The 57671-nt window shown below is 72.2% G+C and carries 50 protein-coding genes and 1 pseudogene (1 of these 51 running past the window's edge); 24 read left to right on the forward strand and 27 right to left on the reverse strand.

The genetic code is table 11. From position 1 onward, the window contains the following. Positions 1-28 precede the first annotated feature (28 nt). The gene (locus ABD208_RS14630) at positions 29-490 is read right to left on the reverse strand and encodes a hypothetical protein (protein ID WP_344104184.1); all 462 of its coding nucleotides are present in this window, start codon (positions 488-490) and stop codon (positions 29-31) included. Between the two features lie 244 nt (positions 491-734). Between ABD208_RS14630 and ABD208_RS14635 the strand changes: the two genes are divergently transcribed. Beyond that, entirely contained in the window at positions 735-974 is a 240-nt protein-coding gene (locus tag ABD208_RS14635) for a hypothetical protein (protein ID WP_344104187.1), read from the forward strand. 268 nt (positions 975-1242) lie between these two features. Here the strand turns inward: ABD208_RS14635 and ABD208_RS14640 are convergent, their stop codons facing one another. Together ABD208_RS14640 and ABD208_RS14645 are read right to left on the reverse strand one after the other, a co-directional pair. Beyond that, positions 1243-2100, reverse strand: a complete 858-nt coding sequence (locus tag ABD208_RS14640; protein WP_344104189.1) for a hypothetical protein — start codon at positions 2098-2100, stop codon at positions 1243-1245. A 325-nt stretch (positions 2101-2425) separates the two neighbouring features. Beyond that, on the reverse strand, positions 2426-3133 hold the full coding sequence (locus ABD208_RS14645) for a hypothetical protein (RefSeq protein WP_344104191.1): 708 nt from the start codon (positions 3131-3133) through the stop codon (positions 2426-2428). Between the two features lie 333 nt (positions 3134-3466). Between ABD208_RS14645 and ABD208_RS14650 the strand changes: the two genes are divergently transcribed. The 4 genes from ABD208_RS14650 (at position 3467) to ABD208_RS14665 (ending at position 6067) form a co-directional block, all read left to right on the forward strand. Next, positions 3467-3763, forward strand: coding sequence for a hypothetical protein (locus ABD208_RS14650; RefSeq protein WP_344104193.1), 297 nt, complete (start codon positions 3467-3469; stop codon positions 3761-3763). A 380-nt stretch (positions 3764-4143) separates the two neighbouring features. After that, a complete protein-coding gene (locus ABD208_RS14655) occupies positions 4144-4530 on the forward strand; it encodes a TFIIB-type zinc ribbon-containing protein (protein WP_344104195.1) in 387 nt (128 codons plus the stop codon). A gap of 139 nt (positions 4531-4669) precedes the next feature. Continuing rightward, entirely contained in the window at positions 4670-5026 is a 357-nt protein-coding gene (locus ABD208_RS14660) for a TFIIB-type zinc ribbon-containing protein (protein ID WP_344104197.1), read from the forward strand. 144 nt (positions 5027-5170) lie between these two features. Further along, positions 5171-6067 (forward strand): M23 family metallopeptidase, encoded by an 897-nt coding sequence (locus ABD208_RS14665; protein WP_344104199.1) that lies wholly within the window; start codon positions 5171-5173, stop codon positions 6065-6067. 146 nt (positions 6068-6213) lie between these two features. On the opposite strand, the gene ABD208_RS14670 is transcribed toward ABD208_RS14665, so the two are convergent. Both ABD208_RS14670 and ABD208_RS14675 read right to left on the reverse strand, forming a co-directional pair. Then, entirely contained in the window at positions 6214-6657 is a 444-nt protein-coding gene (locus ABD208_RS14670) for a GNAT family N-acetyltransferase (RefSeq protein ID WP_344104201.1), read from the reverse strand. Between the two features lie 93 nt (positions 6658-6750). After that, positions 6751-8043 carry an arginine deiminase gene (locus tag ABD208_RS14675; protein WP_344104204.1) on the reverse strand — a complete coding sequence of 431 codons (1293 nt, stop codon included), beginning with the start codon at positions 8041-8043 and terminating at the stop codon, positions 6751-6753. An 87-nt stretch (positions 8044-8130) separates the two neighbouring features. Between ABD208_RS14675 and ABD208_RS14680 the strand changes: the two genes are divergently transcribed. Both ABD208_RS14680 and ABD208_RS14685 read left to right on the forward strand, forming a co-directional pair. Next, on the forward strand, positions 8131-8598 hold the full coding sequence (locus ABD208_RS14680; RefSeq protein ID WP_344104206.1) for an HtaA domain-containing protein: 468 nt from the start codon (positions 8131-8133) through the stop codon (positions 8596-8598). Between the two features lie 198 nt (positions 8599-8796). Continuing rightward, a complete protein-coding gene (locus ABD208_RS14685) occupies positions 8797-10467 on the forward strand; it encodes an AAA family ATPase (RefSeq protein WP_344104208.1) in 1671 nt (556 codons plus the stop codon). Between the two features lie 57 nt (positions 10468-10524). On the opposite strand, the gene ABD208_RS14690 is transcribed toward ABD208_RS14685, so the two are convergent. Continuing rightward, positions 10525-11346 (reverse strand): metal-dependent hydrolase, encoded by an 822-nt coding sequence (locus ABD208_RS14690; RefSeq protein WP_344104211.1) that lies wholly within the window; start codon positions 11344-11346, stop codon positions 10525-10527. Between the two features lie 528 nt (positions 11347-11874). Here ABD208_RS14690 and ABD208_RS14695 point away from each other — a divergent pair. The 6 genes from ABD208_RS14695 to ABD208_RS14720 all read left to right on the forward strand — a co-directional run bounded on the left by ABD208_RS14695 (position 11875) and on the right by ABD208_RS14720 (position 20676). Then, a complete protein-coding gene (locus tag ABD208_RS14695) occupies positions 11875-12345 on the forward strand; it encodes an HNH endonuclease (RefSeq protein WP_344104213.1) in 471 nt (156 codons plus the stop codon). Between the two features lie 124 nt (positions 12346-12469). Continuing rightward, positions 12470-14137 (forward strand): ATPase, encoded by a 1668-nt coding sequence (locus tag ABD208_RS14700; protein WP_344104215.1) that lies wholly within the window; start codon positions 12470-12472, stop codon positions 14135-14137. Positions 14138-14223: 86 nt separating this feature from the next. Next, entirely contained in the window at positions 14224-14742 is a 519-nt protein-coding gene (locus ABD208_RS14705) for a GNAT family N-acetyltransferase (RefSeq protein WP_344104217.1), read from the forward strand. A 43-nt stretch (positions 14743-14785) separates the two neighbouring features. Then, positions 14786-15829: a hypothetical protein gene (locus ABD208_RS14710; RefSeq protein WP_344104219.1), complete on the forward strand. Its 1044-nt coding sequence runs from the start codon at positions 14786-14788 to the stop codon at positions 15827-15829. A 75-nt stretch (positions 15830-15904) separates the two neighbouring features. After that, positions 15905-18079: a bifunctional serine/threonine protein kinase/MFS transporter gene (locus ABD208_RS14715; RefSeq protein WP_344104222.1), complete on the forward strand. Its 2175-nt coding sequence runs from the start codon at positions 15905-15907 to the stop codon at positions 18077-18079. 149 nt (positions 18080-18228) lie between these two features. Beyond that, the gene (locus ABD208_RS14720) at positions 18229-20676 is read left to right on the forward strand and encodes a serine/threonine protein kinase (RefSeq protein ID WP_344104225.1); all 2448 of its coding nucleotides are present in this window, start codon (positions 18229-18231) and stop codon (positions 20674-20676) included. A 46-nt stretch (positions 20677-20722) separates the two neighbouring features. Here the strand turns inward: ABD208_RS14720 and ABD208_RS14725 are convergent, their stop codons facing one another. Together ABD208_RS14725 and ABD208_RS14730 are read right to left on the reverse strand one after the other, a co-directional pair. After that, on the reverse strand, positions 20723-21649 hold the full coding sequence (locus tag ABD208_RS14725; RefSeq protein WP_344104228.1) for a hypothetical protein: 927 nt from the start codon (positions 21647-21649) through the stop codon (positions 20723-20725). Positions 21650-21710: 61 nt separating this feature from the next. Next, positions 21711-22880: a trans-sulfuration enzyme family protein gene (locus ABD208_RS14730; protein WP_344104230.1), complete on the reverse strand. Its 1170-nt coding sequence runs from the start codon at positions 22878-22880 to the stop codon at positions 21711-21713. Positions 22881-22939: 59 nt separating this feature from the next. On the opposite strand from ABD208_RS14730, the gene ABD208_RS14735 reads away from it, so the two are divergent. Next, positions 22940-23407 (forward strand): Lrp/AsnC family transcriptional regulator, encoded by a 468-nt coding sequence (locus tag ABD208_RS14735; protein ID WP_344104232.1) that lies wholly within the window; start codon positions 22940-22942, stop codon positions 23405-23407. A gap of 68 nt (positions 23408-23475) precedes the next feature. Here ABD208_RS14735 and ABD208_RS14740 read toward each other — a convergent pair whose 3' ends face one another. Then, complete coding sequence (locus tag ABD208_RS14740) at positions 23476-24357, reverse strand: hypothetical protein (RefSeq protein WP_344104234.1); 882 nt, start codon at positions 24355-24357, stop codon at positions 23476-23478. Positions 24358-24543: 186 nt separating this feature from the next. On the opposite strand from ABD208_RS14740, the gene ABD208_RS14745 reads away from it, so the two are divergent. Beyond that, entirely contained in the window at positions 24544-25347 is an 804-nt protein-coding gene (locus tag ABD208_RS14745) for a TrmH family RNA methyltransferase (protein WP_344104236.1), read from the forward strand. Positions 25348-25406: 59 nt separating this feature from the next. Here the strand turns inward: ABD208_RS14745 and ABD208_RS14750 are convergent, their stop codons facing one another. The 5 genes from ABD208_RS14750 to ABD208_RS14770 all read right to left on the reverse strand — a co-directional run bounded on the left by ABD208_RS14750 (position 25407) and on the right by ABD208_RS14770 (position 35205). After that, entirely contained in the window at positions 25407-26294 is an 888-nt protein-coding gene (locus tag ABD208_RS14750; RefSeq protein ID WP_344104238.1) for a trypsin-like serine protease, read from the reverse strand. A 126-nt stretch (positions 26295-26420) separates the two neighbouring features. Beyond that, positions 26421-30068 carry an error-prone DNA polymerase gene (locus ABD208_RS14755; RefSeq protein WP_344104805.1) on the reverse strand — a complete coding sequence of 1216 codons (3648 nt, stop codon included), beginning with the start codon at positions 30066-30068 and terminating at the stop codon, positions 26421-26423. A gap of 130 nt (positions 30069-30198) precedes the next feature. Further along, a complete protein-coding gene (locus ABD208_RS14760; RefSeq protein WP_344104240.1) occupies positions 30199-31803 on the reverse strand; it encodes a Y-family DNA polymerase in 1605 nt (534 codons plus the stop codon). Then, the gene (locus ABD208_RS14765; RefSeq protein ID WP_344104242.1) at positions 31800-32873 is read right to left on the reverse strand and encodes a hypothetical protein; all 1074 of its coding nucleotides are present in this window, start codon (positions 32871-32873) and stop codon (positions 31800-31802) included. The genes ABD208_RS14760 and ABD208_RS14765 overlap by 4 nt, the downstream gene beginning before the upstream one ends. Positions 32874-33201: 328 nt before the next feature. Continuing rightward, positions 33202-35205 carry a serine/threonine protein kinase gene (locus ABD208_RS14770; RefSeq protein WP_344104244.1) on the reverse strand — a complete coding sequence of 668 codons (2004 nt, stop codon included), beginning with the start codon at positions 35203-35205 and terminating at the stop codon, positions 33202-33204. 163 nt (positions 35206-35368) lie between these two features. On the opposite strand from ABD208_RS14770, the gene ABD208_RS14775 reads away from it, so the two are divergent. Continuing rightward, positions 35369-35917 (forward strand): YbhB/YbcL family Raf kinase inhibitor-like protein, encoded by a 549-nt coding sequence (locus ABD208_RS14775; RefSeq protein WP_344104246.1) that lies wholly within the window; start codon positions 35369-35371, stop codon positions 35915-35917. 6 nt (positions 35918-35923) lie between these two features. On the opposite strand, the gene ABD208_RS14780 is transcribed toward ABD208_RS14775, so the two are convergent. Further along, complete coding sequence (locus ABD208_RS14780) at positions 35924-36829, reverse strand: siderophore-interacting protein (RefSeq protein ID WP_344104807.1); 906 nt, start codon at positions 36827-36829, stop codon at positions 35924-35926. A 371-nt stretch (positions 36830-37200) separates the two neighbouring features. On the opposite strand from ABD208_RS14780, the gene ABD208_RS14785 reads away from it, so the two are divergent. Further along, positions 37201-38043 (forward strand): MHYT domain-containing protein, encoded by an 843-nt coding sequence (locus ABD208_RS14785; protein WP_344104248.1) that lies wholly within the window; start codon positions 37201-37203, stop codon positions 38041-38043. 160 nt (positions 38044-38203) lie between these two features. On the opposite strand, the gene ABD208_RS14790 is transcribed toward ABD208_RS14785, so the two are convergent. Next, a complete protein-coding gene (locus ABD208_RS14790; RefSeq protein ID WP_344104250.1) occupies positions 38204-38854 on the reverse strand; it encodes a DedA family protein in 651 nt (216 codons plus the stop codon). A gap of 129 nt (positions 38855-38983) precedes the next feature. Between ABD208_RS14790 and ABD208_RS14795 the strand changes: the two genes are divergently transcribed. The 3 genes from ABD208_RS14795 to ABD208_RS14805 are packed head-to-tail and all read left to right on the forward strand — an operon-like array spanning position 38984 to position 41603. Continuing rightward, complete coding sequence (locus tag ABD208_RS14795) at positions 38984-40378, forward strand: sensor histidine kinase (RefSeq protein ID WP_344104252.1); 1395 nt, start codon at positions 38984-38986, stop codon at positions 40376-40378. Further along, positions 40369-41007, forward strand: coding sequence for a response regulator transcription factor (locus ABD208_RS14800; protein ID WP_344104253.1), 639 nt, complete (start codon positions 40369-40371; stop codon positions 41005-41007). Before ABD208_RS14795 ends, ABD208_RS14800 begins: the two co-directional genes overlap by 10 nt. Before the next feature lie 35 nt (positions 41008-41042). Further along, positions 41043-41603: a maltokinase N-terminal cap-like domain-containing protein gene (locus tag ABD208_RS14805; protein WP_344104255.1), complete on the forward strand. Its 561-nt coding sequence runs from the start codon at positions 41043-41045 to the stop codon at positions 41601-41603. A gap of 118 nt (positions 41604-41721) precedes the next feature. Here ABD208_RS14805 and ABD208_RS14810 read toward each other — a convergent pair whose 3' ends face one another. Together ABD208_RS14810 and ABD208_RS14815 are read right to left on the reverse strand one after the other, a co-directional pair. Next, positions 41722-42180 (reverse strand): DUF5959 family protein, encoded by a 459-nt coding sequence (locus tag ABD208_RS14810; RefSeq protein WP_344104258.1) that lies wholly within the window; start codon positions 42178-42180, stop codon positions 41722-41724. Between the two features lie 103 nt (positions 42181-42283). Continuing rightward, on the reverse strand, positions 42284-42415 hold the full coding sequence (locus ABD208_RS14815; RefSeq protein ID WP_344104260.1) for a hypothetical protein: 132 nt from the start codon (positions 42413-42415) through the stop codon (positions 42284-42286). 200 nt (positions 42416-42615) lie between these two features. Between ABD208_RS14815 and ABD208_RS14820 the strand changes: the two genes are divergently transcribed. Continuing rightward, the gene (locus ABD208_RS14820) at positions 42616-43539 is read left to right on the forward strand and encodes a hypothetical protein (RefSeq protein WP_344104263.1); all 924 of its coding nucleotides are present in this window, start codon (positions 42616-42618) and stop codon (positions 43537-43539) included. 93 nt (positions 43540-43632) lie between these two features. On the opposite strand, the pseudogene ABD208_RS14825 reads toward ABD208_RS14820, so the two are convergent. Further along, positions 43633-43859: pseudogene (locus tag ABD208_RS14825) on the reverse strand (TrmH family RNA methyltransferase); the annotation flags it as partial. Between the two features lie 357 nt (positions 43860-44216). Here ABD208_RS14825 and ABD208_RS14830 point away from each other — a divergent pair. From ABD208_RS14830 to ABD208_RS14840, 3 genes are all read left to right on the forward strand, one after another. Further along, positions 44217-45269 (forward strand): AAA family ATPase, encoded by a 1053-nt coding sequence (locus ABD208_RS14830; RefSeq protein WP_344104265.1) that lies wholly within the window; start codon positions 44217-44219, stop codon positions 45267-45269. Positions 45270-45275: 6 nt separating this feature from the next. Continuing rightward, positions 45276-45830: a hypothetical protein gene (locus ABD208_RS14835; RefSeq protein WP_344104267.1), complete on the forward strand. Its 555-nt coding sequence runs from the start codon at positions 45276-45278 to the stop codon at positions 45828-45830. A 188-nt stretch (positions 45831-46018) separates the two neighbouring features. Then, positions 46019-46213 (forward strand): hypothetical protein, encoded by a 195-nt coding sequence (locus tag ABD208_RS14840; RefSeq protein WP_344104269.1) that lies wholly within the window; start codon positions 46019-46021, stop codon positions 46211-46213. 294 nt (positions 46214-46507) lie between these two features. On the opposite strand, the gene ABD208_RS14845 is transcribed toward ABD208_RS14840, so the two are convergent. The 8 genes from ABD208_RS14845 to ABD208_RS14880 all read right to left on the reverse strand — a co-directional run. Next, positions 46508-46873 carry a hypothetical protein gene (locus ABD208_RS14845; RefSeq protein WP_344104271.1) on the reverse strand — a complete coding sequence of 122 codons (366 nt, stop codon included), beginning with the start codon at positions 46871-46873 and terminating at the stop codon, positions 46508-46510. A gap of 207 nt (positions 46874-47080) precedes the next feature. Next, entirely contained in the window at positions 47081-47563 is a 483-nt protein-coding gene (locus ABD208_RS14850; protein ID WP_344104273.1) for a hypothetical protein, read from the reverse strand. Then, entirely contained in the window at positions 47560-48732 is a 1173-nt protein-coding gene (locus tag ABD208_RS14855; protein ID WP_344104276.1) for a hypothetical protein, read from the reverse strand. Before ABD208_RS14855 ends, ABD208_RS14850 begins: the two co-directional genes overlap by 4 nt. Before the next feature lie 153 nt (positions 48733-48885). After that, positions 48886-50091: a TIGR02679 family protein gene (locus ABD208_RS14860; RefSeq protein ID WP_344104278.1), complete on the reverse strand. Its 1206-nt coding sequence runs from the start codon at positions 50089-50091 to the stop codon at positions 48886-48888. Beyond that, positions 50088-54068 (reverse strand): TIGR02680 family protein, encoded by a 3981-nt coding sequence (locus ABD208_RS14865; RefSeq protein WP_344104282.1) that lies wholly within the window; start codon positions 54066-54068, stop codon positions 50088-50090. Before ABD208_RS14865 ends, ABD208_RS14860 begins: the two co-directional genes overlap by 4 nt. Next, the gene (locus ABD208_RS14870; protein ID WP_344104284.1) at positions 54065-55357 is read right to left on the reverse strand and encodes a TIGR02678 family protein; all 1293 of its coding nucleotides are present in this window, start codon (positions 55355-55357) and stop codon (positions 54065-54067) included. The genes ABD208_RS14865 and ABD208_RS14870 overlap by 4 nt, the downstream gene beginning before the upstream one ends. Then, positions 55354-56904, reverse strand: a complete 1551-nt coding sequence (locus ABD208_RS14875) for a TIGR02677 family protein (protein WP_344104286.1) — start codon at positions 56902-56904, stop codon at positions 55354-55356. Before ABD208_RS14875 ends, ABD208_RS14870 begins: the two co-directional genes overlap by 4 nt. A gap of 174 nt (positions 56905-57078) precedes the next feature. Beyond that, on the reverse strand, positions 57079-57671 hold the 3' portion of the coding sequence (locus ABD208_RS14880; protein WP_344104288.1) for a TrmH family RNA methyltransferase. It continues 235 nt past the right edge of the window; 593 of the gene's 828 nt are visible here — the last part of the coding sequence; the start codon falls outside the window, past its right edge; the stop codon is at positions 57079-57081.

A 57671-nucleotide genomic window follows, 5' to 3' on the forward strand; every position in this document is an offset into this window, starting at 1 on the left:
CAATCACCCCTCCAGCATCTCGGAGGGGTCAGTCCCAATCCGTCGCTACAGGGTCAGTCTCAACGCGTCGTCGACAGGCCCATCCGTGATCCTTACTGGTGGCCGGCCAGATCGGGACATCATTGGTCGCTCGCGATCCTGCTCGCGGGTGCCATGCCTGCTGCAGAGCGATCGCCGTCAGCATGAAGCGCAGCGCGACCCCTCGCGGGGACATGATCCGGGCCGCCGGTGGACGATCCTCCTTCGGGGGCAGCGACCGGTCCGAGGCCGTACGAGACTCCGGGGCGTCAGCCCAGTATGCGAACCCGTTCCGCACCCGAAGCGCGCGACGGAGTTCACCCCCCGCCAACCGCTTGAACGCGGTGCGTGCACCGTCCACCGACCCGGACATCGCCGCCGACTCCAGCCTCGCCAGCCGCTTGCTCAGCGCCTGGCGGCGCTTGCCGGTCAGCGGCCGCCCGAAGTCGGCCTCAATCTCGGCCATGGTCATTGGACACCCCAATCCTCGATCTTGCTCTGCACGCTTTAACCCGCCTGGTACATGTTCCAATATTTGATGTTGTGAGTAACTGTGAACTGGCGGGTCAAGCCTACATGCACCCTGCCTCGACTGCCAGGTTCCGAGCGAGGAAGCTTGTACGTGCGGTCGCTTCGGGACCGCGAGTCAGGGCGGCTCGCACCGGACGGGGTGCGAGCCGCCAGCAAGTTCCGCCCGCGAATAGGAGGAAACAAGCTTGAAGACCACTGTACGACGACAGGGCTCCGAGGAGCGCGGACCCGAGGGGCTGGTGAGCCTGAGGTCCGCGGTGATCTGGTTCATCGCCCTGCTCCTGGCTACCTGCGCAGGTGTGGCAGCAGCTGCTGTCGCCGCGGAGGCGGGAACAGGGGTGAGGATTCTGATCGGCCTGGCCTGCGCGGGAACCACCACACTGGCTTCCGTGGAGTCGCTCAACCGCCTGATCGGCGAAGGCTAGCAGTCTAGTCACGACGAGCGAGACCTCGGAACAAGCACGACGGCCTCTTCCGGCTGGTGACTGGCATCTGCCGTCACCAGCCGGGGACCCCACACCGAGCGTCTCGCAATACCACTGACGTGTCTTCCGATCTGACATCCGGGGATCCTCAGACGTGGATGCCAGTGGCTCCGGCAAGATGGCGGGATACGAGGTTCCTCAGCGACATCTGACCGGGCCCTGGAGGCCGGATGGGAGGCTTACCCCGCCGATTCCGGTCCATCCAGCGCTACTGCGCGTCCGCAGGGCTCACCGCAACTCCTTCCGCCAGGAGATAGGCGAGAACCCGATGGGCGAAGCCAGTTGCAGCCCAGCGGTCCTCGAGCTTCGTCGTGTCGAACTTGGGGGTCTGCGACGATCGCGACGTGGCGGACTGCGCCTTCTTGGTCGCCTTGTCGTAGTCGTCGAGCATTTTCTTGAGGTCCTGCTCCGCGGATGCGAGCCCGTGGCGCTGCAAAGTCCCAAGCAAGCTCGGCACGGCATCCGCGAAGCCTTCACGGGCGGCAATCACCTGCTGAACCGTCCATCGCGGGCGGCCTCGCCACGCACGCTCCGCGTGGTCCGCTGCGTTCAAAGGCGCTGGCTCTCGCACCACCGTGCCACCAGCAGCCAGCGTGGGAGGCCAGAAGTTCGCGAGATAGTTCAGGACGGCAATGTGCGGAGCTTCCAAGTCATCCATCGCGCGAAGGATGAGGTGGGTCTCGTCGAGCTTGGCCGTGTCTTCAGCAAGAATCCCATCAGCGAGCGCCCGGCCCAGCCCGCGAATCTTGTCCTTGTTTCTGGTGCGAGCCCCGGCCGCGAACGCAGCGCCGCCAACGAGCCGTTGCATCTCGCCTCGACGCACCTGCTCAGCAAACTCTGTCGGCCCGGTCCCGGCGTGTTCAGCCGCCTCAACGAGCACTCCGGTGGCCGACTCCCGTGAATCCGATGAGAACTCCTCGAAGACCTTCATCATCAGAGGCTCCAGGATCGGCGTGACAGCCGCACTGACGATACCGCCGACTGGTCCAGCAACAGCTGTTCCGGCAAGCGCTCCGATCGCGGCCGCTGAGGCCTTGACTCCGACATCCCGGGTGTCTTCCTGCATCTCTGAATGCTACGGGCTCGCGTCGCGTCGATCTGTGGCAGGACCCGGACGGAGCGCACCGAGCACCCACCGGCCATGACGGTTTCGGCTGGGCACCGCTCAAGTGTCAACCGTCCCTCGGGCAGTCCCGACGCCGCCCGGTACGGCGCACGGCATCCGGGACTTGGTGTCGAAGAAGCGGCTGAGGTCGTGGAGCTCCACCTCGGCGGGCTCTCGATGGGGCTATCGCGCGCACCATGGGAGCCGGCCGCAAAGCGGTCCGGCGCGCACTCGTCAAGCTGGCGTTGATATAGGTCGATGAATACCAAGGCAGACCCGGTGCAACCTACTGTCTGCCTACAGCATCGGGGTGTACCTCAAAGCCAAAGGTCTCGCCGGTCTCTCCCAAGGCATGGTTTCTCCCGCACACTGCGATCGCGACCCAGATGCGCTCGACAGCCGTCGCGATGCGCCCGTGGAGTGCCCGGATGAACTTCTCCCAGGCCTCGTTGTCGCCAACATCCTTCACCGCCTGCTCATATAGAGTTGCGACTGCTGGGTCAGCGAGCGCGGCTTGTTCGATGTTCTGCCATGCGTCGCCAGGGCTGACCGGTTGCGGGGCATCGCCCAACTCATCGAGGTAGTAGAACCGTCCCATGCGTCCGTACATGTCGAGCGCTTCGATGATGGGCGCGACGACAGGGTCGTTGTCGACCTCGGCGAGGAGCTCGCGAACATACTGACTCTTGTTCGCGGTGCGCACTCGCAGTTCGTTCATGACCGCCACGTGCATGGAGACGAGCTTGTGCCCCTGCTTCTGCATCTCTGACTTGGTGGGCCACCTGTGGTCGCAGTCCAGGGCAATGAGCCCGAGGGTCAGCTTGTAGAGCTTCTCGACGCCGATCGACAACATGGTCAGGATGGGGTCGCGGGTTGTGTCGATGAACGCGCCAGTGCGGACGACCCGGATGCCATAAGCGAGCAGGTTCCGCGTAGAGGTCATCTCCGCGAGCAGAGCAAACCCCTGCTGTCGGTCCAAGTCTACGATCGCCACGGTCTCAGGCTAGATGGTCACGGTTCCTGATCCACAACACATCACAGATCCTGGCGCAAGTAGGACGGCGATACTCGCCGCCGAGTTAAGGGGAGCCAACGATCTCCAAGGGCGGCGTGGAACCATGCGAACCAGGAGTGTCGGCTTCCGGGCTGGCAGTGTGGAACCGCAACCGCAAATGCGGCTGGTCCAGGCCGGGTGTCGGCAGGTTAGGTAGACGGGTAGGACGAGACATGGCAGCACCTCCTGGGCGTGTCGGCGTTGGAAGTTCGCCGTAACGTGGACGGCGAGGCCGCGACGCTCCAGGCGCGCGGAAGGAGAAGGGGGATCGCAATGTCGACCGAGCATTACGAATTCAGCGAGGACCGAACGCACCTCGTGAAATTGGCGCAAGGAGGCTCGTCGTTCGCCCCGAACGGCAAGGTGGTACTGGCCGTTGTTCTCCCCGGTGACGTCACCCACCTGATCAACTACGGCGACAGAAGCATCGAGACGACCATCGTCCACGGGGTACTGCACATCCAGGGAGTGCAGACCGCCTCAGCAGCACGGAGCTACAAGACGTGGCTCTACCACGAGAAGATCCCATATAAGGCGCGGCCGCTACCACAAGCCCGCGTGCTGCGCTGACTCACGCCACGTTGCCGAGGTTGGGCTGTTCGCAGTTCCGCTGGCGGATCAGCCCGGTCTCGGCGACATGTCGCGGATCCGTGCCTGGAGGGCGCACGCGCGGATGTTCGCGGCCCGCTTGGCTTCTTCGTCCACGGCTGCGGCAGCCGCGCTGGCTTTCGAGTTTCCTCAGCAGTGCCTGGCGGTGGTGGCCTGGAGGCCGAAAGGGACGCCTTGCCCAGGCTGACCAGTGCACTCGGCCACCTCCCACCGGTGTGATTCGAGGACGTCACAGCCCAGCCGACACCATCCTGGCGGCCTGGTGGGCCTTGGAACCATCGCGCTGGTAGGCGCGTTGACGTCTCCGAACACCCTGCCACCAGATCACAAGGAGCCATCCCATGCAGTGTCCTATCGACCAGACGCCGCTCGTAATGACTGACCGTAAGGGTGTGGAGATCGACTATTGCCCGCAGTGCCGCGGCGTGTGGCTGGACCGGGGCGAGCTCGACAAGATCATCGACCGCGCCATCGACTCCGAGATCGCCGCAGAGAACGCAAGGCCCACCGCCGCACCGGCCGCTCCCACGACCCCGCAGCCCGTGCCGCCGCAGCCCGCGGGCTACCCCGCGCAGCCCCAGTACGGTGAGCGCCACTACGACGAGCGGCACTACGAGGGTCGCCGACACGACGACGATGACGACTACCGCCGCCACGACCACTACGACCCCCGGTACGGCAAGAAGAAGCGCAAGGAATCCTTCCTCGGCGAACTGTTCGACTTCTGACCCACCCGTCAGGCAAGCCCGCCTTCGGGAAGCAGTAATCAAACCCCGACCAGCGCCGTCGCTCGCAAAGACTGTCCCGTCAACAAACGCGGGCGACGCGCTGGACAAGTCCCATCCAGATGGCCCTATGTAACGACGCGTGGTGGAGATCGACTACTGCCCGCAGTGCCGTGGTGTGTGGCTGGACCGGGGTGAGCTCGACAAGATCATCGACCGTGCGATCGACTCCGAGATCGCGGCCGAGAACGGCGGCCGCGCCGCGGCTCCGGCCGTGCCGGCGGCGCCGCCCGCGCCGCGGCCGGTGCAGGCCCAGCCGGCAGCGGGTTACCCGGCCCAGCCGCAGTACGGCGACCGCCGCTACGAGGAGCGCCGCTACGACGACCGGCGCCAGGACGGCCACCGGTACGACGACGACCGGCGCCACGACCACTACGACCCGCGCTACGACAAGAAGAAGCGCAAGGAATCCTTCCTGGGTGACCTGTTCGACTTCTGAGCGCCCCCGAGCCAGGATGACCGCCGGGGAAACCCCCGGCGAATTTCCCTGAGATGGGGAGATCTCCCCTTGTTCGCGGAGATCTCCCCCGGCTTCCATGGTCCCGCCCCACCTGTCCCGCACGCATGTTGAACAGGAGAGACCATGAGAAGCACTCCGTCTCGCATGTCCCGCATCGCCCGCCTCGCCGCCGCGGCAGCCGCCGTCGCCGGCCTCACCCTCACCGCGGCGATCGCCACCGCCCCCGCCGCCACCGCGGCGATCAGCCACCGCTCCCCCTTCGCCTGCGGCAAGACCTTCTACGCCAACAACTGGTCCCCGGGCCACAACCCGGCCGGCTCCATCGACTGGCAGAGCTACGGCGGCGACGCCATCGCGGGCGAGAGCGTGCTCGCCACCGCCGGGGGCACCGCCTACTTCGACAACGAGGGCAGCACCTCGTACGGCAAGTGGGTCAAGGTCGTGCACTCGGACGGCACGCAGACCCGCTACGCCCACCTCGACACGATGGTCCGCTCGGCCGGGCAGTCCATGGCGGTCAGCAAGGGCACCAAGCTCGGCACCGTCGGCTCGACCGGCGGCTCCAGCGCGCCGCACCTGCACTACGAGCAGCGGTTCTCGGGCGGATCGGTCGACACCAGCCCCACCGTCGACGGCGTCACCGTGCCGCTGGGCAGCCGGATCGCCGTCGCGAGCAACGACGACTGCGGCGGGAGCTCCAACCCGTACACGCCGGGCGAGGTCTGCGGCAGCGCCTTCGACCCGATCGACAGCGCGGCCGTGACCGGCGGCCGCGTCCACCTCATGTACAACCCGGCCACGGGCTACAACTGCGTGGTCACGATCAAGAGCACGAACATCGGCCGCGCCAGCGCCGTCTCCGCGTTCCTGGAGGTGCAGGGCGGCACCCGCACCACCGACTCCGGCAGCTACGCCTACTACGCCGGCCCGGTGAAGAAGTACGCGCCGAACGCGTGCGTCCGCTGGGGCGGCTCGGTGGGCTCCAGCAGCTACACGAGCCCGTTCGAGCACTGCGGCTGATCTGGTCAAGCCGCCGGGGATCGGCTCCCGGGCGGCAGGTCCCGTCGTAGGTACGACGACGCCGCACGGGTGCGGCAACACCTAGGTACGACGACGCCGCGGCGCGATCGGCTTTCCCGCGATCGCGCCGCGGCTCCCTCGTCCTCTCAGACCTCGCGCCCGAAGTGGTACGACGTGATCCGGTACCCCTGGCGGAAGTACAGCCCGTGCGCTGCGGCCCGCTCCGCCTGGACCCCCGAGTCGAGGTGCACCTCGGTCACCCCGTCGTCGGCCGCGATCTCGTGCACCCGCTCCAGCAGCGCCGACGCGTGCCCCTTGCCGCGCTCGCCCGGCAGCGTCGAAAGATCGTCGACGTAGCAGAACCGCCCCCAGGCGAGGTTGGTGCCGAACCGGAAGCCGAGCGTCGCGACGGCGTCCGTGCCGTTGGCCCGCTCGTCGTCGAACGCGCCGAGCAGGCGGTAGCCGTCCGGCCGCTGCACGTCGTCGACCTGCTTCTCGAACGATTCGGCGTCCTTCAGGTGCGGCCGCAGCGCCTGCATCGCGCGGAACGCCAGGTGGGTGCTGGGCGGGAGGATCTCGAGTACGGCCACGCCGATACGGTAACGGCCCCGGCGGCGTCGTCGTCCCTTTTCACAGACCTCTCACGGCAGCGCGCGGCCGGCATCCGGCGGACGCCGCATGGCTCACACCGGATCCCGCACGATCGGGCACGTCATGCAGTGCCCGCCCCCGCGCCCCCGCCCCAGCTCGCCGCCCGCGATCTCCAGCACCTCCACGCCCGCCTTGCGCAGCAGGTCGTTGGTCGTGGTGTTGCGGTCGTACGTGAACACCACGCCCGGTTCGACGGCGACGCAGTTGTTCCCGGAGTCCCACTGCTGCCGCTCCGACTCGAAGAGGTCGCCGCCGGTCTCGATGACCCGCAGCCCGTCCAGGCCCATCGCGTGCGCGACGACGTCGAGGAAGCTCCGCCCGCCGTCGACGTCGGACACCCGCACGCCCCGGCTCCCCGCCCCGTCACCCTCACCCGAGGGCGTGAGCACGAACGGATGGATCCCGTCCACGATCCGCGGGTACACCGTCACGGTGTCCACGTCCACGAACGTCATCACCGTGTCCAGGTGCATCGCCGACCGCAGCCGCGGCATCCCCGCGACCACCACCCGCTCGGCCGCCCCCTGCTCGAACAGCCGCGCGGCGACCTGCGTGATCGCCTGCCGGGACGTGCGCTCGCCCATCCCCATGAGCACCGTGCCGTTCCCGACGGGCATGATGTCCCCGCCCTCGAACGTGGCCCGGCCGTGGTCGGCCTCCGGATCGCCCCACCACACGCGCGAGCCGGTGAACTCCGGGTGGAACTCGTAGACCGCCTTCATCAGCAGCGTCTCGTCCCGCCGCGCCGGGTAGTACAGAGGGTTCAGGGTGACGCCGCCGTACAGCCAGCAGGTCGTGTCGCGCGTGAACAGGGTGTTCGGCAGCGGCGGCATGAGGAACTCGCGCTCGTCCGGGCTGAAGGCCGCCAGCGCCCGGTGCCCGGGCGGCAGCTCGGGCACGTCGGCGACGGCCAGGCCGCCGATCAGGTACTCCGCGAGCACGTGCGGCGGCAGCGACTCCAGGTACTCGCGCGTGGCGCCGACGAGCCCGTCCCCGACGATCTCGGGCACGATCTTGCGATCCAGCAGCCAGTCCCGCGCGCCCGGCACGCGCAGCGTCTCCGCCAGGAGCGCGTGCAGCTCGACGACGTCCACGCCCCGCGCCGTCAGCTCCGCCACGAACGCGGCGTGGTCCTGCTGGGCGCGCTCGACCCACAGCACGTCGTCGAACAGCAGCCCGTCGGAGTTCGACGGCGTGAGCCGGCGGTGGGCCAGCCCCGGCGCGCACACCAGCACCTTGCGGAGCCGCCCGACCTCGGAGTGCACGCCGAACTCGGCGCCGTCGTTCCCGGACGCGGCTGCGGTGACGGTCGCGGTGTCGTTCATTGCCCCACCGTACGACGGCGCCCCGTGCCGCGACCTCGACGACGCCCGGACGGTGCCGTGGGCGCGATGCCCCGATAAGGTCGTCCCGTGCATCTGAACTGGGGAATCAAGCCGAGTCTGCTCATGTATGTCGCCGGTGCGCCCGGCGGCCGCCTCGCCGTGGCCCCGGAGGTGGGAGGCGACGGCGCGGAGTTCCGCTTCCCGGGCGACGCCGGCCGGTCCGCCGGCCTCGAGGGCGGCGGCACGACGCCGGACGCGGACGCCTTCGCGTTCGGCGGCTCGGTCGCGTTCTTCGGCCACTTCGGGACGTTCGTGGGCGAGGTCGGGGACCCGGAGGTGCGCCGCGCCGGGGACGACTGGGTGATGTCCGTGCTGGAGCGGGACTCCGGCGTGCGGACGGACGCCTTCCGGCTCGTGGGGCAGCCCGAGGACAAGGACGGCGCTCTCCACTGGGCCCAGGTCGAGGTGAGCCACGCGGGAGCGGTCCTGTGGGGCGGCAACTACCCGGCGGGCACGGCCTTCGAGCCGATCAGCGTGGAGTTCGGCGAGGGCTGAGGCCGCGCCGGCGGCACTCACTCGCCCCGCCGGCAACGTTCCTGGTGAGCCCTGCGGCGGTCGCCGCGCGCACCGCCGCAGGGCCGCTGGGCATGTCGGTCCCGACCGACCCGTCCGGCGTTTCCGGTCGCTTTCTCGCGCGGTTTGGCTCAGGCTGGCTCCTGCGGGGGACGAGAGCAGACCACGAGGAGCACGCGGATGAGCGCCGACACCGTGCGCAGATGGCCGGTCATCGAGGCCGTCGTCAGGAACGACGGGTCCGGGGAGGTCCGGATCGACGGGACGTCCTACCCCGTCGCGACCTCCAGCCTCGAGGAGGCCCGGGTCGAGGTCCTGCGCCGGGTCACGGAGAGCGCCGTCGCGGCCGGGCGGCCCGTCCGCGCGAGCGCGGAGGGCCCCGAGGGGATCTGGAGGCTCGTGGTGCACCCGGACGGGACGGTCGTGCCGGAGGAGGACGGGCCGACGCCGTCGGGTCCGACGCCGGTCGTCACCCGGGACGACGCCGGCCCGGCGGCCCCTGCCCCGGACCCGGAACCCGACGTCACCCGGCGGCGCATCCCGCTGAGCCCGCCCCCGGTCCGCGCCACCGATCCCTTCGGGGAACCCGCGCCGGAGCCCGGGCACCAGGCGAGCGCCGCTCCGGCTCCTGCCGGCGCGGCGGGGAACGCCCCCGCCGGACCGGCACCGGATCCCGCCCCGCCCGCGGCTGACACCCCCGCGGCACCAGCCCCCGCCCCCGACGTCGCGGTCGGCTACGTGGCGGTGGAGGGCCTGACCCCGGACACCGACCCCGGCGGCAGGGTCCCGAACGGCTCCCGCCTGGACCCCGGCCTGCGCGCGCCCGCCTCGCAGCACGCGCGCACCGCGCCGTCGTCCCCGAGGGTCCCCGAGCGGACCGGCGTCCCGGACCCGTTCCATCCCGACGACGGCCCGGGCTCGCGGGCGCACCGCGAGGCGCGGGGGTCGTTCCTCACCCAGGTCTCCGTGGAGGAGCCCGCCGAGCAGGGCTTCCGGGGCTGGCTCACGCGGATCGGCGTGCGAATCCCGCCGAGCACCGCGGAGCGCGCGATCCGGGCGGACGAGCGCGAGGTGAGCCAGCACTGGCCCGGCCCCCGGACGATCTCGATCGTGAACGGCAAGGGCGGAGCGGGCAAGACGCCGTCGACCGTGCTGCTGTCGGCGGTGTTCGCGCAGTACGGCGGCGCCGGCGTGGTGGCCTGGGACAACAACCAGACGCGCGGCACGCTCGGCTGGCGCACCGAGAAGGGCCCGCACGACGCGACGCTGCTCGACCTGCTGCCGCGCACGGACCACCTGCTGGGGCCGTCGGCCCAGGCCGCCGATCTGGCGCGGTACGTGCACCACCAGACGCGCGACCGCTACGACGTGCTGCGGTCCAAGCCGATGGCGATGGCGAACGAGCAGCGGATCGACCCGTCGGACGTGGACGCGATCCACTCCGTGCTGAGCAAGTACTACCGGCTCATCGTCATCGACTCGGGCAACGACGAGTCCGACCCGATGTGGCAGCGCATGATCGACCTGTCCGACCAGCTCGTGATCGCCACGACCACGCGCGACGACCACGCCGAGGCGGGCGCGCTCCTGCTGGAGGGGCTGGCCGAGCGGGACGGGCGGTCGGCCTACCTGGCGCAGCAGGCGGTGGTGGTCGTGAGCCAGGCGGACCAGAAGGCGCCGCCCGCGGAGATCCGGAAGGTCGCCGCGGGCTACGCGCCCATCGCGCGCGAGGTCGTCACCGTCCCGTTCGACCCGGGGATGGTGGACGGGCACCTGCGCCACGGCGCGCTCCGCCCGGCGACCAGGCGCGCCTGGCTCGCGGCGGGCGCGGCGGTGGCGCGGGGGCTGTAGGCGGACGCGCCCGTCGCCGTCGGACGACGACGGACGGCGACGCCGGACGACGACGTCTCAGGCGATGCCGAAGACCTGGTTCCAGAACCCCTGCGGGTAGTACCCCATCTGGCTCAGCAGCGCCCACACGATCCCCACGACCGCGTACAGCGACACCGGGATCAGGAAGATCCACTCGCGCACGGAGCCCGCGTTGCCCAGGATCGGCATGGCGAGGCTGCCGTTGCGCTTCCAGAACGACGTGAGCTCGATGATGCCCTTGCCGTCCCGCGCCCAGCGCGGGGAGCGGAACTTCAGGGGCCAGAACCACGGCACGCCGTTGGTGGTGATGAAGTCGCCCAGGTTGTGCACCACGCAGCCGAGGGCCACGCAGAACGGCATCCAGAACCATTCCTCGGGCGCGAAGACCGCGATGAGGGCGGCGAGCACGACCGACGTCGTCCACGGCAGGATCTTGGTGTCCCGCGTGATCTTGAGCGCCTTGAGCGCGAACGCGACCAGCAGCACGCAGAGGATGCCGGGACCCACCTGGACCGTCCCGATCCCCTCGATCCCGGTGTCGACGCGCACGAAGCTCAGCAGCCAGGCGATGGCGGTGAAGACCACGACGCCGAGGATCGAGTGCGTGCCCTTGCGGTGCCCGCCCGAGACCGTCTCGACCACCTTCACCACCCAGTTGGACACCGGCGACAGGGCGTTCGCGATGGTGCCGCTGTGGTGGTCGGCGTCGGGCAGCAGCGCGGCACCCGCGCAGACCAGGGCTCCCGCCAGGACGCCGGTGTCGGACACCCCCTCGTACCAGCCGAAGGCGAACGGGGCGGTCGAGGTCACGGCGACCCAGGCGGCTGCGCCTGTCGCTGCGTGATGTCCTCCCATCATGGGATGTGGGCTCCTTCCAACTGACTGTCCGTTCCGCCGGGAAACGCCCGGCCGAGGGGTAACCGTAGCGCGAGACACCGACATCCGGTGTGAGCAGGCGGGACGGAACGAGTGCGGCGTGTCGCACAGGCGGGTTCCCCTGGTTTGATGAATTCTTGGGAACGGATACCAAAAAGGCATGGACGGACCAAGGCTCCGTGTGTACCTTTCTTCACGACGAGGTCACCCGATCTCGTCACCTGGCCGTACTCGAACGGCCGGCAACGCAACAGGCACCAAGCCCTCCGGAACGACCACCAGAAAGGACGGGACGCTCATGATCCGCTGCGCACGCGCCTCGTCCTACCCGACCACCGCGCAGCACCTCCTGGACGGCCGCGAGGCCCTCCGAGGCGCCATACGCCGCTGATCCGGCCACTGCCGGACCAGCACCCGTGTGCCGCCTCGAGAACGCTTCGCGTCCTGGGCGGCTTTTCTTTTGCACTTCTTGGCACCGACGAACGAGACGAACACGAAAGGAGCGGACCCGTGGCCGATGTCCTCGTACTGAACGCCGGTTACGAGCCGCTGCACCGTGTATCGGTCAAGCACGCGATCGGGATGCTGGTGCGGGAGGTCGCGGTCGTGGAGGAGGCGGTCGACGACCGCACCTTCGGGCCCTTCCCCTTACCGCGCGTCCTGCGGCTGGTCCGGTACGTAGCGATGCGGTGGCTCTACAAGCGCAGCGGCGCACCCGCCTGCACCAAGCAGGGGATCAAGCGGCGCGACGGCGCCTGCGCCTACTGCGGTGGTCCCGCCGACACGGTGGACCACATCCTGCCCCGCTCGCGCGGCGGCCCCTCGACCTGGCTCAACCTGGTGGCGGCCTGCTTCGCGTGCAACTCCTGGAAGGCCGACCGCACCCCGGCCGAGGCCGGGATGCTGCTGCACGTCACGCCGTACGTGCCGCGAGCCGAGTACGCGCGGTCCAAGCTGCACAAGGCGGCGCGGGTCGCGTGACCGGCGGATTGTCCTGAACCGGACGCCCGGGCTGTACCCTGTGCCGAACTGCGGGTGAAAAATCCCGCGCGCCGGGCCCAGGGTGGGGCCCGGCGTCCGGCACGACGTCCGAGGGGGCAGGCGCATGAGCATCGGCGCGGCACCGGGCTGGGATCGCGGCCATGTCGTCGCTGCGGTCGTCCGCGACGACGGCAGCGGCGAGGTCGTCATCGGCGGCAACTCGTACCCGATCTACATGACCACGCTCTCCCAGGCCCGCACCGAGGTGATGCGGCGGGTCGTCGAGCACGCCATCGCGCTCGGGCGGCCGGTCGCGGTGACGGCGCAGGGGCCGGAGGGAACCTCCGAGCTCGTGGTGCATCCCGACGGATCGGTCCGGCAGGGCGAGACGCCGCCGGAGCCGGCCGCACCAGCGTCGTCCGCAACGCCGTCGTCGTACGCAGCACCGCCGTCGTACGCAACGCCGTCGTCCGCGGCGCCGTCGTCCGCGGCGCAGCAGGGCCACGGCGACGTGCCCTACCAGGAACCCGCGTACGCGGGACCCGCGCAGGCCTTCCCCCAGCACTCGCTGCAGGCGCGGGGCGCGCCGGACTTCCCCTTCCCGCCGATGCCGGACCGCGCGACGCTCCGTCCGCAGGCACCGCCACCGGCCGCGGGTCAGGGCACGACGACGGACGCCGCGCACCCCGAGGCCCCGCCCCGCTCCTCCCCGTTCCCGTCACGGGCCGCCGCCCGCCGCCGGAGCGCGGCACCGCCGGCGATCCCGGTCGAGGGCCCCGGCCGTCCGCCCGCCCGCCCCACCGAGAACTCCGGCCGTCCGCCCGCCGCCCCGGCCGAGATGCCCGGCCACCCGCTCGCGCCCTACCCACCGGACAGCGACCGCCGCTCCTTCCTCGTCGAGGAGCGCGGCGAGGACCCCGCCCGGCGGGGCGTGCGCGGCGCGCTGGCGCGGATCGGGATGCACATGCCGCCGAGCGCCGAGGAACGCGCCGAGCGCGCCGACGAGGCCGCCGTCTCCCAGCACTGGCCCGGCCCGCGCACCGTCGCCGTGGTCAACGGCAAGGGCGGCGCCGGCAAGACGCCCGGCACCGTCCTGCTCAGCTCCGTCTTCGCCGCGCACGGCGGCTCCGGCGTCGTGGCCTGGGACAACAACCAGACGCGCGGCACCCTCGGCTGGCGCACCCAGCAGGGCCCGCACGACGCCACCCTGCACGACCTGCTCCCGCAGATCGAGCACTTCCTCGGGCCGTCCGCGCAGCTCGCGGACCTCGCCTGGTACGTGCACCATCAGCCCCAGATGCGGTTCGACGTGCTGCGCTCCAAGCCCATGGTGCTCGCCGACGAGCAGCGCATCTCGTCCGGCGACGTCGACGCCATCCACGCGGTGCTGTCCAAGTACTACCGGCTCATCTTCATCGACTCGGGCAACGACGAGTCCGACCCGATGTGGCTGCGCATGATCGACCACACCGACCAGATCGTGGTCGCCACCACCACACGGGACGACCACGCCGAGGCCGGGGCCCTGCTCCTGGAGGCGCTCGCCGCCCGCGACCCGCGCAGCGCCGAGTTGGCGCGCGGCGCCGTGGTGCTCGTGAGCCAGGCGGACCCGAAGGCGACGCCGCCGGAGCTCCAGCAGGTGGTACGGGGCTACCGGAACCTGGCCCGCGAGGTGGTCACGGTGCCGTTCGACCCGGGCATGGTGGACGGGCAGCTCAGCCTCCGCAGGCTGCGGCCCGCCACGCAGCGGGCATGGCTCGCGGCGGGTGCCGCGATCGCCCGGGGGTTCTGAGCGCCTCGATCGCGCGAGCACCGTTCTTGGCGCCATTTTGACCGGATATTGGCGCCACGCCGCCCGAACCTGCCATGATCGCCCGCGTGCCTCTCCATGTACGCGACGCCACCGCAGCCGACCTCGACGCCGTCGTCGGCCTCTTCCGGCAGTACCTGGCCTTCTACGAGCACGAGGCCGACGAGGCCCGGGTCCGCGAGTTCCTCGGCGCGCGGCTCGGCGCCGCGGACACGGTGCTGCTCGTCGCCGAACGGTCGGGGGACGACGCCGCCGGGGACGACGCCGCGGCCGGTGCCACCGGCGGTGCCACCACGGGTGACGCGCCCGCGGTGATCGGGTTCGCGCAGTCGTACCAGTCCTGGTCGTCGGTCAGCCTGGGGCCCGTGTGGGTGCTCAACGACCTGTTCGTGGACCCGGCCGTGCGCGGCACCGGCGCCGGACGCGACCTGGTGCGGGCGACCTGCGAACGCGCGCGCCGGGCGGGCGCGATCCGCGTGTCCCTGGCCACTGCCTGGGACAACGTCGCCGCCCAGGGCCTGTACGAGTCGGAGGGCTTCACCCGCGACGTGGCGTTCCTCCACTACGCCAAGGTCACCGGGGCATGAGCTGGTAGGTTCTTTTTCACCCGCGACGCCGAGGAGCCGACCAGTGTCCGACCCCACCGCCCAGTTCACACCCGGCATGAACCCCCGTCCGGTGCAGCCGGGCGAGCCGATGACCAGCCTGGTCTTCGACCAGGAGCTCGTCGGCAGGCTCCAGGCGCTGGAGCGTGGCGGCTTCGGCAACCGGGCCGAGCAGGTCATCGTCGACCATCTCGCGAAGATCGGGCAGTACCGCGCCGGCGGCCGCACACCGCGCGAGATCAAGTCGTACATCTGGAGCCAGATGCAGTGGGACGACGGCGGCGTCGTGCCCACCCCGACCGGCGACCTGCACTCGCTGCGCCGGTCCGTCCGGGCGAACACCGAGGTGATCGATCCCGTGGCGACCCGGCCGGGGGCGGCCGGGCCGGCGGATCCGTACGCGCCGGCGGATCCGTACGGGCAGGACGGCCCGTACGGGCACAGCAGCTCGCACGGGCAGCACGCGGCCGCGCTGCCGCCGGGGACCGCCCTGCCCGGCGAGCCCGCCGGCGGACCTGCCGACGGGCACGGCCCCGGCCCCGGCCCGGAGGACGACCGGGGCGGCGTCGGCGGCCGGATCGCCGGGGAGATCCTCGCCTGGATCCCGCGCGCGCTGCTGCTGCTCGGGATCTACCAGCTGGTGCGTCTCGTCCCGGGCTTCGACCGGATGCCCGACGTCTCGCTGTGGACCCCGTTCCGCGTGCTCGGCGACGGCGTGCTCGGCCTGCTGAACCTCGACCCGGCCTGGAGCGACCAGGCCGCCAACCTGACCATCCCGGCGCTCGGCCTCCTGGCGGCAGGCTTCCTCAACTACCTGACGCCGCTGCGCCGCGGGCGGCGCCTGGCCGTCTGGCCGTACTTCCTCGTGATCGTCGCGTGGGTGATCGTGTTCGCGGCGGGCGACCTCGGCGGCTGGCTGTCCGACGTGACGCAGGGGTTCCAGGAGGACGTCCGGCAGGGCGTCGAGGACGAGGTCGGCAGGCAGATCGACGAGCAGGTCGACAAGACCGTCGAGGAGCAGAAGGGGCAGCTGGAGGAGCAACTTCCGGTCCCGTCCCCGGCCGGCTGACCTCCGGGTGAACTTTCACGAGTCCCACGCCGCGGTCCTCCCCCGGCGCTCTTGACAGACAGTAGGCTCGTGGGCATGTCGGATCCGGACGCCACGAACCTGCAGCCGCGCATCGCCCAGGTGCCGCCGCCACCTGCCGGGACGGTGCCGGACCCGTACGCGACGCGCGTCCAGGCCCGCGTCCGGCCGGCCGGCACCCCGCAGGCGGCGAACTCGGCGCAGCCGGCGAACTCGGCGCAGGCGGCGAACTCGGCGCAGGCGGCGAGCCCCGCGCAATCCCCGGGCGCCGCTCAGCCGCCGCACCAGTCCGGGCAGCCAGGCTTGACCCAGGCGACCGGCCACGTCCCCGCGACGGGCGAGGTGCTCGGCGGCTTCGTGCTGCGCGAGTCGCTCGGGCACGGCGGCTTCGCGCACGTGTACTGCGCCGAGTCGGCGTCGGACGGCGTCGTCGCCCTCAAGGTGCTGACCAACACCCAGGACGGCTCGCGCGAGCGGTTCGTGACCGAGTCCGACCTCCTGGAGCAGCTCGGCGGGCGCGGCTTCCCGCGGTTCGTCCGCGCCGGGCTCGACGACCCGACCCCGTGGTTCGCCATGGAGCTCGTACCGGGCCGCACGCTCTCGCAGGTCGTGCAGGAGCACGGCACGCTGCCCCGCCAGGACCTGCTGCGCGTGGCCGACGACGTCGCCGGGGCCCTCGCCGTCCTGCAGGAGGAGCACTACCTGCACCGGGACGTGAAGCCCGCCAACATCATCGTGTCCGACGGCCGCTGCGTCCTGATCGACCTCGGCATCGCCAAGGGCCACGGCTCGCAGACCTCCACGCACGCCGCCGGGACCATCGCGTACATGGCGCCGGAGCTGTTCACCCGCAAGCCGCACCCGCGCTCCGACGTCTACAGCCTGGGCCTGCTGCTGATCTTCTGCGCCACGGGCACGCTCCCCAACGACCTGAACTTCACGGGCCGGGACCTGACCGCGCAGGACGTCGGGCCGGTGGACCCGGCGATCCTGCCGCTCGTGCTGGCGATGACCCGCAACGACCCGAACGACCGGCCGCCGCTGCACAACATCCTGCGGGCGGTGACGTCGATGTCCGCCCAGGGCGCGGCCGAGCCCGGCCTGCTGCACGCCGCGGAGACCACGCACACCGAGCGTGACGTGATGACCGAGGTGATCACGGCGGGCAGCGTCGCCGGTGCCGCGGCCGCGGGAGCCGCGGCGGGGGCCGCCGTGGCGCAGCAGGGGCCGGCGGCCACGCAGGTCATGCCGCAGCAGCCCACGCAGGGCCTGGGACCGGCCGGATCGCAGACCGAGGTGTTCGCCCCGGTGCGGCAGCAGCCCGAGCCCCCGTATCCGGCGGGGTCCCGGACCGAGGTCTTCGCTCCCGCGCAGCCGGCTCCCGCGCAGCCGCAGTACCCGGGGCAGCAGTACCCGGGTGAGCAGTACCCCGGGCAGCAGTACCCGGACCGGCAGCAGGGCTACCAGGGGCACCCGGGACAGCAGGGTCACCCAGGACAGCAGGGCTACCCCGCTCAGCAGGGCTACCCCGCTCAGCAGCAGTACCCGCAGGGCGGGCCCGGCCCCGCGTCGTCGTACCCGGAACCGCAGCCCCCCGCGCGCCGGGACGCGCGCGACGCGAACCGGCGCCCCGACGAGAACGACGACGCCGGCTGGCGCGTCCTGAGCATGGTGCTGGGCATCATCCCGGCCCTGCTGCTCGGGATCGCGGTGTACCAGGTGATCCGCCTGATCCCGGGCTTCGACGCGATGCCGGACCTGTCGCAGGCGCCGCTGTTCCTCGGGCTGGGCACCTGGCTGGTCGGCACGCTGAACCTGCCCGTCGAGTGGATCGGCACGACGGCGAACCTCGCGATCCCGCTGCTCGGGATGGTGGTCGCGGGCGTGTTGAACGCGATCACGCGGATCGCGGGCAAGGACGGCGGCCGGCGCCGGCGGATGTGGCCGTACGTCCTGACGATCACCGTGTGGATCGTGGTGCTGGGCGTACAGGGCGTCGTGTCGTGGGCGACGGGCGCCTGGGAGGACGCGAAACAGGGCATCACCGACGGCGTCAACCAGGAGCTGCGGGACCAGCAGGACAACCTGGGTGACCAGATCGGCAAGGCGGTCGAGGACGGTACCGGGAGCCTCGGGGACGGCGCCGAGGAGATCGCGAAGGAGCAGCAGAAGAAGCTCGAGGAAGAGGCGAGGAAGGCGGGCGAGGGCTTCCTCGAGGACGTGCTGCCCTGATCCGGCGCCCGCCGGCCCGCCAGGCGGGCACGCAGCGGCGCTGAGCCGTCCGGCTCCCCGGCCCTGCCGAGCGCCGAAGTCGTCACGGATCGGCCCATACCGGCGGTGTTTTGCCCCGAACCTGTGCGCGGACTTGGTACGTTGCCGCCATGCCCCAGTTCCCCCCGGAGCCGGACGTCGAAGGTGTGCCGTCCTCGACCGCCGTCGCCCCGGAACCGGCGCCCGACCCGGTGCGCGAGCCCGCGCCTGATCCGGTGGCCGAGCCCGACCCGGTGCCCGCGCCCGACCCGGTCGCCGAGCCCGACCCGGTGCCCGCGCCCGCGCCCGACCCGGTGGCCGAGCCCGCGCCCGAGCTCGCGTCCGATCCGGCGCTCGAGCCGGTGCCCACGCCCGAGCCGGTGCCTGAACCGGTACCTGAGCCCGAGCCGGTGCCCGACCTCGCGTCCGAACCCACCCCTGAGCTCGCGCCGCCCCCGCCGCCGCGCCTCCCGCTGCGTCCGGTGCGCCGTATCCCCGCCAGCGGTGAGGCGTTCGGCGCCTACACTCTCGGCGAGTCGCTCGGGCACGGCGGCTTCGCGCACGTGTACAGCGCCGAGGACGAGGCCGGCGAACCGGTCGCGATCAAGGTCCTGACGGGCCTGCCCGACGACGCCCGGCAGCGTTTCGCGCAGGAGGCCGGGCTCCTGGAGCGGCTCGACGGCCGCGGCTTCCCGCGCTACGTCACCGCCGACCTGGAGGCGCCCCAGCCCTGGTTCGCGATGGAGCTCGTGCCGGGCAGCACGCTGCTGGAGCGGGTGCGGGCGCAGGGCCCGCTGACGGGCGAGCAGACGCTGGGGCTCGCGCAGCAGGTCGTCGACGCGCTGCTGGTGCTGCAGGAGCAGCGCTGCCTGCACCGCGACCTCAAGCCCGCGAACATCATGGTCGACGGCGACCGTGCCGTCCTCATCGACCTCGGCATCGCCAAGGTGTTCGACGCCGCCACGTCGACCCAGCCCGCGGGCACCGTGTCCTACATGGCGCCGGAGCTGTTCGCGCGCAAGGTGCACCCCCGCTCGGACGTGTACAGCCTGGGCCTGCTGCTGGTGTTCGCCCTGGCCGGGTCGCTGCCGCCGGACCTGAACTTCCTGGGCCGGGACCTGGAGGCCGCCGATCTCGTCGAGCCGGAGCCCGGGAAACAGGCCCCGGAGCTCGACAAGCACCTGCTTCCCCTCGTCCTGGCGATGACGCGCTACCAGCCGGCCCACCGCCCGCCGCTGGAGAACATCGCGCGGGTGCTCGCCGCGCGCGCCTCGAGCGCCACCCCCGACCCGACCCTGACGCTCACCGATCATCTGCTGGCCGCCGGGGTGACCAAGGCGGAGAAGGCCGTGCTCCCGGCCACGCAGGTGCTGGCCGAGCGGCCCACCAAGATCTTCGAGCGAGGGCAGGCGCCCGGCGGTGCCGCGGGGAGCGGCCACGGCGTCGGCGACGTGGCGGGCCACGACGAGGCCCGCGACACCCCCGTGCGCTTCAAGGAGCCGTGGCACGGCCTGGTCTACGACCGCGAGCTCATGCGCGTCCTGTCCGAGGTGCACGCCGACGGGTTCGACGGCGCGGCGTCCCAGGTCATCGCCGACCACGTGGGCTCGCTCGGCGTGGACGCCGCCGAGGGGCACACGCCCGCCGAGATCAAGGACTGGATCTGGCAGGCCATGCGCTGGGAGCACGCGGCGCCGCCCGAGGGGCACGCCGACACGCTGCGCGGCTGGCAGTCGTTCCGCAGGCCGCCCGAGGCGAAGCCGGCCCAGCAGGCGAGAGCCACCGCCGGCGAACCGGCGACCGTGGTCACGACGGCGACGCCCCCGCCCTCGATCTCGCCGCGGCCGAACACCATGCGGCGCACGGGGACCGTGCCCCGCTCCAGCTCGGTGCGACGGCTGGGACCCGTCCCGGAGCGCCCCAGCCCGGTGGTGCACCTGGGGCCGACGCCGCAGCCGCCGTCCGTGCAGCCGCGCAACGCGGCCGGGCCGGAAGCCACGCAGCAGATCACCGCCGCCCGGCCCGGGACCGGAACCCGGGCGCCGGTGCAGCAGACGGTGGTGCAACGGCCGCCGGCGCAGCCCGTCCCGCAGCCGGCCGCCCAGCCCGTCCAGCGGCAGCGCGCGCCCCGGCCCGTCGCGCAACCGCGCCCCGCGCCCGTCCCGCAGCAGCGGCCCGCGCCCGTCCCGCAGCAGCCGCAGCGGCCGCCCGCGTACCCCCAGCAGCCCCACCAGCCCCAGCGGAAGAACGCCGGGAGCCGGTTCGGCGGGTTCCTGCTGCGCTCGGTCCCGCGCCTGCTGCTGCTCGCCGCGGTCGTCCTGGTGGTCGGCGCCGTCCCGGGCAGCCCGTTCCCGATCGCTCCCACCCGGCTCGCGGAATGGCTCCACTTCGCGACCGACGTCCCGCGGGAGCTGACCCGCTACGCCGAGGGACCGGTCGCGGCGGGGATCGCCCTCGTGGTCGCCCTCATGCTCCGGGCCGCCGGGCACCGGATGCACCGGTGGTTCTACGTCCTGGGCCTGCTGCTGGTGACCGCGGCGGCCGGCGTGAACATCGCGCTCTCCTTCGGCTCGCTCTGATCGCCGCCCGCCGGTCCGCCGGCGGCGATGACCGACGGTCCGCGGTTCAGCCGGCCGGTGACCCGCTCGGCGTAGGGGTGGGCGCACCGGACCCGGCGCCCGATCTCTCGGACGTGGCCCCGGACGACGGGCCGGCGGACGGTTCCGGGGAGCCGGTGGCGTCGTCGCCCGGCTCCTGGGTCGGCTCGACGGGCGAGGACGACGGCGCGCCGGACGGCTCGGGCGACGGCGTCGGCGCGGTCGCCCCGACGGAGGGCTCCGGCGCGGGCGTCGCCCCGGGCGCCGTCGGCCCGGCGGACGGCTCGGTGCTGGGTTCCGGCACGGGCGTCGTCGCCGGCTCCCCGGACGGTACCGGCGTCGGAGCCGTCACCGGCTCCCCCGTGGGATCCGCGGTGGGCATCGTGGGCGACGGGTCCTGCGGTGCGACGGCCACCGTGGTCGCTCCCTCGGGCAGCTCCTCGGCCGGGACCCGGCGCACCTGGGTGATCAGCGACGCCGCGTCCAGCAGCGCCGCACGGCGCGCCTCCAGCGTCTCGAGGTGCTCCGTGCGCGCCGCGTCGCTCGCGTCGCCGGGCAGCTCGGTGGCCAGGACCGCGGTGGTCTCGTCGAGCGCGCCGCGCAGCCCCTCGAGGGCGCCGGACGACGCGGAGCGCCGGGCCGCCGCGTAGACGGTCTCGCCGGCCGCGACCGCCTGGGCCGAGCGAGAGCGGGACTCGTCCAGCAGGCGGTCCACCGAGCCGGGCGCCGGGTGGTGGGCCGCGGAGGTGTCCTCCGTCATGATCGCCGGGACGACCCCGCTGACCGGAACCCTGGCCCCGGACTCGGCCGTGACCTCCGAGGACGGCCGTGGAGCGGACATCAGCGCCCACGCACCGCCGACGCTCACCATCGTCACCGTCAGCGCGCAGGCGCCGACGACGACGGCGGTGCGCCGCCGGAAGATCCACTCACCGACCTGTTCGAGGCTGTTCATCGCGCGACACTCTAACGGCTGCGGCGCGGGGCTTCCGCTTCACACGCCGCTTGGCACACTTTTATTTCAGGCTCGCGTCGAGCGCGGCCGACAGATCGGCCCAGAGATCCTCGGCGTCCTCCAGCCCCACCGAGAGCCGGACCAGGTCGGGGCTGATGCCCGCCTCGGCCCGGGACGCGGGGCCCATGATGTGATGACTGATCGACGCCGGATGCTGGATCAGGCTGTCCACGCTGCCCAGGCTGACCGCCGGCGTGATCAGCCGCACCGCGCCGATCAGCGCGGCCGCGTCCCCCGCCACCTCGAACGACACCATCGCGCCGCCCCCGGACATCTGGCCGGCGGGCCGCGCCTGGGCGTCCAGCCCCGGGTAGTGCACGCGCCGCACGGCCGGGTGCGCGGCGAGGCGGCGCGCCAGCCGCGCCGCGCCGTCCGACTGCGCGCGCATCCGGACGGGCAGCGTCGCCAGCCCCCGGTGCAGCTGGTGCGCGGCCCGCGGGTCCAGCACTCCCCCGGTGACGAACCGCACCTGCCGCAGCGCCCGCGCGAACTCCTCCGAGCACGCGACCGCCCCGCCCATCACGTCCCCGTGACCGCCGAGGTACTTCGTGGCGCTGTGCACGCTGATCGCCGCGCCGTGGTCGAGCGGCCGCTGCAGCGCGGGAGTCGCGAACGTGTTGTCCACCAGCAGCGGGACCGGCGCGCACGCCGCGGCGAGCGCGCGGATGTCCACCTCCGACAGCGTCGGGTTGGCCGGCGTCTCCACCACCACCAGCCCCGTGGCGGCGGTGACGGCCGACGCCGCCTCCGCCGCGGTCGCGAACGTCACGCCGTTGCCCAGCAGGCCCGACGTCAGCAGGTGATCGGTGGTCCCGTACAGCGGGCGGACGGCGACGACGTGCCCGAGCCCGGCCGCCACGCGCGCGAGCAGCACCGCCGAGAGCGCCGCCATGCCGCTGGCGAACGCGACGCACGCCTCCGCGCCCTCCAGCTCGGCCAGCGCGTGCTCGAACCGGCGCACCGTCGTGTTCGCGGCCCGCGCGTACACGGGCGGGCCGCCGTCGTCGTACCCCGCGGCGAACGCGTCGAGGCGTGCCGCCTCCGCCGCGACGTCGCGGGAGGGATAGGTGGTGGACAGGTCGAGGGGGACCGCGTGCAGCCCGGCGTCGGTCAGGTCGTCCTTGCCGGCGTGCACGGCGCGCGTGGTCAGCGCGTGAGCTTGCGAATCCATGGCGTACTGTCCGCACAGGATGCGGCTCGGACAGCGATCGTCTGGTAGATATTCGGCCCATGACCCGAGACGTGCGCCTGGATTCGGTGGACCTCGCCATCCTGACCGAGCTGCAGAACGACGGCCGCCTGCCGAACAAGACCCTCGCCCAGCGGGTCGGCGTCGCGCCGTCGACGTGCCTGGCCCGGACCCAGCGGCTGCAGGACGCGGGCGTCATCCGCGGCTATCACGCCGACGTCGACCCGGCCGCCGTCGGGCGCGGCCTGCGCGCCGTGGTGGCGATCCGCCTGTCCGCGCACTCCAGGCCGATCCTCGGGCCGTTCGTCGAGTGGGCGCGCGGCCTGCCGCAGACCCGCGAGGTGCATCACGTGACCGGCCCGGACGACTTCCTCGTGCACGTCGCCTGTCACGACACCGACGAGCTGCAGCGCCTCGTGCTCGAGTTCACCGCCCGGCGCGAGGTGGGCAGGGTCCAGACGGACCTGGTCTTCGCGAGCTGGCCGGGCGGGCCGGTGCTGCCCCGCTGAGCCGCGGGGCGGGGCGCCGGGAACGGCGGCCGGGCGGTATCTCCGGCGCGGCGTGACTCGCGGCGCGGTTACTGCGAGGGCGTCGGTTCGGGGACGGTGGGGGCCGGGGTCGGCGCCTGCGTGGCGCTCGGCGTCGGTTCGGGCTCCGGAGTCGGGCTCGGGTCCGGGTCCGGGGTCGAGGTCTCCTCCGGGCCCGGCTCGGCGCCGGCGCCGGGCTCGCTCCCGGTACCGGAACCACCCTTCCCGCCGTCGAGATCGCCCGTTCCCGCCGTGGGCTCACCGCTTCCGCCCGTGTCACCGCCCGCGTCGCCGGCACCGTCCCCGGCGCCGACGGCCAGATCCGGGTCGCGCTCCGGCTCGTCCGGCACCGGCCCGGCCGCCTCGGGCACGATCGTCGTCGTCCCCTCCGGGAGCTCCGCGGCCGGGACCAGCCGCACGTCCGTGATGGCGTCGGCGGCGTCGAGGATCCTGGTGCGCAGTTCGTCCAGGGTCTTGAGGCGGTCCGTGCGCTCGCGCTTCGTCGCGTCGTCGTGCAGCTCGTTCGCGAGGACCGCCGACGCCGTGTCCAGCGCCGCGCGCAGCCGCTCCAGGTCCGCGCGTGGCGCGGCGCCGCGCGCCGCGGCGTGCACCTTCTCGCCGGCGACGACCGTCTCGGACAGGCGGTCCGCCGCCACGGCGAGCCGGTCGGCGAGGCGCCGGCTGGTGGCGGCGACGTCGTCGGCCGTCACGATCGGCGGGAAGGGCAGCGCGGTGACGACGGAACCGCCCGGGAGGTCGCGCCCGTCGTCGCCGAAGTCGAGGAGCGCGACGCCGCCCCCGCACACCACCGCCGCCGCGACGACGCACGCCGCGGTGATGATCGCCTGCCGTCGCCCGCGGCGCTCCACGGCCGGGGACGGGGCCGCCTCGGGCTCCGGCGCGGGGTCCTGACGTGGTGCTGCGAAGGTCATGAAACGAGACGATAGCGCCAAGGAACGACGCCCGAACATCACAACCGGTGTCCCAGGCGCCGCGATCACGTCCGTGATCCGTCACGCCCGCGCCCGGCCCCGCCGGCGGCACGTGGCGAGGGCATGTGGCGAGGACGGCCGCGTGCGCGCTCGGCCGGGCGTGACGCCGCTGGTTACGATGGCGCGATGACCGACGACCCGCGCCTGATCGACTCCCCCTCCGACCCGGAGGTGCAGCGCGTCCTCGACGTGTCGCGCCGCTCGAAGGCGGCGACGAGGTCGCTGTTCATCGAGGACGTCGAACCCGTGCAGCACGCGGTGCGCGCCGGGCTGAGGTTCACGGGCGTGTACGCGCTGGAGTCGGCCGAGCTGCCGGGCGAGCTGCTGGCGGCGATCGCCGCCCAGGACGTCCCCTTCGCGCGGGTGACGTCCGGGGTCGTCAGCCAGATGTTCAAGGGCGACCGGCGGCCGCCCGAGATGTTCGCGATCGCCCGGACGCCGCCGGCCGCGACGCTGGACGACGTCGCGCGGCGCCCCGGCGACGTCGTCGTCCTCGACGGGGCGAAGATCGTGGGGAACATCGGCGCGATCATCCGGTCGGCGTACGGGCTCGGCGCCGCCGGGGTGGTGCTGGTCGGCAGCGACCTGGACAGCGTCCTGGACCGGCGGGTGGTGCGGGCCAGCCGCGGCTACGTGTTCTCCCTGCCCGTCGTGCTCGCCACGCCCGAGGAGGCGCGGGGCTTCCTCGTCGGCGGGCCGCGCGCCGTGGCGCTCGACGCGGGCGGTGAGCTCGGCCTGGCCGACCTCACCGCCCTGCCCGAACGCCTCGCCCTGGTGCTCGGCGGCGAGAAGACCGGGCACGCCGGTCACCTGGTGAACGACGCCGCGGACATCGTCTCCATCCCGATGCACCCCGAGGCGGAGTCCCTGAACGTCTCGGTGGTCGCGGGCATCGCCCTGGCGGCCCGCACGGGCTCGAACCTCGCCTGAGGTGCGGCGGCCGGCGGGCCGTCCCAGGGCGCCGCTCGCGGCGCGGTCAGGGCAGGCTGTCAGGGCAGGTCGACGAAATCGCCCAGGAACGCGCGGGCCGACGGGGTGTCCGTGCGGTAGACGACGTTGGTCGCGTAGCACGGCGAGTCGCCCGTGACGGTGACGCCGGCCAGGACCAGCTCGCCGCCGATCGCCGCGAAGTTGGGGCCGCCGCTGTCGCCGTAGCAGGCGCCGCCGAGGTCACGGGCCTCGTTCATGGCCAGGCGGACCCACGTCGGGTTGAGGGCGTCGAAGTCGACCGTGGCCTTCATCCGGACGCCGCCGCCGGAGTGCGTGTGGCCGCCCTTGCCGTTCGCGGCCTCCTGCGTGCCGTAACCGACGACGGTCCAGTCCGCCGCGTCCAGGGCCCGGCTGCCCAGGGCGCCGAGCTCACCGGCCGCCGGCAGCGTCGCCGGCGTGAACTCCCACACGTCCGCGGGCGTGACGGCACGGTCCGCGAAGTCGAGGACGCCGATGTCGTGCGAGTCGGCGCTGTTGCCGGGGTAGCCGGGGTCCTGGTGGGGGTCGCCCTCGACCACCCGGCCGTCCGCGAGCAGTGCCGCGGCCTGCTCGTCCGGGCTGCCCGGCGTGGTGTCCAGGAGGCGCTGGAAGTCCTGCTCGAGGGAGACGAAGAAGCGGGTCCCGGCCGGCCAGTCGTCCGTGCAGTGCGCGGCCGTGAGGTACGTGTCGTCGTCGGCCATGGCGCCGGAGCAGACCCAGTCGAAGCGGTCGGCGACGCCGTCGCCGCTGGTGTCCCACAGCGCGACGAACGCGCCGGTCTCGGTGCGCTCGGGCGCGGGGGCCGCGTTGTAGGAGTTGATCGCGACGGCCGGCCCGGTCACGGCGACGGCCGCACCGACGGCGGCGATCGAGGCGAGCGAGACGGCGAGAGGACGATGGGATCGCACGGCACTACCTTTCGTCGGGGTAACCCGGATCGTACGACGTGCCCCGGCTCACGGAAACTCCGGCGGTCCGCCCCAGGATCGGCACCGCGATCGGCGCCGCGATCGGCGCCGCGATCGGCGCCGCGATCAGCGGAAGTCGCGGGATCGGCCCGTGGCCGGGAGGGACAGCGGGGCCAGGTGCTCGGCCAGGAGGTTGACCGCGCCGTCGGCGGACTCGACGCGGCCGCGGACCACCAGGGCCGGGGCCGAGCGGGCCAGGCGGCGGAAGCGGCTCCACAGGCCGACCGTGCAGATGACGTTGAGCAGGCCGGTCTCGTCCTCCAGGGACAGGAACGTCACCCCGCCCGCCGTACCCGGGCGCTGCCGGTGCGTGACGACGCCGCCGACGGCGATCCGGCGGCCCGGGTCCGTCGCCGTCGCCTCGGCCACGGTGAGGACGCCCGCCGCGGTCAGGCCGTCGCGGACGTAGGCGGTGGGGTAGGAGTCCGGGGTGACGCCCGTGGCCCAGGCGTCCGCCAGGACCTCCTCGAGCTCGTCCATGCCGGGCAGGGCGGGGGCCTCGGTCCCGGCGCTGATGCCCGGCAACGTCCCCGGCCCCTCCTGCCCCAGCGCGCCGGCAGCCCACAGCCCCTCCCGCCGCGAGATCCCCAGCGACCCGAACGCCCCGGCCGTCGCGAGCGCCTCGAGCTGCGCGGTGGTCAGCTCGACCCGCCGCACCAGGTCCGCCGGATCCCGGAAGGCCCCTGACGGCTCCGCGCCCCGGGCCGCGACGATCTCGTCCGCGAGGTCCTTGCCGATCCCCTTGATCTCCGACAACCCCATCCGGACCGCGAGCGCCGGATCGGCCCGGACCAGCCCGGCGACCCCGGCCGCCGGGGCCGCCGGAGCCGCCGGGGCCCCCGCGCCGTCGTCGGGCACCCTCCCGGGCACCCCCTCGGGCACCCGCTGCGCGCACGCGAGCGCCCGCGACGCGTTGACGTCCGGCCGCAGCACCCGCACCCCGTGCCGCCGTGCGTCCGCGGCCAGGGACTGCGGGGAGTAGAAGCCCATGGGCTGGGCGGCGAGCAGGCCCGCGTAGAACGCGGCGGGGTGGTGCACCTTGAGCCAGGCGCTGGCGTAGACGAGGTAGGCGAAGCTGTAGGCGTGGGACTCGGGGAAGCCGAAGTCGGCGAAGGCCTTGAGCTTGTCGTAGATCTGGGCCTGCACGTCCGCGGGGACCTGGTTGGCCGTCATCCCCGCGGACAGCCGCGCGCGCAGCGCCTCCATCCGCTCGGCGGAGCGCTTGGAGCCCATGGCGCGGCGCAGCTGGTCGGACTCGGCCGGCGTGAAGCCGGCGACGTCGATCGCCATCTGCATGAGCTGCTCCTGGAACAGCGGCACGCCGAGGGTGCGTCCCAGTGACTTCTCCAGCAGCGGGTGCGGGAACGTCACCGGCTCGCGCCCCCGCGCCCGGTTGATGTAGGGGTGCACGGACCCGCCCTGGATGGGCCCGGGCCGGATGAGCGCGACCTCCACGACGATGTCGTAGAAGCAGCGCGGCTGCAGCCGCGGCAGGGTCGCCATCTGGGCGCGGGACTCGACCTGGAACACGCCCACGGTGTCGGCCGCGCAGAGCAGGTCGTAGACGGCCGGGTCGTCCTCGGGCAGGCCGTGCAGGGTGAGCCGCTGCCCGGTGTGCTCCCGGACGGACTCGAACGCGTACCGGATCGCGGTCAGCATCCCGAGCCCGAGCAGGTCGAACTTCACCAGGCCCGCGTCGGCGCAGTCCTCCTTGTCCCACTGCAGCACGGTGCGGCCCTCCATCCGCGCCCATTCCACGGGGCACACCTCGATGACGGGCCGGTCGCACATGACCATGCCGCCGGAGTGGATGCCGAGGTGGCGGGGCAGGCGCATCATGCGATCGGCGAGGTCGAGCACGTCGGGCGGGACGATGCCGTCCTCGGCGGCCGACGGGGGCGTGCGGAACGGGACGACGTCGTGGGCGTCGTCGGCCCGGCGCCGCGCGCCGGGGCCCGGCTCGCGGTCGCCGTCCGCGTCCGCGAGGACGTCACGGATCATGCCGCCCGACGACGGCGGCCGCGGGGCGTCCTTCGGTTTCAGGCTCCCCCAGCGCTCGATCGACCTCGACCAGGCGTCCGCCTGCCCCACGTCGTACCCGAGGGCGCGGGCGGCGTCCCGCACCGCGGACCGCGGCCGGTACGTGATGACGTTCGCGACCTGCGCGGCGTGCTCGCGGCCGAACTTCTCGTAGACGTACTGGATGACCTCCTCGCGGCGCACCGACTCGATGTCGAGGTCGATGTCCGGCGGCCCGTCCCGTTCCGGGGCGAGGAACCGCTCGAACAGCAGCCCGTGCCGCACGGCGTCGACGGCCGTGATGCCCAGGGCGTAGCAGACCGCGGAGTTCGCGGCGCTCCCCCGCCCCTGGCAGAGGATGCCGTTGCGCCGGCAGAAGTCGACCAGGTCGTGCACCACCAGGAAGTACCCGGGGAAGTTCAGCTCGGTGATGACGCGCAGCTCGTGATCGATCTGCGCCCAGGCGCGGGCGATGAGCTCGGGGCTGCGTCCGGTCCCTGGCCGGACGGTCGGCCCGATGGCGTCAGATCGGTCGCCCGGGGGGCCGATCGCTCGACTTCCGGCCGACCGCTCCGCGGGGGGACCGTCGGCGGGTGGACCGTCGGCGGGGGGACCGTCGGCCGAGGGGCGGGGGCCGTAGGTCTTCGTCGCGCCGCGGTAGGTGAGCTCGCGCAGCCAGGTCGCCTCGTCGTGGCCCGCCGGGACGGGGTGGGGCGGCAGGTCCGGCGCGATGAGGCGCAGGTCGAAGGCGCACTCGGCGCCCAGGCGGGCGGCGTTCGCGACGGCCTCGGGATGACGGCCGTGCAGGCGCGCCATCTCCGCCCCGGAGCGCAGGTGCGCGACGGGCGCGCCCGGCAGCCAGCCGTCCAGGTCGTCGAGGGACGAGCGCGCCCGCACGGCCGCGAGCGCCCCGGCGAGGTCGGCGCCCCCGGGCCGGGCGTAGTGCGCGGCGGTGGTGGCCACGAGCGGGAGGCGCGCGGCCGCGGCCAGGTCCGCGAGGGCGTCGTGCAGCGCGGTGTCGGAGGCGTGCCCGGTGGCGGTGATCTCGACGGCGACGTTGTCCCGCCCGAACGCCGCCACCAGCCGGTCCAGCTCGGCCCGGGCGGCGTCGTACCCGCCGCCGGGCGCGGTCAGCGCCTGCCGTACGGCCCCCTTGCGGCATCCGGTGAGCACGAGCCACTCCCCGCCGGCGGCCTCCCCGAGTTCCTCGACCGTGTACCGGGCCTGCCCCTTCACCCCGGCGGCGAGATGCGCCCGGCCGATCGCCGCCGAGAGCCGCCGGTACCCGTCCTGACCACGCGCCAGCGCGAGCAGGTGCGTGGCCCGCGGATCCGGTACGCCGGTGGGCGGATCGAGCACGAGCGGACCGGCGGGCGACGCCGGGCGCCCGTGCGCCCGGGATCCGGCGGGCCCCGGGACGACCCTGGCGTCTCGCAGTACCGCACCGGCCGCGACCGGTAGGTGCAGCTCCGCCCCGAAGATCGTCCTCAGCCCCACCTTCCGCGCCGCCTCGGCGAACTGCACCACGCCGTACAGCCCGTCGTGGTCGGTGATCGCGAGCGCCTCCAGCCCGAGCCGCGCCCCCTCCGCTGCCAGCTCGGCGGGATGCGAGGCCCCGTCGAGGAAGCTGTAGGCGGAGTGCGCGTGCAGCTCGGCGTACCCCGGCACGGCGCGCCTGCCGCCGCCGTCGGTCATGCCACCGCCGGTCCTGCCGCCGGTGCCGGTCATACCGGCGTCAGCCATACCGCCGGCGTCAGCCATACCGCCGGCGTCAGCCATACCGCCGGCGTCAGTCATGGAGCCGCCGTCGGTCATGGAGCCGGTGTCAGTCATAGAGCGCCTCCGTCCGCCAGGCGCCCGCCGTCTGGGCCAGGAGGAGGCCGCGACCGTCGTCGGACACCACCTGCAGGTAGACGCGGCGCTCCCCGCCGCCGGGCGTCCACCAGCGTTCGGCGACCGGCCACGGGCCGGCCCAGTCCGTGACGCGGACGGTGCCGAGCCCGCCCGTCACGACGGCGGGTTCGCCGCTCATCGCGAGGCGCACGTCGACGACGACGTCGGCCCCCGTCGCGTCGAGCAGCCGCACCGGGACCGGCTCGGCGAGCACGACGGCGGGCGCGGGCTGCGGCAGCGCGCCGGGCCAGGGCCGGTCCGGGTCCCGCGCGGGCGGCACCTCCTCGCCGAACGGCACGAGCTGGACGCGCGAGCGCGGGTCGCGGCCGCCCTGCAGCCGCGGGACCAGCACCCCGGACGCGCCGAGCAGCGCCTGCACGCGCTCGGCGGCACGGACCGCGCGCAGCCCTTCCCCGGACGCGGGCCCCCAGAGGGCGGGCTGGGTCGCCCCGGCGGGCGCGACCTCGTCGGCGGTCAGGGTGATCCGGGCGATCGGCGCGGGGGCGGGCTCCCGCTGGGTGAGCCAGCCCGCGAGCTGCCAGCGCACCCGGTCGGTGAGGCGCGCCGCGGACATCCCGGCGGCGTCGTCGGTGCGCCAGACCCGCTCGCAGGTGCGGGCCTCGCCGGTGACGGGGTCGACGGCGTCCGCCGTCACCACCACGCGCCCGCACGCCAGCCCGCGCGCCGCGAGCTGCCCGTGCAGGTCCTCGGCGACGCGGCGCGCGGCGAAGGCCGCGACGTCGGCGCGCTCCGCGGGCGGGTCCAGCTCGACGGTCGCGGTGAGGTCGGTCTCCGTCCGGCGACGGGCGGGCGGGCGCACGTCGTCGGCCCGCGCCAGGCGGCGGGCCCAGGTCCCGGGCGTGCCGAATCGCGCCGACGTGCTCCCGGCGGGCAGCCCCGCCACGTCGCCGAGGGTGCGCAGGCCCAGGCGCTGCCACAGGTCGAGCAGGTCCGCCAGGGCCGAGTCGCCGGGGCGGGCGTGACGCAGGTCGGCGGCGGGGCGCGGGGCGAGCCAGGCGGCCGAGCCGCCCGGCGGCACCACCGTCTCGTCGCGGGCGGCGAGCACGGCGGCGAGGAAACCGTCGGCGATCCCCACCTGGCACTCGTGCCCGGTGTCGCGGGCCACGGCCTCGGCCAGCTCCCGGGCCAGGGCGTGCTCCGAGCCGTGGTACCGCGCCGCGCCGCCGGACCCGAGCAGCAGCAGCCCGGGCCGCGCGATCTCCACCCCGGCCACCACCTGCTCGGCCGCGACGGCGACGGGCTCGAAGGCGGCGGCGTCGCGGGCGTCGTCGGCGGTCAGGATCGCGAGGCCGGGGCAGTGCTGCTGCGCGGTACGACGCCGCATGCCGCGCCGCACCCCCGCGGCGCGGGCGGGCGCGCTGGCCGCCACGACACGCTGCCCGGTGGACCGGCCCGCGCCGCTGGCCCCCGACCCGCCGAGCACCGCGGCGGGCGTGTGCGCGTCGACGCCCGCGGACGTCATCGCCGCGACCACCGGCCAGTCGGGCACCCAGAGCGCGGCGGTACGGACGCTCATCCGGCTTCCGCCCTCGTCGCGGGGCCCGCCGGGCTACCCGCCGCCCGGGCGACCGGCCGGCCGGCCACCGGGTGATCCGCCGCCCGGCCGGCCGGGCGATCGGTCGTTCCGCCGGCCGGCCGGACGGCCTGGCGATTCGCCGGCTGCTCCACCGGCCGATCGGCAGGAGCGCAGCCCAGGACGCAGCGAAAGGTCGACGGGCGGGCCGCCGTGCCACGTCCGGTGCGGCGCACGTCCAGGGTGCGGTGGTGCAGGTGGCCGGCGCCGTGGTCGGAGCCCGTCCAGGTGCCCGGGCCCGCGGTCAGCGTGACCTGGGCGCCCGGCCAGGCGGCGTCGGGCGGCGTCGTGGCGCGTCCCGGTGTTGTGCCGCGGCCCGGCGTCGTCGTCCACGGCGTCGTCGTCCGCGGCGTCGTGCCGCGCTCCTGCGGGGCATATCCCTGCGTGCCACGCTCCTGCGGGCCGCGCTCCCGCACGTCATATCCCTGCGCGCCCCGTTCCTGCACGCCGTATCCCTGTGCACCCTGCTCCCGCACGTCGTATCCCTGCGCGCCCCGTTCCTGCGCGGCGATCAGCACCGCCCCGCGTTCTCGGGCGCGCGCCGTCAGGCGGCGGCGGTCGGCGTCGTGCAGCGCGGTGCGCGGGCCGACGACGACGAGGTCCATCCCGTCCAGCAGCGCGGCCACCACGGCGGGCGCGTCCGGGCCGGGGTCGGGGACGCAGAGCGTGCGGGACAGCTCGCACCCGGCGTCGGCGGCCGCGGCCAGCCCCACCTCCGGATGGCCCACGAACACCGTCCACGCGCCCGCCCGCGACGGGGCGGCGAGCAGGGCGAGCAGCAGCGTCGTCGAACCGGCGACCACCACCGTGCTCCCGGCCACGAGCGCGCCGCCGGGCAGCAGGCCCGCCACCCCGGGGGCGACGGAGAACAGCGCGGTGTCCGGGACGACGTCGGGCGTCAGGCCCGTGCGCGTCTCGACCGCGCGCAGCGCGGCCAGCGCGTGGCCGTGCCGGTCCGCGTGCGGGGCGCGAGGTGCGTGCGGGGCGGTGGCTGTCTCGGGAACGACGGTCATTCCTGCCCTCCAGCGATGGTGCCTGCCGGAACGGGCCGGTCGAGCGGAAGTCGAACACGCGTTCGACACTCTCAGTAGACAGCGCGCCACGAAGAGCTGTCAACAGACCTGGTCAGCACCCCGCGCAGCGGCGGGTGGCGGGCGGCGGCCGGTGACACGCGGGCGGCAGCACCGCAGCACGCGGCGGCAGGGCGCCACCGCACGCCTCGGCAGCGCACCGCGGCACGCGGGCAGCACGCGGGCAGCACGGCGAAGCCCGGCCGCGGGATTCCGCGACCGGGCTCCGCCGGTGCACCGGGGATCTTTCCCCTGAGAACGTCCGCCCTGGTCAGAGCTTCTTGTAGCACATCGTGTAGGCGGACTCGTCGAAGCCGTCCAGGTGCCAGGACGTCCAGTTCGTGGTGCCGTCCGGGCACACCTTCCCGGCCTCCCGGCCGGATCGGGTCGCCACGTCCAGGAGCTTGAGGACCCGGCCGTCGGCCTTCTTCGAGTCGCAGTCGACGATCTCGAACTCGTACGAGTCCACCGGACCGGGCCGGTGCACGCAGTCGCCCTTCTCGGTCTTCCACGCGTCACCGGGGTAGTTCAGCGTGAGGCACAGCAGGACGTCGTCACCGGGGTTCTCGGACGGCCCGAAGTACTTCTCGTGGTCGGCGCCGCGGGAGCAGTCCCCGGCGGCCTTCTCCCCCTCGATCCGCCGCGCCACCTCGAACGATCCCACACCGCACTTGTCGTCCATCCCCCAGACGGTCTCCTTCTCCGGGTCCCGGTGCACGCACTCGCCCTCCTCGGCGAGGTACTCGGGCTCCCCGGCCTCGGGGTTGGTGTTCCGCGAGACGGTGGGCGACGGCGTCGGGGACGGCGAGACGGACGGCGACACGTCGGCCGACGGCGTGGCCGCGACCGGCGTCGCCGGGGGCGGCACCGGCAGCAGGCCCCGGAACACGGTCAGGCTCAGCACCACGAGGACCACGAGGACCGCGGCGATCCCCGCCCCGATCCACAGCCCGGTGCGCCCGCGGCGGCGGGGCGGCAGGGCGACGCCGATGTCGGCGCGCCCCTGGTGGTGGTAGGCGGCGAGGTTCGCCATGACGTCCGCGGCCGGGTCCGGCGCGCCGGCCACGGGGACCTGGCCGCTCGGCGGGCCCGCGGGGACCGGGTACCGGACCGCGGGGTACTCCCCCGGCGCCGGCCCGGCGCCGGGCAGCTGTCCCGGCACCGGCACCGCAGGCGTCGCCCCGGACCAGGGGCCGGCCTGCGAGGGCAACGGCGAGAAGGCCGGTCCGGCCGGGGGCACCGCGTCGATCACGTCCGCGCGCGGGGCCGGCGGCGGCTGCACCGGCTGCGGCGCGCCTGCCGACGGCGGCCCGAACACCATCGCCGGGTCCAGCTCCTGCGGCCCCGGCAGGGGCGCGCTCGGGTCGCCGTGGGTGAGCCAGTAGACCTGCTCCTGCTGCTCGGTCGCGATCCGCCGGACCGCCTCCGGCCACGTGCCCGGCGGCGGGGCGGGCAGGCCGGCCAGCATGGCGAGCAGGCCGTCGGCCGTGGCCCGGCCGCCGGGATCCTTCACGAGGCAGGCGTCGACGACGGCGCGCAGCCGCTCGTCCCGCAGGGTCGCCTGCGGCGTCGTCTCGATGACCCGGCGGCGCGTCTCGCTGGGCGACGTGTCGCGGAACGGGTTGGTACCCGTGGCGGCCGTCAGCAGGATCGTGCCGAGCGAGAAGATGTCGCTGACCGGCGTCAGGTCCAGGCCCATCGCCTGCTCGGGGGACATGAACCCGGGCGCGCCCACGAGCGTGCCGGGGCGGGTCACCGTGGTCACGTCGCCGGCGTCGCCGCCCGCGGCCGCGTTCCGGGCGATGCCGAAGTCGATGACCACCGGGCCGTCCGCGCCGAGCAGGACGTTGCCGGTGGACAGGTCGCGGTGCACGAACTCGCACGTGTGGATGTCGCGCAGCGCCTCGGCCAGGCCGCGGGCCAGGTACAGCACCGAGTCCTCGGGCAGCGGGCCGGTGACCTGCAGCGCGTGGGAGAGCGACGGGCCGTGCCGGAACTCGTAGGCCACCCAGGGGATCGCCGCCTCGGTGTCCGCGGCCACGACCTGCGCGGTGCGGGGGCTGCGCACGCGGCGCGCGGCGTCGGCCTCCCGGCGCAGGCGGCTGCGGAAACCCGGGTCCTGCGCGGAGTACATGTCCCGCACGAGCTTGACGGCGACCCGTTCCCCCGAGGGGCCGGTCGCGAGGTAGACGCGCCCCATCCCACCCTGGCCGAGGACGGCGCGAGGACGATAGGGCCCGACGACCCGCGGGTCCGACGGCGCGAGCAGCTCCATGGTGCCTCCTGGACTCCTTCCGTCGCGACGTCCCCGGCCCCTGCCGCCGGACCTGTCCGTCATACACGACGTGCGTGCCAAGATTCGCCGACCCGTGCGGTGTTGTCAAAGACCCGCGCGGCCAGTCCTGGCGAGCGAGGTCACGATTCGGCAGAGTGGGTCCATGTCATCCAGCCACGACTTCACCCGGCCCCTGCCTCCTGACCCGTACTCCCTGCTCCCGGCCCCCGCGACCTTCACGCTGCGCAGCCCGGACATCGCCGACGGCGAGCGCCTGCCCGCGGACCACGCCGCCGACGGCGGCGACGTCTCCCCCGCCCTGGAGTGGTCCGGGGCGCCCGAGGGCACCCGGTCCTTCGTGGTCAGCTGCTACGACCCGGACGCGCCGACGCCGTCGGGCTACTGGCACTGGAACGTGGTGGACCTGCCCGCCGAGGTCACCGCGCTGGCCCGCGGCGCCGGGGCGGTCGACGGCTCGGGCCTGCCCGCGGGCGCCTTCCACGTGCGCAGCGACGGCCGCACGCCCGGGTTCGAGGGCGCCGGCCCGCCGCCCGGCGACCACGACCACCGGTACGTCTTCGCCGTGCACGCGCTCGGCGCCGCCCCGGGCGAACTGGGCCTGACGAGCGAGAACACCCCCGCGCAGGTGCACTTCAACGTCTACTTCCACCTGCTGGGGCGGGCGACGCTGACGGCGACGTACAGCCGCTGAGCTCCCTCAGTTCTCGCTGCGGCCCTTGCGCCAGTAGCCCATGAACGCGACGGCCTTGCGGTCCACCCCGCACTCGCCGACGAGGTAGCGGCGCAGCGTCTTGATGACGCCGGCCTCCCCGGCGAGCCAGGCGTACAGCACGGTGTCCTGCACGAGGGGCCGGCCCTCGTCGTCGACGGGGACCTCCCACAGGATCCCGTTGTCGATGTCGACGTCGGCCGGCTCCTCCGCGGCGAGGGCGGCGTCGGGCCGGACGCCCATCGCGAGCATCTGGTCGGCCGCCCGGCGCACGGCGGGCACGAGCAGGTCGCCGTGCTCGGCGCCGTCGCGGTGCAGCCAGTGCACGCGCACGCCCTCGGGCGCGGCGATCACCCAGCCGTCCTCGGGGTGCGGCACCTCGAGGAAGACCTCGCCGACGGCGTCGGCCGGAAGCGACTCGCAGATCGCGGCGATCGCCGGGACGGCGGTCTCGTCGCCCGCGAGCAGCAGCGCGTGGCTGCCCGACGGCGGCGCGAACTCCGCGCCGCCCTGCGGCCCGTCGAACCAGGCGTCCGGTCCCATGATGACCAGCGGCGATCCCTCGCGGGCCGCGGTCGCCCAGCGGGAGGCGGGGCCGGAGTCGCCGTGCAGCACCATGTCGACGTCGATCTCGTGCCGGTCCTGCCGGACCGTGCGCACGGTGTAGGTGCGCAGCGGGTTGCGGCGCTCGTCGGGCAGCGCCCGCCAGCTGGTGAACCAGTCCGGGTCGTTCTTCAGCAGGTGGTCCCAGCCCCCGGACGGGTCCGGGAGGACGAACTTGATGCGCTGGTCGCGCCCGTTGTCGGCGAAGCGGTGGAGGTCCCCGCCCGTGAAGGTCACCCGCACGAACGACGGGCACAGGCGCACCACGCGCGTGACCTCGACGTCGAACATGCGCCAGGGGGTGGCCGCGACTGCCTCACGGCTCGCGTCCGCGCCCGGCGCGCCCTGCTCCCGGAGGGTCGAAACGTTCTCGGTGCTCACGTTGGTGAGCCTAGCCTAAGTTGGGCGAACCTTCGCACGCGTCCCGCCCCCTGCCCGCCCCTCCGATACCCGTGCATCGGCGGGACCAGGGGCTCCGTCGGACGGGTTTTCTCCGCTGTGGCGGACTCGACCGGGCCTCACTTTGGGACATCCGTCACACAGGTGCCATTTCATCGAGCATGACCCCGCCATTACCTCTATTGTCTGGCGCGAGCGCCTGTTTGGACGACCGACCAACTCGGCAACCCAGAGCCGAGGGCCACACAGGCCAGGGGGTTTCAATGATCGACCATTTCGCGTACGGCGCGCTGACGCCGTTGCTGTCCTTCGTCCTGTCCTGCGCCGGGTGCGGCGTGGGCCTGTCCTGTACTGCCCGAGCGCGGGTCGCAACCGGCGTCACGCGCACGATATGGCTCTCGCTCGGGGCCGTCGCCATCGGCGGCACCGGCATCTGGGTCATGCATTTCGTCGCAATGCTCGGCTTCTCGGTCACCGGGGCGCAGATCCATTACGACGTGTTCACCACCGTGCTCTCGATGCTGCTGGCGATCGTCGTCGTGGCCGTCGGGTTGTTCCTCGTGCACAACCGGAGGAACAACACGGCGGCCTTGCTGGCCGGCGGCGCCATCGCCGGCCTGGGCGTCACCGTCATGCATTACATGGGCATGGCCGCGATGCACGTCGGCGTGGACATCGCGTACGACCCGGTGCTGGTCGGGCTGTCCGTCGCCATCGCCGTCGTCGCCGCGACCGTGGGCCTGTGGCTCGCGGCCAGGGTCCGGGGCTTCGGCGCCGGAGCCGGGGCGATGCTCGTGATGGGGGTCGCCGTCTCCGGTATGCACTACACCGGGATGGCCGCGATGAGCGTGATCTCGTACCAGGCGGGCTCCCCGATCGAGACACCGGCGATCGGCCTGCCCGCCACCCAGCTGCTGGTGCCGCTGGTGGTCGGGATCGTCGCCAGCACGGTCGCGCTGCTCGTGGTGGCGGGCGCCTGGCCGAGCGCGTCGGAGATGGAGGTCCAGGCCGAGTTCGACGCCTGGGCCGAACGCCAGCGCCAGCAGCAGGCCGAGCAGGCGGCGAACGGGCCGGGGCATCTCCCGGCCCGTTCACGGCTGCGCTGAGGCGCACCGCGCCGGCCGCGGGCAGGACCACGCGCGCCCGATCGCCCTCGACGGCGGCCGGGCGCGCGTCGTCCTGCCCGCGGGCCGGCGTGGGCGGCCCGTGGTCGTCCTGCCCGCGGCCGGCGTCGGCGTCCCGTGGCGCCGGGGATCGCGGACCGCGTCAGCGTCCCGCGCCGGCCGCATGACGCGGCCGCCCGCGGTCGCGCAGCCTCAGGTAGAGCCACCAGGCGACCGCGAGCGCCACCACCACGACGACGACCTTCTGGAACACGCCCACGCCCTCCTCCACGACCTGCCACTGGTCCCCCAGCAGGTACCCGGCGCCGACCAGCAGGGTGTTCCACACGCCTGACCCGAGCGTCGTGTACGCGAGGAACCGGCCCAGCGGCATGCGTTCCACGCCCGCGGGGATCGAGATCAGGCTGCGCACGATCGGGATGAGCCGCCCGATCAGCACCGCCTGGTCGCCGCGCCGGGCGAACCAGTCCTCGGCCTTGTCGACGTCGGACAACGGGACCAGCGGCATCCGGTCCACGATCGCGCGCAGGCGGTCGCGCCCCAGCCAGGCGCCGAGCCCGTACAGGATGAGGGCACCGGTCACGGATCCCGCCGTCGTCCAGGCCAGGACCTGCCACAGCACGAGGCCGCCCTGCGCGGCCGTGAAGCCCGCCAGCGGCAGGATCACCTCGCTGGGCAGCGGCGGGAACAGGTTCTCCAGCGCGATCGCGACGCCCGCGCCCGGCGCACCGAGCGTCTCCATGAGCCCGATCGCCCAGCCGGCGACCTCGGCGGCGAAGTTCTGTGTCGTCATGTCGCCGACGCTACGGACGGCGCGGGGCCGGGCGGACTGGGGCCGGCCGGAGGAACGCGGCGGGTCCGCCGCAGGCAGGGTGCGGTTTCCCGCAGTCCGCGCCCGGGGCCGCGTCCCTATCCTGACCGGGTGAGCTCTTCCCCTGCCGACCGGTCCGGTCCCGTCCGCCTGCTGTGGGGTGCGGCCCTCGGCACCGTGGCGTGGCCGCTCGACCTGCTCCTGGCCGTGGCGGCGGCCGGGACGGCGTGGCGCCCCGCGCCGCTCGGGCCGGTGGCCGCGCTGGTGCGGTGGCACCGTCGCCGTACGGTCCGCTTCCTCGGATGGTCCGACGACGATGCCGCGCTCACCTCCCGGCGCGCCGCGGGCTACCTGGTGACGCGGGCCGGGATCGGGCTGGTGGGCGTCCTGGTGCTCGGGCTGCTGGCGTACGGGTTGTTCGCGGTGGTGGCCGGGCTGCTCTCGTGGCTGTTCGACATCCGGTTCACGGTGCTGGACCCGGACCAGGCGGGCGGGCTGACCACCGGCACGGTGCTCGCGATGGTGCCGGTCGGCGCGGTGCTGCTGTACCTGGACCTCATGGGGTTGTACGGGGTCGGTGCGCTGGACCGTGCGGCCGCCGCCCGGTGGCTCGCGCCGAGCCGGAGCGAGCGACTCGAGGCGCGGGTCGAGTCGCTGACGGTGAGCCGGGCGGAGCTGCTGGCGGCGCTCGACGCCGAGCGGGGGCGGATCGAACGGGACCTGCACGACGGGGTGCAGCAGCGGGCGGTGGCCGCGGGAATGCTGGTGGACCGGGCACGGCGGTCGGTGGCCGGGGCCGGTCCGTCCGGGGCCGCCCTGCTGGAACAGGCGTCCCGGGAGGTGGAGCTCCTGGTGCACGACCTGCGGGAGGTGGCCTGGCGGGTCCGGCCGACGACGCTGGACACGCACGGGCTGGAGCCCGTGCTGCGGCAGCTGGCGGACCGGGCGGCGGTACCCACCGTGCTGGACTGGGCGGTGGGGGATGCTGCCGGCCGCGTCCGGCCGGACCAGGCCGGGTCGCCTCCTGTCCGGCCGGACCCCGCCGGGTCGTCCCCCGTCCGGCCGGACTCCGCCGGGACGGAGGGCCCCGGAGCGATCCGGCCGGCACGTCTGCCCGCCGAGGTGGAGGCGACCGTGTACTACGTCGTGGCGGAGGCACTGACCAACGTGGCGAAGCATGCGGGGGCGCGGTCGGCGCAAGTTCGCGTGTCGGTCACCGGCGACTCGGACGGGCAGGCGGGCGGCGTCGGCCCGGGGCGCGACCGCCCGTCAGGCGGCGACGGCAGGGGCTACGGCGACGGCACGCGCAGCGGCGCAGAGCTCGCGCGGAGCGGCGCCGTCGTCCGCGTGACGATCACCGACGACGGCGTCGGCGGCGCGCAGGCGCGACCCGGCCACGGGCTGGCCGGCCTCGCCGGCCGGGTCGCCGCGGCCGGCGGCACGATGGACGTGGTCAGCCCTGCGGGCGGGCCGACGAGGATCGAGGTGACGCTGCCGTGCGCGTGATGCTGGCCGAGGACTCCTCGTTGCTGCGGGAGGGCATGCGCAGCCTGCTCACGGACGAGGGGCACGACGTCGTCGCGACGTACGCCTCCGCCGAACCCCTGCTGGCGCGGCTGGCCGCGGAGCGGCCCGACGTCGTCGTCCTCGACGTGCGGATGCCGCCCACGCACACCGACGAGGGCGTGCGCGCCGCCGTCGAGATCCGCGCACGCTGGCCGGAGGTGGGGATCCTGGTGCTGTCGCAGTACGTGGAGCGGGAGTTCACCCGCGTGCTGCTCGGGGACGAGGCGCGGGGCGTCGGGTACCTGCTCAAGGACCGGGTGATGCGGGTGGACGACTTCCTGGACGCGCTGTCGCGGGTGGCGTCGGGCGGGCTCGTGCTGGATCCGGAGGTGGTGGGGCAGCTGTTCCGGTCCACGACGCACGCGCTCGGCGGGCTGACGTCGCGGGAGCAGGAGGTGCTGGGGCTGATGGCCCAGGGGCGGACGAACGCGGGGATCGCCGCGGCGCTGTTCGTGTCGGTCTCGGCGGTGGAGAAGCACGCGAACGCGATCTTCGACAAGCTCGGGCTGGCCGCGGAGACCGGGTACAACCGGCGGGTGCTGGCGATCCTGCGGTACCTGGAGGCATGAGGGCGGCCCGGGGCCGCTCGGATAGGCTCAGGGCCATGGCGATCGTGCACCGTGCGACCTTGACCCCCACCAAACCCGAACTGCTGGCGGCCTGGCTCGGCAGCCGCCCGGACACCGGATCCGGCGAGACCGAGATCCTCGGGTCCTACCGGTTCGACGACCCGGACGGCGAGGTCGGCGTGGAGGCGATCATCGCGCGGCGCGGTGACCGCGTGCTGCAGGTCCCGCTCACCTACCGCGGCGCGCCGCTGGACGGGGCCGACGACGCCCTGGTCGGGACCATGGAGCACTCCGCGCTCGGCAGCCGGTGGGCCTACCTCGCCTCGGCGGACCCGGTCGCGCAGGGCTGCTTCCGGCGCGCGCTCCTCGGGGAGCAGCAGACCGCCACGTTCGAGGAGTACGACGGCGACACGTTCGTCCGCACCCGCCCCGACACGGTGACGCTCACGCGCGAGACGACCGGGACGCCGTCGGACACCGGCACGATCCGGCTGGCGGAGGACCTCACCGGCGGCGGCCTGCCCGCCGGCGAGGGAATCGCCCGCCTGATCGCCCGCTGGGACGGCGGCACCGCGGTGGTGGCGGCGCTCGTCTGACGAAGCGCCCGGCCGGCGGAGCCCTGGTCTCACGGGCGCCGGCCCGGCGAGGGCGCGGTATCCGACGAGCGCGCGGGTCCACCGAGGGGGCGCGGCGTCCGACGGCGTCGCGCCCGGCCTACGTGTTCGGCGCGCGCAGTTCCTCGAGATGGTCCTGCAGCGCGTCGAACCGGGCGTACACGTCGTCGAACCACTCGTCGTCGAGGGTCACGGCCCCGCCCACGACGAGGCCGGCGTCGTGGGGCTTGACCGTGACCCACGGCTCCGCGCCGTCCGTGTCGGACACGGCGTCCTCGCCCAGCTCCACCGCCAGTTCGGCGAACCTCTCCGAGGGCTCCCACACGGCCGGGCTGCCCCGGTCGAGCTCGTCGAGGAACCCCTGGAACGTCAGCAGTTCCTCGTCGGCGAGCGACCCGGTCGACGTGCGGTAGGTCAGCTCCTCGCCCTCGATCGCGATGTCGAGACCGACCTCGGCGACCTCCTGGGCGGAGTTCCACCCGAGCTCGGTCACCTCCAGCGCGATGCGGATCGAGCCTCCCCGGAACACGGCAAGCGTGTACGGCAGCGAAAGCGTCACGTTCGTTCCCTCTCCCTCTCCTCGCAGGACACCCCGAACCCTAGGGCCACCCACTGACACTCCCGTGCGCCGCCGGAGCAGGGCGGTTGCCGGGCCGCCGCCGTCAGTCCCAGACCGTGAGCTCCAGCATGATCCCGGACGGGTCGGCCCCGTGGACGGTGACCTCGGCGAGACGGCCACCACTGGACCGCACGCACAGCCAGGTCCCGGGCTCGGCGTAGGTCTCCGCCCGCATCCGGGTGACGGCTGCGCAGCCGGCACGCCCGGGAGGCTCGTCGAGATCACCGCGCTACCGGCGACGAACCCGCAGCGGCCCACCCACCCGCTCCCGCGCCGGGTCCCTGGCCGGGGAGCCACCCGGATCCGCGATAGATTCGCGCCCGATGACCGGCGTGACGCCGGGTGACCGTGCACGAGAACCGGGAGAACTGCGCAGTGACGACAGCAGGTGCGGACATCCCCCGTCGCCTTCCCACCGCCGTCGGCATGCAGGGCTATCTGATCAGGACCTCACTGGACGACGACCTCCTGTGGGACCTGGTCGTCGCCACCGTCGCCGGTCCGTTGCCGCTGAACTCCCGGCTCTCCGTGGAACCCGAGTGGATGGTGCTCGCCGGGCCGGAATGGGCCGCGTGGGACCCTGGAACGGATCGGCTCCAGGCTCCGCCCGCGGCGGAGCCCTCGCGATGGCAGGTCCGCGACGACCGTCTCGTTCTCGCGGCCGACGCGCAGACCGCCGTCGGCTCCACGCTCGTCGCCACGACGACACGGCCCGGCGCACCGGTCGTGCGCCTCGCCGTCGACGACGCCTCCTGGGCCTGGTTCACGCACTTCCTGGAATCGGACGACGGTCCGCTGGACGAGGCCGAACTTCTCGCCGCGATCACGCATCGCGTCGCCGAGGGACTACCGACCGGCATCGACGGACACACCCCGGAACCGTCCCCGCCGATCAGCCGGGCAGCAGTCAGAGCGGCTGAGTCCAGGGCGGGCTTCCCGTTCCCGGACCTCCTCGTCCGCGTCCTCACGGAGGTCGCGGCGTCCGGCGTCGGCCCTGGATACGGCCTGCTCGGGGCAGACGCGCAGCGCGACGACGACGGCAGGCTCCTCCTGTGCGACTGGGGCTGCGGTATCACGTCCTGGCTCCAGCCGGACGGCACCGTCGTCGGCCACGACCCGAACGCCGGCCCCGACGACCTCGTCCTCGACGACGGCCGCACCCTCACGGAGTGGCTCCGGGCCTGGGTCAACGATGACCTCTTCCAGCCCTGGGCAGTACAGGATCCCAGCACAGGCGCCTGGCGCGCCGCGACGCCGGCCGAACACCGCGCAAGCCTCGCCGAGGCGGAAGGCTGGTAGGCGCCGGCCTGTCCGATCCCCGGGCTCGGCCGGCACCGCACGAACCCCGCGACGCGGCGGGCACTGTGCCAACCGCTGCCTCAGCAGCAGCCGTCATCGCGTCGCGTAGAACGCCACCGCCGACGCCGCCGCGACGTTGAGCGAGTCGACGTCCCCGCCATCGGGATGCGGACGACGACGTCGGCCGCCTCCACCGCGCCGTGCGACAGGCCGTCGCCCTCCGTACCCAGGACGAGGGCGAGCCTCACGTGGTCGCCCGCCGCGATCTGCGCCACCAGGCCGTCCAGCGAGATCGAGTCGTCGCTCAGCGCCGCCGCGCTGCGAAAAGCAGCACCGCCAGTCGTTCAATTCAGTCGACCACTGTGCGACCTGTCTGCGGTCGCCAGCCTTGTCTCCCAGGTCATCGACGGCCCCGACGATGGCAGTACGGGCGGACTGGTCAGTGCCACCGGGGTGGTGTGGCGCGCCCTGGCCCGCGTGGCGGCGACAGGACGCGGCTACCCCGACCTGCCCGTGGCCGCCGTCCCCCAGGCATGCGGCCACGGCAACCGCCGTGCTGCTCTCGCCGGTTCACCCGCATCCATTGATCTCACCTACGGCGTACCCGGCACGGATGGTGTGAGAACGGACCCGCGAAATCCCCGGTCCGACCGGTCCGGCGACCTAGACTCTGCGCCATGGCGAAACACCCGCTGGCACACCTCGACGCGTCGGCCTTCGGTCCGTTCGACACTCTCGACATACAGCTGGCACCCGGTCTGAACGTCGTCGTCGGCGACAACGCGACAGGCAAGTCCCAGCTCCTCAAGCTGCTTTACGCGGCCACGAAAGCGCTCGCAGAGGCCGATGCACTCACCAAGAAGGACCTCGGGACGGCTGTCGCCTCGAAGCTCGTCGGTGCGTTCCGCCCGGAAAGCATCGGCCGTCTCTCGCGCCGCGTCCGCGGCACAGGTACGACGGGCATCAAGATCAAGTACGCCGGTATCAGCGAATCACTCGGGGTTTCCTTCTCATCACAGGCAAAGCGAGAGGTCACTGTCTCCAGCGTCCCGAACCGCGCGCTTGAGGACGAACCTGTCTTCCTACCGCCGCACGAACTGCTCTCACTCGGCGCATCCTTTGTCTCCTTGTATAATGCGCGCGAGACAAACTTCGAGGAGACGTGGAAAGACACCGTCGACCTCTTGCTGCGACCCGCTCTCCGCGGCCCGCGCGAGCAGCGCGCCAGCAACCTCCTGAAGCCGTTCACGGAGATTCTTCAGGGTGGCACGGTCATCGAAAAAGGCGGACGCTTCTACCTCAAGCAACCGGGCATCGGCAACCTCGAAGCGCCACTCCTTGCTGAAGGCCATCGGAAGCTCGCGATGATCGTCAGGCTCATCGCCTCCGGTGTCCTTCTCGAAGGCGGTTACCTGTTCTGGGACGAGCCCGAGGCCAACCTCAATCCCGCGTCGCAGAAGGCCGTGGCTGGCGCGCTCGTCGAACTGGCGTCGCAGGGCTCTCAGATCTTCGTCGCCACCCACAGCATGTTCCTGCTGCGGGAATTGCAGATGGCTGCTGGTGAGATCGACACGCGCTACATCGGTCTGGCCCGGCGCCAGGCCGACGACGCCGAGGGCCGAGCTCTCGCCGAGGTCACCGCCCAGACGAGCCACGACCTCGACGAGATCGAGTATGTCGCCGCCTTGGAGGCCGAGGCCGACCAGGCCGGCCGCTATCTGGCCTGGTGAGGCGTCATGCCATTCACCACCGCGCCCACCGAGGTGCTCGTCGACGGCACCTGGTTCATGTTCCCGGCCGACTGGCGCACCGAGGTCTTCGACGAACTCCCCCAGTACAAGAAGGCAACACAGCTGGGACTCGAGGGATGCGACGTCGTCGCGCTCGACGGCCTCGATCTGTGGCTCATCGAGATGAAGGACTACACATACCCGGGAGCGCACCAGCCCGACGACCTGGCGAACACGGTGGGCCGGAAAGCAGCCGGCACCATGGCGCTGCTCTACGCCCTCGCACGCGCGACGTCCGACAGCCCGGCGCGAGATCTCGCCGTTGTCTGCTCCGCGGCCAACCGGATCCACCTCGCACTCCACATCGACATCAAGGATGCCGGGCGTGGCGCGAAGCAGGTCCAGCCCGTGCTCATGCCCTTGCAGGACAAGCTGCGCCGTGCACAGAAGGCTCTCGGGATCCACAAGGCATACGTCACCTCGACGCTGGCACCGAACTCCGCGACACCCTGGACCGCCCGACGAGAACCCACCACACGTTCTCTGCACGAGGACCGTTAACTGGACACCCGCACGAAGGGGCAGCCCAGCCGGCCACCTCGGCAGAGATCCTGTCGCCGAGGTAGCGAACTGGCATGCGACCCGCTACCTCGGCGGTTCTATCGAAGGCGTTCGCACTGGTCAGTGGGCAAACATCAACGGCGTCCAGGTTCCCGTGTGGCGGGTCGTCTGTCGCATAGCATGGGGCCATGGCCGCGACGTACGTCGAGAAGTTCCAGATGATCGTCGACATGTTCGAGTTGGGCGTGCAGGCGTACCGGCAGCGTATGCGCCGCGAGCACCCCGAGGCGTCCGACGAGGAGATCGAGGAACGCGTGCGGACCTGGCTGCTCCTGCCGAGCGACAGGCTCGGCAACCGCATCCACCTCCCGGCCCGCGGGTAGCGCCAATGCAGTCCGTCAATTCCGTACTCGCTCAGGCTGAGTCCGACCTGGACGCCCTCGGCGCGCGGTGGGCCGGATCGGCGGCCTCGCTGTAACGCTCCGCGCGGGGCCCGAGACGTCGATATCACCATCGCTGTTTCGGACGATGCCGGGATTATGGCGAGCCTGGTCGAACTGGGCTCGACCTGCATCGCGATCACTCCAGCGGTCGTGCCGCTCTCGACGGGCCACGACCTTGCCGTGCGAGACACCGCCAAGAAAGCGCTCGGATTCCGGATCAAGCCTCATGGGCGGTCACAAGGAGTAGTACGCCTTGAGGCTCACGGCGTTGGTGTGCGCGTACTCACTGATGACTTCCTGCGTGAACGGTTCGACGTCGAGCACGATCTTGCCGCCGTTCGGAACGGTGACCAAGTTCGACAGCTCGATCATTTCCGGCGCCTGCCGGGTCTGGCCTGACTCGGGGTTGTCCCCGATGATGGCCACCGTTCGAACATCGGCACCCTCGTCGTTCGGGTTCTCCAACCCGACCTCGCTGAAGTCGGCCGGGTAGTCGAGCGGTTCTCCATCGTCATCAAGGGGTACCGCATCCAAGGGCGCCGCCCAGGCGGCCGCTTCGACCGGGGTGGCATACACCCGGGCCCAGTTGTCCGGTCGCACCTGAGGGACAACCGGTCAGCCAGATTCCCCCTGCCGACCTGGCCGATCGGGCCGCATCCGGCCACGGCGATCGCAGCGGTGAGAGCGATAGCAGCGCACTGAAGCAGCCGCGACAGGCGGGCAGATCCTGCCACCAATAGCCCGCAGCACTCCGAACTCTCCACCGTATGGGTCATCCAGCGCCACCTCTTCGTGGCGATCTCTAACTCACCGAATCGTGAGACCAGACTCCGCGTCAGCTGGCGGCAAACCGTCTTCGAGGACAGCGACGAACTCGTCGTTGGTCATCACCTTAAGCTCGAACTCCTCCGCCTTGGCTCGCACGGCCTTGTCCTCGGACACCACCACCCAGGTGGGTCCGAACAAGAACTCGTTGTCGGCTCGCCGGCCGTCGAGCGCACAGGCGATCAGTAGCGGATCGGCATTGCCGCGGTTGGCGTACAGATCGACCAGCTTCGTGTCCCCAACAGGAACCGAGGCCATGACGTCGATCAAAAACTTGAGCACCCCAGCCGTGGTTGGATACTCGTTGGCCTTAAGGGTCGCGATGTCAGGAAGGCCACGCGCCTCGTGCAGCACCTCGCTGGGAATGTGGCAGTGCTCGCGGAAGAAGCTGCTCGCTCGTTGGGCACGAGTCAGGCGTGAGAGCGTGTTGTTGTCGACGACGTACTCGTGTCGAGCGCTGCTCATCGCAATGCGCTCCGGAGGTCGTTGATCTGCGACGGCCCGATGCGGTTCAAACACACGGCACGGCAGAAGTCTCTGGGGGAGATCCTCTTGTCGTCAAGCGCATGGAGCATCCTGGTCACGAGCTCACGACCGGCGTACTTGCGTACGCCATTGACCGGGCTCGGCGTACGCGCCTGAGACTTCTGACGATGCTCGTACTCGCCCTTCAGCTTCTCAAGGTGGGCAACCGCAGTCCCCGCACCAAGCCTTTCCAGCCGCATCGCTCGAACCGTCATGGCGCTCGGCGTGACCTTGAAGACGTCGGCCGCTGCTTTGATCTCTTCCAAGGAAGCCAGACTCACGTCCCACAGGGCACTGGCCGGCATGAGCATCTCGCCGACGACGTCGTACTCGTGCTTCACCGTGGAGCCGATGCTGCTCCCGTCGTAGGTGACAGGCGCGAAGATCTTGCGGGCGATCAGCACGCTCATCAGGGTCAGCGTGAAGATTCGCCGTCCGTCGGGCTCCTGATAATCGCCCGGGTCTCCCCCGGCCAGGAAGATGTACGGGACCTTCGCGTCCTTGATCGTCATACCGCTGAACTTCACACCCGTCAGGCGCTGCGGCATGAAGTGCTGGACACTCTGAGACACCAGGACCTGGTTGGATTCCAGGCATGCGATCAGGTGCGTCAGCGCCACACTCTTGTTCCGGGCCGATCGGATGGACTCGTGGGTCAGCCCCAGAGCGCCCATGAGTGTCGCGGCGTCGGCCGCAACGGACTCACCTGACTTCGCGAGTAGTCCCACGATCCGGTTCTTCGTTAGCGTCGTGTCGTGCATCTTGAGCAACTCCTGCTTGCGGAGGAGATCCTTAACGATGAGCTCGATGTCGCGCAGGCTCACCTTGTCCCGGGAGTTGACCGAAAAAGTGTCCTTGTTAAGCCCATTGAGCAGTTTGTCCGTCTTGGTCATGATCTGAGCCTCGACAGCTGACAGTGGCGCGAAGAACAGCGTGTACGGGATCTCGCCATGCCGTGCCAGACGGACGAGATCGTTAAACGAGATCTCCGACGTCCTGAGCGCTCTCTCGTAGTCGACGTAGGTGCTTGCGACGGAGTTCTCCAGGAGCGCGACAAACACTGCCTCGTCGATCGGCGTGCACGTATGGTTGAGCAGTACATCGATCACGACCGTCGCCCACCCCCTTGGATCACCGCCTGGATGCCGGCACACGCCATAAGACGATCGTATCGACGAGCACCGAAACCGCTGGCATATTTGGTCGGCAATGGTCGTGGACTGGCGCGTCCGCTGCGGCGAACGCTTTGGATCGGTGGTCTGTCACTCTGCAGGAGCCGCCATCAGGTCGGCCCGAAGTGCGTGCCAGACCGTTTCTTCGAGGACCGCCACGTCATGCTCGCTGAGAGCCGACGCGAGGTCGGGGTCCCATGGTGCGGGAGTGACCCGCCCAACCCGCGCACCACGACTCGCGACGTGGCACCGGTAGTCACGTACGGACATCCGCCACGGTGTCGCACCCGTCGCATCGATGACATGCGCTGCGATGCGGATCCCTTCGCCGTCGAGGTCGCCGTGGTAGCGAAGGACGTTGCCAGCCCGTGCGAGGCCCGTCAGGAGCAGGAGCGCTGCGCTGCTCGGCCACCCCGCCGTGCACACCATGGGCGGGACGGTTGGCCCGAGGTCCGCGATCGCAAGTGAGATGACCGCCGGATTTTCGACGATCCAGACGGTCGTGGGCTGGGCGAGCGTCGGCGCGCCGTCATGCAGATCGGCGAGGGTGAGGACGACGGCCCGCCCGTCCGCATGACCGAGCTGGCACGTCCGGTCGGAAGGAGTGTCGCCGATTGCGGGGAGCCCTGCGACGAGCACCGTGGACGAAAGGACGTCGTCGAAGACGCCGACGGATCGCCACAAGGCCCGCCGGTCGGCATTGCGTTGTGGTCGCGGGTACCCGCCCCGGACGGCGAGGGCGCCCAGGACGAAAGACGAGACCGCTGTTCCCGGATCTAGAGCGTGGGTGTCGTTGAGCGTGCGTCCGGCGAGAACGGGGAGCGGCTCACCAGGACTCGGCAAGGCATTGAGCACCAGGAGTGCTGCCTCAAGGCTGGCCCGCATGGTGTCGATGGAGCCTCGTACCCCGCTGGCCTCGACCTCCCTCGCCCACGGCTCCAGGCCCAGAGAATTGACGACTGGATGGTCACGGAGCCAGGCCCACAGCGCGACGCGCGCGCCTGCTGCTCGTTCACGATCGGCGGCCTGATCGCCGATCGACCCGTAAAGTGCGGACAGCGACTCGGTGAATGATCGCCTGGTCAGCCGTTCGACGGCGGCCGCCACGTCGTCCAGCCGGATCCTCGCGCCAGCCGTCGGAAGGGACACGAGGCCGAGGAGGTCGGCGATCGCACCCTGCTGGGCGCGGTCGATGGGGCCGAGACGGACTGACTTGACTGGCTTCCCGGTGGAAAGCCGTCGGTGGCACTCACGGAGCAGGGGGTGAAGGCTGTCGGCCCACCCGACATCGGTCACAGGACGGCCTCAAGAGTGAGGATGTCGTCGGGCAGGCCGTCTTCCTGTATCAGGCGTCCGCTGCGCCAGACGAAGCGGGTGGTGGTGACGGCGTCGTCGTCGGCCCCAGCTGCGAGGGCGTGGATGGCGATCTCAGGTACCTCCGGGTAGCAGGCCCACTCGTGGTCCGAGGTGAGGACGAGGTCGAGGTCGAGATCGCGGAGGAGAGCGAAAATCTGGCCGCGGTTCATCTCGTCGATCCCCACGAAGACCTCGTCGAGGAGGATGAGGCGCGGTGCTGCCGGAGTCGCCTCGTAGTGGGCGGCGAGGGCGGCGAAGAGCGGCAGGTGCAGCGCGATCGCCTTCTCGCCACCCGATAGGACGCTATGGGTCTTCTTGGTCAGGGTGCGGTAGCCGTCGATATCGGGGCGCGAGAGCTGGACCTGGAAACGGTGCCATTGAGTGTAGTCGAAGACGGTCGCGAGCTGTTCCGCCCAACTCCGCCCGGAGTCCTGTACGTGGGCGGCGTCGATCCGCTGGCGGAAGAACGTGTGGAGGGCGTCGTTCTCCTCCTCGGTGAGCATGGCCGGGTTGCGCAGCAGCAACGCCCGCGCATCGCGCAGGCCGCCACTGACCTCGTCACGGACATCCCACCGGAGGCGCACCTGGACTCCAGAGGCCGTCCGGACCGTCTTCAGTCGGTCGTTCATGCGATGCACGAGGGCGTCGGCGTCTCGGATCGTCTCGGAGAGGTGCCGCCGCGTATCGCCGGTGAGGGCCTTCTCGAACAGGGCGTGCTCACCCTCGGTGATCTCGGTCCGGGCCTGCGCCTCCTCGGCGGCCACGAGACTCAGGAGATCGGCCATCCCCAGTCGCCGACCGGGCAGAACCGCGACGGGGACGACAACGTCGTCGTCCGGCTCAAGGTGGATCTGCGCCCGACGAACAAGCCTCTCGCGCGACTCGTGGACCCGCTGCGTGAGACGGTTCTGGCCGTGCTGCGCCGAGTCGTTCGGGCGGGTCGCGGGAAGCGTGCGGTCAAGGCGTCGAGCCTCGTCGAGGATGGCGGTGACGCCTGCGTCCCTCGCGAGAGGTTCCATGATCCCGGCGTCGGCGGCGAGCGTCGTGCGCAGGAGCCGCACGAACGCGTCGGACACGTCTGAGCGGTGGCGCAGGGCACGCTGGTGGGCTTCCTCCGACGCGACCTGCGCCTGACCGAGGCGGGCAACCTCCTTGCCCACCTCGGTCAGCGAGCGGTTCAGTGCATCGACGGTTCCGCGCTCATCCGCGATCTTGTCGGCGAGCCTCTTGAGCTCAGTCACCGTCTCCGCGTACGCGCCGCCCAGACGCTGCTCCAGCATTCGGAGCCGGATCTCGTCCTGATCGGCGTCCTCTGTGTCCTCCGTCGCACGATCGCGCCGCGCTCCCGCGTCCATGCTCGCTCGCTCGGCTTCCTCCATCTGCTCGGTCGCCGCGAAGCGCGCGGCCTCGGCGGCCTTCTCCGCCTGGTCACGCTTCCGATCGAGCTCACGCAGTGCTGTGACACCCGCCAAGATCGTCTTGAGCTCGCCGCGTGTGGTTGGCAAGCGGCGCTCCTGCGCTCCGGTCACGAGCACCGTGTGGGCCTGGTCGACAGCATGCCGCGCAGCAGTGACCGCATCGGCGGCCTTGCGCTCGGCACGCTCGCGCTCGGCAAGACGCACGGAAGCGGACTCAGCCTCCTGGCGTGCGACGTCGAGCGCCCCACTTGAAGGCAGCAGTGACGCCTCCGCATCAACCTGCGCAAGGCGGTCGTCAAGGCGTCGGACGGCGGCCGCGTGCGCCTGAGCAGTCTGCTCGCGATCGGCGATCTCCTCCGCGAGCAGCGCCAACCGCTCAACCCTGTGCCGTTCACGGGCCGCCCCGCCGATGTACTGCGCGGCCGGCTTCGCCCAGGCGCCGCGGGCGACACCGAGCCCCCACCGGCCGTCAGGCGAGACCCAGCTCGATGGTGCGGAATGGGACGCGTCGTCGGTCGGGTGGCGCAGTGCCACGGCGTCCAGAACAGCGGCGACCGCGGCGACCGTCATCACCGAGCCCGCTGGGAGGTCAGGGCGAAGAGCCTGAGACAGCCGGGGCCCGTCGACGGCGCGGATCGGAGCCAGGACGGTGTCGTGGCCGACAGGCCACAGGCTCCCGTCGGGACCCAGCCACGCATCAAGCAGTCCCGAGGCCTCGAGTGCGGCCTCGAGCCCAGCCCGGTCGTCCTCCCCGACGTCCTCGTGAAAGTCGACGATCTGCCACAGCCGGGCACCAGGACCATGCTGTTTGTGCCCTGACCTGTACGGCGGCTGATCGGGAGCGACCTGAGGTCGCGCTGCGAGTTCGTCACGTTCGATCTTAAGCCGACGGGCATCTGCTGCGGCAGCGTCGCGGAGACGCGCCTCCCCCTCGCGCTCGCGCCCCAGTACCAGCCGGGTTTCATACCGTGCGCCCTGGACATGAGATCGCAGCTCACCATCGTCAACCGCGGCGAGGAGGGCCGGTTCGTCCAGGCGGAGCTCGGCACAGGTCCTGGACCAGGCCACCACGGCCTCGACGTGCCTCTCTTCCTCCTCGGCTGCGAACATCCGGGCGTCGTCGAGCTGGGTCTTCGCCTCCGCGCGCGATTCCTTGGCTCCGGTGAGGTCGGCCTCGCATCGGCCGCGGTCCGCGACCGCCTGCTCGTATTTTCCGACGAGCACATCCATCTCAGCGATGTATCGTGCCACGACATCGAGGTGCGACCCCAGATCCAGTGATCCGACAAGATGGTCCACACCGAGCGCCTCGGCTTGACGGACCGCCTTCCCGTGAGCGTTCTCGGCGTCGTGCCGCAGCTCGATCGACGTCCGCTGAGCTTCCGTCGCCTTGCCGGCCAAGCGGTCCGCCCACTGCTGCGCGTCGGCGGCGTCCTTCTGGGACCGTCGTGCGATCTTGGCTGACTGCTCGGCCTTTTTCCGCAGGTCTGCGAGGTCGCGGCCTTCACGGTAGGCGTCCGAGTCCTCAAGCGCCTTGTGCTTAGCGTGAAGCTTGCCGAGCAGCGTCTGTGCCCGGTCACGCCGCTCTCCGAGCGCGACCTCGTTCTCCTCGGCCGTCTGAAGTTCGACGGCGCCGTCCCGGAGTGCCCGCGAGGCGCTGTCCACTTCGGTTGCCGCGCTGGTGACAGTCCTGGCTCGCTCACGGAGCAACATGGCCCCGTACGTCCGCGCGGTGTCCAGCAGGCCACTGATCGCTCGCACCTCCTCAGCAAGCTCTGCGAGCTCCGCGCGGCGCTGGTCGAGGCGCTCGAAGCCCTCGGCAAGCTCCTCGATACGCGTCGCATCGACCGGAGGCAGGGCGGAGGACAGGAATGTCGAGAGGTTCTCCGGGTCCAGGCGCTCGGACAGCTTCGGTCGACGCAGTTGCAGAAGCGCCTGGACCAGCGCGTCGTAGCGGTCGCGGTCCATCCCAGGGAAGAGCATTGCGCGGACATGGTCCCGGTAACCACCGACATCGCCCTCGAACACTGTGCCACGGCCGACGAGCGCCGCCTTGAGATGAGCGACGGTCAGCGGCTCACGATCCGGTTGCAGGTCCAGATCGTGCCCAACGCGGGCGTGTGCCACGAAGTAGGCAACGCGGACCGACGTGTCCGATTTGCTCGCCTGGAGTCGCGCCCCAATCGTGACGTGCTCCTCGCCCTCCCTGCCCTCTCGAAACACCTCGAGCCACACGTACCCGACACGGGTGCTGCCCGTAGCACCCTGGCCCATGAGATTCCAATGCATCGTCCGGTCGCCCGAACCGAACGTCGACAGGCGTGAGGCACGCAGGTTCGCGTCGAGCAGGAATGGCAGGAGCAGCTCGAGCGCCTTGGACTTGCCGCTGCCGTTCGGACCGCGCAGGAGTAGCCGGCCGTCGGCGAACGAGAGGATCTCGTCAACGTAGCGCCAGACATTCAGCAGACCAGCTCGGGTCGGCTGCCAGCGGCCGGTCATGCGGGGTCCTCCTGAGGTTCGGGGCGGGGAGTGCCGACCAGGTCGGCATCTCGGTATCGGTGGGCGGCGGGGCGCGCCGTCACGTGGTCGCCGTCGCGCGTGACGAGGTGGTGACGCCCCAAGAGGGCGAGCCCTTCAGCCAGGAGACGGTCCGGGCCGTCGTCGTCCTGGTAGATCCTTGCCCAGCCGCGGTTCGCGGTCAGCAGACCGCGCAGGGCAGTGCGGAGCGTCGCTACGTGGAGGCGAAAATCTGGGGCGCTCGTGAGCTCGGTGACAAGGTGCAGCGCGGCGACCGACGGCGCGCCGTCGCCCGGGAAGAGTTCGTCCGTCGCGACCCGGTCGGGGTCGACCAGGAGATAGCCCTCCCCACGGGTCTCCAGCACGAACCCGGCCGTCTCTGCCGCTCTGCGCAGCTGTTCGCGGCCGCTGATCGAGTCCAGGTAGTCGCGTTGGGCGGGACTGAGCCGGTCGCGGTGGAGCGCAGGGTCGTCGAACATCGCGCGGAGGGTGGAGTGGCGCAGCCACAGGTTACGCCGGGTGCGAGCGGCGTCGTCGTCGGGCGGTGGCGGCGGGTCCAGGTCACGCCGGGTCGCGCGACGGTAGTTCTCGCCATAGGAAGGTTCGTCGAGCAGGCCGTCGACCGCGCCATCGATCCAGCGGTCGCTGTCCAGGTCAACCACGACCCAGGACGCCCCGACCGGCGCCGCGAGCAACGAGAACAGCGCAGCCTGCTCGACCTGGTACAGCACAGGTGTGGCCACATCGTCGGTGAACGACTCGGCCCTGCCCTCCACCGGCTCCAGGACACCCGCAGCCTCCAGCATGAGTACCACGTCAACGAACGCGCGCCGGTGCCCGTGCCTGGTGGTCTCGAACGACGGCAGGCCAGAGTCGGTGGCGCAGGCGCGCGCGGTCGCCTCGGCAAGCTCGCCAAGTGTCACAGCGCGACGGGCCACGAGCTCTGCGGCCGCGACGCACAGCAGGACATAGCGATGCCGGTCGAACGGAACGCCAGAGCGGTGCTGTGTGGCCGGCCGCGAGTCACCGGGCTCGAAGGCTGGCGGAGCGACCTTCACGAGCCGAACCTGCCCGCGGCGCGGGCTCAGCCTCAGCTCCCAGCCGAGGTAGTTCTCGAACCATGCGCCCACCGCGACCCGTCGGCGATGGATCAGGTCATAGCCTTCAGCGTTGTGATGGCGAAGGATCAGCGGCGTACGCAAGAGCAAGCGGATCGCCTTGCGGACCTCCACGGTCTCGGCGACGACAAGCTGGTTCTGCAGGTTACTCACGACGCGACTCCGACAGAGGACAACGGAGCGGCCGGGACCGGGACGACATTGAGCCGCACCGTGAAGTCCGGGCAGTCGAGCTCGCCCGACGTCGTCTGCAACGTCGTCCGTGCGCCATCGACCGGCGGCGTGAGTGTCAGGGTGACCAGCCCGTCGGACGTCCGAACCGAGCGCGGTTCCACACCCGGAACCGCGACGGCCTTACCAATCAGAGCGAGGAGGTGACGGAACGCCGTCGCGTCGAGGCGCGCGATCCCCGAGAGCCTCGTGTCCTCCCCAGCGCCCAGCAACCACAGCGCTGCCACGGCCTCCTCTCGTTCTGCCCGAGCTCGAGCGGCTCGCTCGCGACGCACGACGCTGACATCACGCACTTTCCCCGTGCGGGAGAACACCGCCGTACGGCCGGACTCGCGCAACGTGCGCGACACAGGCACCGGCGGCGCGTCGTGCCAGGACGTCCCACCGGGAACTGCCTCCGGGTCGGTCCGGTCCAGATGCGCGTGCCGCGAGGAGTGCAGACCGAACGCAGCCCGCCAGAGTCGGTGCAGGTCGGCGTCCGTCGGCCCAGCGGCGAACCAGCGCGCCAAGGTGCGGAAATCGGTCTCGAGGCTGGACGGCCTGCGCCGAGCCGCCCAGAGCCGCTCCAGAACCTGCAGTAGTGCAAGGATGGCGCGCCGACCGGCAGAACCCAGCTCTTCCACCCGCGGGCGGCTGCCGTCCTGTGGGGCGAACCAGGCATCCAAACCAGCCCACCGAGCGCGGGAGTGTTCCAACCACTGGTCATCCTGCTTCGCGCTGCGCAGGTGCGGCGGTAGCTCGGCACCCTCCAGCGCGCGGGCCAGGACGACGTCCACCCCGACCACACGCACTCGCTCCAAGGCACGAACGATGCGCGCAACCCGTTCATCGAGGCGCGAAAGGTACTCCTGGAGGTAGGTCACGGTCGCCTGCTTGACGTCGGCGAATGTCTCCTCGTCGACAGCCTCGGCCCGCAGCAGCCGCTGCAGGTCGGCGTTGAACTGCTTCACGTTGCGCGCCAGGCCCGCGAGGTGGCCTTCCAGCTCCTGGAGGGTCACGTAGACCTTCCGATCGAGCACTGCCTCGTCAGCTTCAACGGCGAGGTCCGCGAGTTGATCGAGGCGCTCGGCGACCGCCTCCAGGACGGCCGTCTGGAGTGCGCCGGTCGCCTGGAGCGCGGCAACAGTCGCGACGTGCCCGGCCAGTGCGGCCTCTCCCTGACGCGTGAGGGAGAACTGGAGGTTGCGGCGTTCGTACTCGCGCACCGTGCGGTAACGCTCGGTGTGGTTCTGGCCGGACTCCAAGAGACCCCAGCCCACCATCTTGTCGAGAGCCGCCGCGAGATCCACGTCCTCGACGTCGTCGCGCCAGCCGACCGCATCCAAGTGCCGACGCACATCATCTGCTGACAGCGATGTGACCAGCCGGTCGCTCGCGTCGCCGAACGCATACAGCACCGCGGTGTAGAGGGAATTGCGATCCGCAACGGTGAACCGCAACATCGTGTCCGGGAGCACGACGTGGCGCATAATCCTCCCCGTATCGTCGGGATGGCACAGAGGTGATGACCAGTCACTTGGCATCCGCACCAACGATATCCGAGGTCACCGACATCAGCGGAGCGCGCGCCGCATCGAATGTGCCCAGCCAGGGGCCGGAGTGCTATGCCCACGCGGCGCCGGCGGAGCGCTGGCGACAGGCCGTCACCGCGTCGCGTAGAACGCCACCGCCGAAGCCGCCGCCACGTTGAGCGAGTCCACCCCGCCCATCATCGGAATCGTCACCCGCGCATCCAGCAAGCGATCCGTCTCCGGCCTCATCCCGTGCCCCTCGGTCCCGAACACCAGTGCCAGACGCTCATGATCCTGGTCGACAAGCTCATCCAGCGTGATCGCACCTGCACCGAGCGTCATGCCCGCCACATGGAACCCAGCACCCCTCAGCACCTCGATGTCGCCCGGCCACGACTCCAGGCGCGTCCACGGCACCTGGAAGACCGTCCCCATCGAGACCCGCACGGACCGCCGGTACAGCGGATCCGCACACCGCGGCGTCACCAGCACAGCGTCGACGCCAAGAGCTGCACCTGACCTATATATGGCACCAACGTTGGTGTGGTCAACGAGATCTTCGAGCACCGCCACCCGCCGGGCCCCCGCCCCGCCCCGCGCCGCAGCCAGCACCTCGCTCACGGACCCCAGCACCGGCCGGTGCATCGCCGCCAGCGCCCCGCGGTGCAGGTGGAACCCGGTGATCTCCTTCAGCACCGGCTCCTGGGCCACGTACACCGGCACCC

This window comes from Myceligenerans crystallogenes, from assembly GCF_039529775.1.
GTDB classification, from domain to species: domain Bacteria; phylum Actinomycetota; class Actinomycetes; order Actinomycetales; family Cellulomonadaceae; genus Myceligenerans; species Myceligenerans crystallogenes.

Coding starts and splice junctions, on each gene's coding strand:
- ABD208_RS14630 (WP_344104184.1), bottom strand. CDS start 490: ATGACCATGGCCGAGATTGAGGCCGACTTCGGGCGGCCGCTGACCGGC.
- ABD208_RS14640 (WP_344104189.1), bottom strand. CDS start 2,100: ATGCAGGAAGACACCCGGGATGTCGGAGTCAAGGCCTCAGCGGCCGCG.
- ABD208_RS14650 (WP_344104193.1), top strand. CDS start 3,467: ATGTCGACCGAGCATTACGAATTCAGCGAGGACCGAACGCACCTCGTG.
- ABD208_RS14655 (WP_344104195.1), top strand. CDS start 4,144: ATGCAGTGTCCTATCGACCAGACGCCGCTCGTAATGACTGACCGTAAG.
- ABD208_RS14665 (WP_344104199.1), top strand. CDS start 5,171: ATGAGAAGCACTCCGTCTCGCATGTCCCGCATCGCCCGCCTCGCCGCC.
- ABD208_RS14675 (WP_344104204.1), bottom strand. CDS start 8,043: ATGAACGACACCGCGACCGTCACCGCAGCCGCGTCCGGGAACGACGGC.
- ABD208_RS14685 (WP_344104208.1), top strand. CDS start 8,797: ATGAGCGCCGACACCGTGCGCAGATGGCCGGTCATCGAGGCCGTCGTC.
- ABD208_RS14690 (WP_344104211.1), bottom strand. CDS start 11,346: ATGATGGGAGGACATCACGCAGCGACAGGCGCAGCCGCCTGGGTCGCC.
- ABD208_RS14700 (WP_344104215.1), top strand. CDS start 12,470: ATGAGCATCGGCGCGGCACCGGGCTGGGATCGCGGCCATGTCGTCGCT.
- ABD208_RS14715 (WP_344104222.1), top strand. CDS start 15,905: ATGTCGGATCCGGACGCCACGAACCTGCAGCCGCGCATCGCCCAGGTG.
- ABD208_RS14720 (WP_344104225.1), top strand. CDS start 18,229: ATGCCCCAGTTCCCCCCGGAGCCGGACGTCGAAGGTGTGCCGTCCTCG.
- ABD208_RS14725 (WP_344104228.1), bottom strand. CDS start 21,649: ATGAACAGCCTCGAACAGGTCGGTGAGTGGATCTTCCGGCGGCGCACC.
- ABD208_RS14730 (WP_344104230.1), bottom strand. CDS start 22,880: ATGGATTCGCAAGCTCACGCGCTGACCACGCGCGCCGTGCACGCCGGC.
- ABD208_RS14735 (WP_344104232.1), top strand. CDS start 22,940: ATGACCCGAGACGTGCGCCTGGATTCGGTGGACCTCGCCATCCTGACC.
- ABD208_RS14740 (WP_344104234.1), bottom strand. CDS start 24,357: ATGACCTTCGCAGCACCACGTCAGGACCCCGCGCCGGAGCCCGAGGCG.
- ABD208_RS14745 (WP_344104236.1), top strand. CDS start 24,544: ATGACCGACGACCCGCGCCTGATCGACTCCCCCTCCGACCCGGAGGTG.
- ABD208_RS14755 (WP_344104805.1), bottom strand. CDS start 30,068: ATGACCGACGGCGGCGGCAGGCGCGCCGTGCCGGGGTACGCCGAGCTG.
- ABD208_RS14760 (WP_344104240.1), bottom strand. CDS start 31,803: ATGAGCGTCCGTACCGCCGCGCTCTGGGTGCCCGACTGGCCGGTGGTC.
- ABD208_RS14765 (WP_344104242.1), bottom strand. CDS start 32,873: ATGACCGTCGTTCCCGAGACAGCCACCGCCCCGCACGCACCTCGCGCC.
- ABD208_RS14770 (WP_344104244.1), bottom strand. CDS start 35,205: ATGGAGCTGCTCGCGCCGTCGGACCCGCGGGTCGTCGGGCCCTATCGT.
- ABD208_RS14775 (WP_344104246.1), top strand. CDS start 35,369: ATGTCATCCAGCCACGACTTCACCCGGCCCCTGCCTCCTGACCCGTAC.
- ABD208_RS14780 (WP_344104807.1), bottom strand. CDS start 36,829: ATGTTCGACGTCGAGGTCACGCGCGTGGTGCGCCTGTGCCCGTCGTTC.
- ABD208_RS14785 (WP_344104248.1), top strand. CDS start 37,201: ATGATCGACCATTTCGCGTACGGCGCGCTGACGCCGTTGCTGTCCTTC.
- ABD208_RS14790 (WP_344104250.1), bottom strand. CDS start 38,854: ATGACGACACAGAACTTCGCCGCCGAGGTCGCCGGCTGGGCGATCGGG.
- ABD208_RS14805 (WP_344104255.1), top strand. CDS start 41,043: ATGGCGATCGTGCACCGTGCGACCTTGACCCCCACCAAACCCGAACTG.
- ABD208_RS14815 (WP_344104260.1), bottom strand. CDS start 42,415: ATGCGGGCGGAGACCTACGCCGAGCCCGGGACCTGGCTGTGCGTGCGG.
- ABD208_RS14830 (WP_344104265.1), top strand. CDS start 44,217: ATGGCGAAACACCCGCTGGCACACCTCGACGCGTCGGCCTTCGGTCCG.
- ABD208_RS14835 (WP_344104267.1), top strand. CDS start 45,276: ATGCCATTCACCACCGCGCCCACCGAGGTGCTCGTCGACGGCACCTGG.
- ABD208_RS14840 (WP_344104269.1), top strand. CDS start 46,019: ATGGCCGCGACGTACGTCGAGAAGTTCCAGATGATCGTCGACATGTTC.
- ABD208_RS14850 (WP_344104273.1), bottom strand. CDS start 47,563: ATGAGCAGCGCTCGACACGAGTACGTCGTCGACAACAACACGCTCTCA.
- ABD208_RS14865 (WP_344104282.1), bottom strand. CDS start 54,068: ATGACCGGCCGCTGGCAGCCGACCCGAGCTGGTCTGCTGAATGTCTGG.
- ABD208_RS14875 (WP_344104286.1), bottom strand. CDS start 56,904: ATGCGCCACGTCGTGCTCCCGGACACGATGTTGCGGTTCACCGTTGCG.